We start from the raw sequence: 57,671 nt of genomic DNA, 5'->3' as shown, positions 1-57,671 counted from the left end.
GATGCGCGGGGACCTGCCTGATCTGGATGAAGATCTGGCCAAGGGGGATACCACTACGGCGACCGGGTGGTTACGGGAAAATGTACAACAGCATGGCGGGCTATATGAACCGCGTATTGTCATTGAACGCGCCAGTTCAAAGGTGCCAAACGAGTCGCCCCTGTTAGCTTATTTGAAGGAAAAGTTCAGCGATCTTTATGCCATCTGATGCATAAACTGCTCATATTGAGGCAAAATCCTAACAAAACGGGACTAATACAACCTTTTTCATGCCGAAATCCCACAAATCGCCAGTAAACACTTTTCGTCTGCCAGAGCGCATGTCATAAGAAGGCAATCCATTCGGCCATAGGAGCTTAACCATGAAAAGATTACTTGTTACAGCAGCGGCGTTGTCCCTGACGGCAACATCAGCGTTCGCGAACACAAATTACCCAGTTGTCGTCGAAAGAGACGGCGTGACCTACAACTGTGAAGCAGGCATTGTCACCAAGGGTGGCGAATATGCGCGTAAGTGCGTAGTAGCCGATAAAGGTGGCCTGTTCGCTGGCGGACTTGGTGGTGGCAGCATTCTCTTCCTCGCACTCGGTGGTGCCGCGGTTGCAGCAGTGCTTTCAGACAGAAACAACAACAGCACAAACGGCACCAACTAAAAGCAATCTTGCTATTGGGTGATTGCCTATCGGCTTAAAATAGGCTCCCGACGCGCGGGGGCCTATTTGCATTTTGTGTCGCGAATTCTGAAAGCCCTTAGAATATCGGCCAAGAACGACAGGCGTCAAACATTGGCGGCCTTGAAATCTGGATCAAAGGCACGGTGTCACGACCCTGCGGTTTCGGACCATGACACACGGGGATAGACCATAAGATGACAGGCAGATTACTCTGATTCTGGCTCATCCTCATCGCCCTGATCTGCAATCCAGGCGACGCTTACCACCACTTCGTTTTTACCGGTATCAAAGACCTTGACCCCTCCGGCACTGCGTGAACGGAAAGAGATCCCCTCAACGGGCACACGAATTGATTGGCCCTTGGATGTAGCAAGCATGATCTGGTCATCCATTTCCACCGGGAAACTGGCGACGATCGGTCCGCCGCGCATCGCCTTGTCCATTGCAGTTACGCCGAGCCCCCCACGACCACGCACCGGATAGTCATGGCTTGAACTCAGCTTACCCGATCCCTGCGCCGTAATCGTCAGGATCAGGTTTTCAACCGCGGACATCTCTGCGTATTTCTCGGGGGAAATGGTCGCATTGGCGTTCACGTCTTCTTCGTCGGAGCCTTCTGCGTCATCGCTTAACCCCGCCATTGCGCGGCGCATCTTGAGATAGGCCTGGCGTTCATCTGATGTCGCGTCAAAATGTCGGATGATCGACATGGAAACCACACGGTCGTCACCACCCAGTTTGACACCGCGTACACCAACCGAACTACGCGAATTGAACACACGGACATCCGTCGCGGGAAAACGGATGGCGCGGCCAGAGCTTGTGACCAGCATCACATCATCATCATTGGAAGCAATACGGGCATTGATCAGGGTTGTTTCGGCGTGTTCTTCTTCGAATTTCATCGCGATCTTGCCGTTGCGCATGACATTGGTGAAATCCGACAATTTGTTGCGCCGTACCGTGCCCGCAGAGGTGGCGAACACCACCTGTAAATCATCCCATTCTTTTTCATCACGGTCGACCGGCATGATCGCAGCAATTGAGACGCCCGGCGGAATCGGCAGGATGTTGACAATCGCTTTGCCTTTTGAAGTCCGCCCCCCTTGTGGCAATCGCCATGTCTTGAGCTTGTAGCTCATGCCGTCTGTTGTGAAAAACAACAATTGCGTATGGGTGTTGGCCACAAAGAGCGTCGTCACGACGTCTTCTTCCTTGGTTGCCATGCCCGACACACCCTTGCCACCGCGTCGTTGGCTGCGGAATTCAACCAGTGGCGTGCGTTTGATGTAGCCGCCCGAGGTTACGGTTACGACCATGTCTTCACGTGCAATCAGGTCTTCGTCGTCCATGTCGCCGGACCAGTCAACGATCTCGGTTCTGCGTGGTACGGCAAAGAGGTCTTTGCATTCCTGCAATTCTTCCTGAATGATCCCCATGATACGTTCGCGTGATCCGAGAATTTCGAGGTATTCCTTGATTTTTCCGGCCAGTTCCTCAAGCTCGTCTGTCACTTCCTTCACGCCGATTTGCGTGAGGCGTTGCAGGCGAAGTTCAAGGATGGCGCGGGCCTGAATTTCAGAGAGATTGTAAGTCCCATCGTCATTCGCGGTATGGGTCGGGTCGTCAATCAACGCGATATAGGGTAAAATGTCGCGTGCTGGCCAGCGCCGCGTCATCAGTTTTTCACGGGCTTCTGCTGCATCGGCGGAGGAACGGATAGTTGCAACGACTTCGTCGATGTTGGTGACTGCCACGGCCAGGCCGCAAAGAATGTGCGAACGATCCCGTGCTTTGCGCAACAAGAAAGCAGTCCGTCGGGCGACGACCTCTTCGCGGAAATCAAGGAAGCAGGTAAGAAAGCGACGCAGGGTAAGCGTTTCAGGGCGTCCACCGTTCAAAGCCAGCATGTTACAACCGAAATAGGTCTGCATCGGTGTGAAGCGGAACAATTGGTTCATGACGACTTCTGCGGTTGCGTCACGCTTGAGTTCGACAACAACCCGCACACCGTTGCGATCAGATTCGTCCTGAACATGGGCGATGCCTTCGATCTTCTTATCACGTGCCGCCTCTGCGATCCGCTCAATCATCGTGGCTTTATTCACCTGGTAGGGGATTTCGTCGATGATGATGGCCCAGCGGTCCTTGCGAATCTCTTCAACACGGGTCTTGGATCGGATCACAACCGATCCGCGCCCTTCAAGATAGGCTTTGCGCGCCCCGGACCGACCCAGCATGATGCCCCCTGTGGGGAAATCAGGGCCGGGAATATAGTCGATAAGTTGCTCGGACGTCAGATCAGGTTCATCAATGAGGGCCAGGCAAGCATCAATCACCTCGCCAAGGTTATGTGGTGGAATATTCGTCGCCATGCCGACGGCGATCCCGCCCGCGCCATTGACCAGCATATTGGGGAAACGGGCTGGCAGAACCGTTGGTTCCTTTTGCTTGCCATCATAGTTGTCCTGAAAATCAACTGTTTCCTTGTCGATGTCGGCCAAAAGATAGGCCGCAGGCTTGTCCATGCGCACTTCGGTATAGCGCATCGCGGCTGGGTTATCGCCGTCCATTGACCCGAAATTTCCCTGACCATCGAGCAAAGGCAAGGACATCGAGAAATCCTGCGCCATACGCACCAGTGCATCATAAATCGCGGAATCGCCGTGTGGGTGATATTGACCCATGACGTCACCGACTGGACGCGCGGATTTGCGGTAGGATTTGTCGTGGGTGTTTCCGGTTTCATGCATCGCGAACAAAATCCGCCGGTGCACCGGTTTCAGACCATCGCGCAGATCGGGAATCGCACGACTGACAATGACCGACATGGCGTAATCCAGATAAGACGTGCGCATCTCGTGCTCGATGGTGACGGTCGGTCCATCGTAGACATACTTGGCAGGTATGTTTTCATCATTGTTGTCAGGTGTTTCTGGCGTGTCGTTCACTTGATCTGCTCAGTTCTTGTTCAGGACTATATCTAGCGTTCAGATATAGCAGAGAGCGCAGATAAGGTGCAATGCCTGTGGCGCAGCTGCATCGGTTAAAGGGGATGCGTTACGCCAAGAGTTTGTTTTCATTGAAAAGTAAAAGTTTTGTGCAAGGCTTGAAATACAGCAGGAAAAAAGGAGGTCAAAATGACCCCATCTGAGACCGAGTTGATGCTCAAGGGCTACGGGCTGACAACTGCAGAAATATTCTATCACATGCCTGACTATGTTCATGTATTGAACAGCTATATCTGGCAGGAATACGATCTGGCACCGGATCATCCAAGATTGTTCGAATTTGTAGAATTCTGGCAAAAAAAGATCGACGGGCCATTACATTCGGTGCGCTTTACCCATCGCAAGATGATCGGCCCGAATGAATGGCGCAATCAGGTTGGTGAATTCACACTGCATTAAATCCGGTCTGAATTGCCGCAACGTCCCTTAGGTTTTTAAAGCATCACTTGTGCTTTGCGGGTAAAGCTGTGGCCAGCCCAAGGGAGAAACACATGCAGCGTATTCTGGTCGATCAGCAAAACATCACCCGCGTTACCAAAGATGCCGTCCCGACTGAAGAGTTGCAGCCTGGCCAGGTGCGGATCGCGCTTGAGAGCTTTGCCCTAACCGCCAACAATGTCACCTATGCCGCTTCCGGTCACGCCATCGGCTATTGGAAGTTCTTTCCTGTAGATGTGCCGGGGCAGGGGCTTGTCCCCGTTTGGGGTATCGGTCGGGTTGTGCAGACCCGTAGTGACTCTTTGAACGTGGGCACGCGCTTGTATGGCTTTTACCCCATGGCGGAGTCTCTTGTCATTACACCGGAGGTTTCCAGCGGCGGCAAGGTCACGGATATTGCGGCGCACCGCCTTGATTTACCTGCCGTTTACAACAGGTACCTGCCGGTCAAGGACACAACGCCAGATCAGGACCACCTGCGCGCATTGTTACAGCCCTTGTTGGCGACATCGTATTTGTTGTCAGATTGGCTTGACGACAACAGCTATTTTGGTGCGGACCAGATCATCATTGGCAGTGCATCATCAAAAACCGGGCTTGGCCTATGCAAATACCTTGCGAAAAAGATTGATAGGGGCTTCGGGATCATCGGTCTGACCTCAGAGGGCAATCGCAGTTTCGTCGCTGCAGCAGGTGCTTGCGATCAGGTATTCAGTTATGATGAAATCGCGGATTTACCCCGAAAGGCCTCGGTCTTTGTTGATATGGCCGGGAATGCCAGGGTCAAGGCCGCGCTGCATAAACATCTGGCGGCCGACCTGAAACATTCAGCCGCAGTCGGCATCAGTCACTGGGACGCATTTAACCCGAAAGTCGAACTGGATGGCATCAAGCCGGAATTTTTCTTTGCACCCGCCCAGATCGCCAAGCGTCGCCAGGAATGGGGAAAAGGCGAGATCGACCGCCGGATCGGTGAGGCCTTCATGCGTCTGGCGGATGAGGCGTCCAAATGGTTGACTGTCAAAGTCCACATGGGTCTGGATACGGCCCCTGCGGTTTATGAAGCACTGGCCAAGGGCGCGATGGACCCGGGCGAAGGTCATGTGATCCGGTTGATCTAAACCAGTTCAGACCGAACAACTGGCACCACCCAAAACGCAGAACTTGGCGCAATGGGGATGGTTCAGGGCAACATCCCTTTCAGCTTCTTCAAGGGTTGTTCCCAATTCAAATTCGGGCGCATAGGGCAGCAACGTACAGGCCAGCACGGCAGGACGGTCCGCCCCTTTGCGTTTGACCACCATCCGCGAAAAGGCGCACATGACTGTGTCGGGGGATTTGTTCAGAATATCCCAGCAAGCGGTCGTGATTTCGGGGACTTCGACGCTTTCATCCATTTCGGGGAAAAGCACGGTCATGCCGGGGTTGTCTGGATCAATATCAAATTTGTGCTTTTGATAGAACGCGCCGTAACCTGCACGGCTTTCCGCTTCGCTGTCACCAAAAACAGATCGACCCGCCACGGCCATGCGGATCCCGTTGTCGCGCAGCCACTTCATTCCGGTCAAAGTTTTTTCAAACGCCCCTGCGCCGCGTTCGGTATCGTGTAGTTCAGCACGGTGATGATCAACTGAAATCCGAAGGGTCAGTTTGTCAGGGTAGTGCGCGTTCAGCCGCAATAATCCCGCCTGCATCGGCTTGCGCATCATCGGGCGCATGGCGTTTGTCAGGATCAGGACTTCATATCCGCGGGAAAGCGCCGCTTCGGCAATTGCGATCATTTCTGGATTCATGAAAGGCTCACCACCGGTAAAGGCGATCTCGGTTACTGGCCATGCACGCATCTCGATCTGATCAAGATAGACGCGCACCTCATCCGCCGAAATATAGGCCAGCGCGTCATTGGTCGGACTGGAAGCGATGTAGCAATTCACACATTCGATGTTGCAAAGCGTACCAGTATTGAACCAGAGAGTTTGCGGATTGCGCAGGGCTACTGTGGCGCGGGCATCGCCCTGTGCGGTCAGCATCGGGTCCTGAAACTTGCCAATATTGGCATCCGTACCTCTGTCCAGATCTTTCATGTTTGCTCCTCAATGCGCTTTCTTGTCCTTGATCTGTCTCAGGTTGGGACTTGTATCATGGACCCACAGTCATCCAATCTGCTATGATATCAAGCATGTCTTGAAAAGGGGCTGCTCTGCTCAGGCACGGCCTTGTGAACGGCAGAAATTGGTTTATGGTAGCGCTAACATATTTCCGCAAAGATGTAGGACGGTGAATAATGGCCAACGTTCAAGATGCGATGCCCCGGATGGTTTCGCGGGTTATTCCGGTCGATCCCTTCGATTTGGTGATTTTTGGCGGCACCGGCGATCTGGCTCGGCGCAAGATCCTGCCAGGGCTGTTTCGCCGTTTTGTTGCCGGCCAGATGCCCGCCACGGCCCGGATCATCGGGGCCGCCCGCACAAAGCTGGACAGTGCCGGTTATCGCAAAATGGCGGCCGAGGCGATCGAAGAATTCGGCGGCATCGGATCAGCCTCTGCCGATACTCTGAAGGCCTTCCTCGATCAGGTCGAATACGTTGCGATTGACGCCAAGGGCAAGGCGGGTTGGGCGGATTTGCAGAAACTGATGCAAGGCACAGGCAAGGTTGAGGCCTATTATTTCTCTGTTGCACCTTCGTTGTTTGGCGATTTGGCTGAACGGCTGCAACAATGGGGCATGGCAGACAAGGACGCCCGCATCGTTGTTGAAAAACCATTTGGTCGCGATCTGGTGACTGCCCAGGCTTTGAACGCCACCCTTGCGACCTATTTCGACGAGAAACAGATCTATCGGATTGATCATTATCTCGGCAAGGAAACCGTACAGAATTTGATGGCGGTGCGCTTTGGCAATATGCTGTTTGAACCCTTGTGGAATGCGCAATACGTCGATCACATCCAGATTACCGTGGCCGAAACCGTGGGTGTCGGGGGCAGGGGCGAATATTATGACAGATCCGGTGCAATGCGTGACATGGTACAAAATCACCTGATGCAACTTTTGTGCCTGATTGCGATGGAACCACCTGCGCGGTTCGATCCCGACGCGGTGCGCGATGAGAAACTGAAAGTGATCCGCGCCCTTGATCCGGTCCTGCCGCACCATATTAACCGGGGCCAATATGACGCGGAGCCCGGTAACGAGGAGTCACATCCAAATTATCGCGTCGCGGTGGGTGATCCGCGTTCCAAAACCGAAAGCTTCATCGCGCTCAAGACCCAGATCAGCAACTGGCGCTGGTCAGGTACACCGTTTTACCTAAGGACTGGCAAGCGTATGTCGGCCCGCAGTTCAGAAATCACGGTTGTCTTTAAGGAAACCCCGCACAGCATCTTTGCCGAGGACGCAGGCCGACATCGCAATGTGTTGTCGATCCGATTGCAACCGAACGAGGGCATTACCCTTGGCGTGACGATCAAGGAACCAGGTCCGGGGGGGATGCGTTTGATAGATGTCCCGCTGGACATGACATTTGCCGAGGCCCTGGGTGAGGATGCTGAACAAGTTGACGCCTATGAGCGTCTGATCATGGATGTCATCCGTGGTAACCAGACTTTGTTCATGCGCGGCGACGAAGTCGAAGCGGCCTGGGCCTGGACCGATCCGATTATCCAAGGGTGGGAAACCCGCGGCGAAGTCCCTAAGTTTTATGACAGCGGCACGGACGGAACCACAGATTCCCACGAACTGATGCGCCGCGATGGACGCGAATGGCGAAAGGTCTCTCCATGAATCTGATTGAATACGCAGACCGCGAAATGCTGAACATGAATGTTGCGAATGTTCTGGCGAGCGAATTGCGCAAATGCCTGACGATGCATGACCATGCCTCGTTTGCAGTGCCGGGTGGCACGACCCCCGGTCCTATTTTCGAATTGATGAGCACTGTCGAACTGGACTGGTCGCGCGTGCGTGTGATGTTAACGGATGAGCGATGGGTGGCGGAAACCAATTCTCATTCCAATGCGCGGCTCGTCAAGAAAACACTGTTGAACGGGCTTGCCGCGCAAGCTCAGTTCATCCCTTATTATCGCGAGGGTTTGACCGCAGCCGAAGGGGCTGCTGAGGTTGCACCGACCTTGGCAGGTGATTTGCCGATCTCTCTTTTGCTGCTGGGAATGGGCGGCGACATGCACACAGCGTCATTGTTTCCTTGTGATCCTGAATTGGCACAAGCGCTGGCACCTGACGCCCCCTTGCTTTGCCCTGCCACACCGACCAGTCAGGACACGACGCGGGTGACACTGCCTTTGCATGTTCTGCAAGGGGCCATGTCGATTCATCTGGCTATTTTTGGTGAACACAAACGTGCGGCGCTGGAACGCGCCCAGAGCCTGCCCCCCGAAGAAGCACCCGTTGGGGCGGTGTTAACAAATGCAACGGTACATTGGGCCGCATGATGGAAATCTGGAAAAAACTGCAGACCCGTTTCGACGCCATCGGCGAGCGGCCGATCCTTGCCCTGTTCGAAGATAAAGCACGCGCCGAAGATTTCTGCATTCAAACACAGCACATGCGCTTTGACTATTCCAAGACGAACATCGATGGCGATACCCGCACCGATCTGATTGCCCTGGCCAAAGCAGCAGATGTCGCTTCGAAACGTGACGCGATGTTCTCGGGCCAGAAAATCAACGAGACTGAAGGTCGCGCCGTTTTGCACACTGCATTACGTAGCCGCGATGAAGCACCTGTCCTGGTCGAGGGTCACGATGTGATGCCCGCAATTCGCAGAACCTTGCAAAGGATGGCAGCCTTTGCCGATCACATCCGCGACAGCGACATCACAGACATTGTCAACATCGGCATCGGTGGGTCCGATCTCGGCCCTGCCATGGCAGTTGCTGCACTTGCACCCTATCACGACGGACCCTGTTGTCATTTTGTCTCCAACGTCGACGGGGCGCATATTGCAGAAACCCTGCGCGGTCTGGATGCCAAGACCACACTTGTCATCGTCGCCTCCAAGACCTTTACCACAATCGAGACCATGACCAATGCCCGCACGGCACGGGCCTGGATGGTGGATCATGGCGGAGATCCTGCAACGCAATTTGCCGCGCTCAGTACCGCCGAAGAAAAAACCGCCGCCTTTGGCATCAACCCGGATCAGGTGTTCGGCTTTGAAGATTGGGTCGGCGGGCGGTACTCTGTCTGGGGGCCGATTGGCCTGTCGCTGATGATTGCGATCGGGCCCAGGGGATTTGAGGCGTTTCTTGACGGTGGCAATGCAATGGACAGACATTTTTGCGCTGCCGATCCGCTGGAAAACATGCCGATGATGCTGGCGCTGGTCGGCATCTGGCACAATCAGATCTGCGGTTACGCAACGCGTGCTGTGCTGCCTTATGATGAACGTTTGTCGTTATTGCCGGACTATTTGCAACAGCTTGAAATGGAATCAAATGGCAAACGCGTTAAGATGGACGGCAGCGCAGTCGACCGCCACACCGGGCCAGTTGTCTGGGGGGCTGCAGGCACCAATGGGCAACATGCCTTTTACCAACTGATCCATCAGGGTACCCGCGTGATCCCCTGCGAATTCATGGTCGCCGCAAACGGACACGAACCCGAACTGGCGCATCATCACCACTTACTGATCGCCAACTGCCTGGCGCAGTCCGAGGCGCTGATGCAGGGCCGTTCCCTGATACAGGCGCGCAAGATCATGGCAGACCAAGGCCTGACGGGTAATGAGCTTGAACGGCAGGCGCAGCACCGGGTGTTTCCAGGCAACCGCCCCTCGACGACGCTGGTTTATGAACGGCTTGATCCGTTTACCCTGGGCCAGATCATTGCGTTGTACGAGCACAGAACCTTTGTCGAGGGTGTCATTCTGGGCATCAATTCCTATGATCAATGGGGGGTCGAACTGGGCAAGGAACTGGCCACGTCGCTGCAACCCGTTGTTGACGGAACACAGAGCACGGAAGGCAAAGACAGTTCGACAGCCTCGCTTGTCGATTATTTAATCAAACATCGCGATTAGGTTTTCAGATCATATGTGATCCACATTGTGCGCGTGGCGGTTTTGTCATAAACGCCGCGCCCGCGATAATTGTCATCTGCGGTAATCCAGCGAACCACTGGCCAACCGTTCTCACGCGCCACTTTGGCCACACCTTCGATCAAGGCGTCTGCAGCACCAGTTCCGCGCGCAGCCGGATCAACGAACAGATCATCCAGAAAACACTTGACCGACGCTGTCAACGGCGCCGCGAAAGGGCGGTAATGGGTCAATCCGACCAATTTCCCGTCTTCACCGACAGCGACCAAGCCCTTGCTTTCATGCTCGGGGTCCATCAACCAGCCAAATACCGTATCGCGCATTCCCGCGGTTTGATCGACTTTGTAAAAGGTCGCATATCCCAGGTACAGGATATTCCAGGCAGCGCGATCCGCAGAGGTAAGCGGGCGTATTGTAAGGGTCATGACCTATCCTTTCTGTGCGGCACCATCGACCGCAACAAAGCGGTCACGGATCAAATCGGGGATCGCGAACTTGCCGGATCCGTCAGGTTTCAACAACACCAGCACACAATCAAATGTCGCGCGCAAAGTCCCTGCCGACCAAACCTGTTGTTTCAGCGTATAGGAATTTGTGCGAAATTCACTACATCTGCAGGTAGCGATATAGTCTTCGTCCATATGCATTTCGTGACGATAGTGGATCGCACCGGACCGGATCACGATACGGGGGCTTCCCGCGCGACCAGCATAATTGGAAATACCCCAGTCCTGCGAATATCGGATCCGCAAGCGTTCGAACCATTCGAAATAGGTCTTGTTGTTGACGTGGTTCAGAACGTCGAGTTCTGAAAACCGGACCCGATCCGCCATCGCAAGGGGTTGCACCGGGTCAACACCGGCAACGGCCTGTTGTGCTGCACTCAACGGCGTATGATAAACCAAAGTCATGTCAAATGCATAAGGTGCATCAGCACCTGCTTGCAAGAGGCCGCAGCTTTGTCCAAGTTGTGAATAAACACATCTCTGGGAGGAGACCGCTATGCTTGGCCAAATGATGACGCAACCGCTGCTGATATCAACTCTGATCACCCATGCTGAACGCTACCATTCAGAATCCGAAATTTTCTCGGTCAATACCGGTGGCGGGGTTGAGGAAACCACGTGGGGGCAGGTTGCACAAAATGCACGGCGACTGGCCTCGGCTCTGGGCAAGCTGGGGTTGGATGCACAGGCGCGATGCGGCACCATTGCCTGGAACAACCGCCGTCACCTGGAGATCTATTTTGGTGCGCCGGGTGGCGGGTTCGTCTGCCATACGATCAACCCGCGTCTGTTTCCTGAACAACTGGTCTATATCCTCAATCACGCCGAAGATAAGGTTTTATTCATCGACAAAACCTTTGTTCCGCTGGTCGCCGCCGTACGCGACAAGCTGGAGCATCTGGAACATATCGTGCTGATGGAGGGATCTGACTCCGAGGCTGCCGAAAAACTTCCGGGGCTGATCTTTTACGATGATCTGATTGCCAGTGGCGACCCAGATTATACTTGGCCTGAAATGGATGAGCTGACGGCGTCAAGCCTTTGTTATACCTCTGGAACAACGGGCAATCCCAAGGGTGTTCTTTATTCTCACCGTTCAACCGTATTACACTCATTCGGCGTGAATATGGCCGACAGCCTGGGCATTGCTGCAACCGATGTGGTGCTGCCCGTGGTACCGATGTTTCACGTAAACGCCTGGGGCTCACCCTATGCCTGTGCGATGTCTGGCGCACGTATGGTGATGCCAGGTCCGGGGCTGGACGGGGCATCTTTGGTCGGTCTGCTGGATAAATACAAGGTCACGATTGCATTGGGTGTACCGACCATCTGGCTTGGATTGCTGGGAGAGGCCAAGAAGATCGGCAGCAAGCTGGAAAGCCTCCAGCGTACCGTTGTTGGTGGCTCTGCCTGCCCGCCGTCGATGATCACCACCTTTCGCGAAGAATATGGCGTCGACACTATCCACGCCTGGGGCATGACAGAAATGTCGCCCTTGGGTTCTGTCAACCAACCCCTTGCCAAACACCGGGAATTGCCAATTGAAGAACAGCATCGTCTGCGCGAAAACCAAGGGCGTCCTGTGTTTGGGGTCGAGTTGGAAATCCTTGACGACGAGGGCAAGCCCTTGCCCCATGATGGAGTTGCCCAGGGGGATCTGGTGACACGTGGTCATTGGATTCTCGATTCCTATTTCCGTTCAACCACCGAAGAGACACTGAGCAATGGGTGGTTCGACACCGGCGATGTCGCCACGATGGACCCTGATGGCTATGTCACGATCAAGGACCGCTCAAAGGACATCATCAAATCCGGCGGAGAGTGGATTTCTTCTGTGGAGCTGGAAAACATCGCCATCGCTCATCCCAAACTTGCGGATGCGGCTGTGATCGGCGCACGCCATGAGAAATGGGACGAAAGACCGATTTTGGTCGCCGTGAAAGCCGAAGGAGAAGACCCGTCAGAAGCCGAGATTCTGAGCATTTTCGACGACAAAATCGCCAAATGGCAGATCCCGGATTGCGTGGTTTTTACCGATGTGCTGCCGCGCAATGCGACAGGTAAAGTGTTGAAACGCAACCTGCGCGAGGCATTTGGCGAAGTCCTGATCGGGCAGGCGTCCTAGGAATCCTTCCAGCGTTCCAGTCTCGGGATGCCGCGTGTAAACAGCCATGCCATGATCTTGGGCATGCCCGAGCGCATCAATGCTTCGACGCAGTGTTCCTGAAAGTCTGCCAGGCTTACATCCGGGTGGCGAAAGGCACCTGCGTCATAACAAATTGAACAATAGCTGACGCTTAAGCTGCCATCCGCCTCGGTTCCGCCGCCCTGCGGATCTTTGACAAGTGGCATGCCGCAACTTTGGCAGGATCTGGCCATGGGGGTTTCCTTTCGGTGCAGGTTAATAACTCAGGCTGTGCGATTTACCACGCGTTTTCTACAGGTTTGACAGGCTGGCGCAAAATGGTTTTCAGTCTGGACGCTTCGGTTCTGCGCGGATCGCTCAGATAGATTTCATGATGTGGCCCGTGAAAGGTAACACCAAGGTCCGGCATGATCTCCTCATGCAACCGCGCGAGCGTGGGCGCTTCATCATCATAGCTGCCAATGTGCAGGATATGCAGTGATCGCCCCTCATCATAGGATTCCAGCCGTAAGCTAGAGGGCAGGGTGCCCACTCTGCATTCTGTTCTCTCCAGCGCGTCCTCAAACATCTTGGGGCGCACGAAATCCGGCACCATGATCATCATGGTCCAGTTCCATTGATCCTTGTTTCGCGTAGTAAAGTCAGCAGGATCATCCGCCCACCATAATCCCTCAAGCGGCGGTACGACATAATCCTGTCCCAACAAGGTTTTCGCAGCAAATTTCATCCCAAAGCTGATGCTGTACAGCGACTGTAGCGCCTGCGCATAGGCTTCAACGGTGTTGGGATCCCCAGCACCATCAACTTTGACAAAGGTCATTGGTGGTACGACAACTTCGACAAAGGCTTTCGTTGTGGGGGCGTAAAGATGTTTCAGATTGCGTTTGAAATCAATCTTGGTCAAAGGTTTCCGCGCTTTCTGCCATGACGGTTTAACTTGTCCGGGGCGGGCTGTGGCCCGCTGCTGCAAGGCACTCCGGGATTGAACATCGCCGACATCACCTTGTTTCTGGGGCAATTGACTGCGCCAAGGGCTGATTTGGATATGGAGGCTTTCCTCAGTTCCAAAATAGCCGAAGTGTCGCTGAAGATCGCAGCAAGTCAACGATTCCTCAACATGCTCAAAGCCACCAAATCTGCGCTTGAAAAGGCACCGCATGGCGGTCTGGAAGAAAAAGGGCATGGAGCGGGTAACGAGAATCGAACTCGTAACTAAAGCTTGGGAAGCTGCCGTGATACCTTTTCACCATACCCGCGTCGCACGTCAAATATGGCATCTTATCTGCGCGGTCAAGCGACCGTCAACGGGAACAGAACCAGGGTAACTTGCGGGCATTTTTTAATGTCGCTCTATTTCTGGTTGTTCTTCCTGAACGGGTAACTTAGGTAACTATCCTGAAAACAATGAGTATCCAGAGCGGGGAAAACAGATGCCATTCACCTTTCAATCCAGACGTGCAGCCTTTCAATGCGTAGCGCTTGGTTCAATTGTCTTGCTGTCGGCATGTGGGTCTGGCGGGCGCTCCAGCAATATCACTGCAAGCGGAGTTGAGCGCGTTTCGGACGGAAGGGTAGATGTTTCACTGGAAAGTGAATCGAATTTGTCCGTAATCAGATGCGCGGGTGGGGCTTGTCGCATTCGCAACCGGGATCAATGAACGCAAAGGACAGGTGGTCGCTGTGGCCGGTATCGCTGATGATCCAGAGGTAGGCGACCCTGTCACAGAGGGCACCGTGACCTACAACACACGCTATAATTACATCGTTCTTGATAACACAAATCGTTCAGGCAATTACATCAACGCAGATCAAGGTTCCCGCCGCTTCATCGGCCGTACGACCTTGACCGCAGACTATAGCGAGGGGACACTTACCGGCTCATCGTCGGATCTGGAAGTAGATGGTCAGATCAGTGGTCAGGAAGTGACCGGTTCCGTACAGGTGGATTACAACGTCAGGGGTGGCATTGTGGGTACAAAAGTGCTGTCTGGTCGCATGGATACCGCGTTGAATGGGCAGGTTGGCAGCACCGGCGTGATCGCAACATTCCATGGTACTGACAGCAACTCGGCCATTGCAGGTGGATTGGTCGGGACCGCAAATTGACGCAAAGCACGGCTCAGGGCGTCGCGGCTTGGATTGGTGTCTTCCTGACGGTTTTCCTGTTGTTGTCGCCCGGACCGATCCATGCCCTTGAAGACGCGGGGCTGGATCAAAGCCGATTGTCACAAGCGCGTCTCTTGCGTGCTGACGGGGAGTTTGCGCGTGCGATAACGATATTGCGCGCGGCCCTCAGGTCACACCCCAATGACATTCCGTTGCGCGAAGAGCTGGGCTATACACTTATTCTGGATGGTCAGATGGCGGCCGCGCAGTACCAGTTCGAAATCCTGGCAGAGCGCAACCACAGCCCCGAACTGAACAGGCTGTACCGCAGTGTTTTGAACCGGATCGTCGCGGAACGGCCATTTGGTGTGAGTGTCATTCTGGGATTTACCCCCTCCGACAACATCAATCAGGGAACCGACAACAAAACGATTGAAAATGATCTTTTGGGGACCGGAACCATCGACCCGGCAAACCGCCGGATTGCGGGGTGGAACAGTCGTATTGGCCTGAAGGGATACGCTCGTACCACGCTTTCCCCCCGCGATCTGGTGGTGTTTGACTGGCGCGTGGAGCGAAAGGTCTATTCCACCCATCTGGCACCGCAAAGTGACCTTGAAATCGGCCTTTCCTATTCACGGTTTTTTCCGCAGGCGGAAATCGGGTTGCGTACTTTCCATCTGTCCAGTTTTCGCGCTGCCGGTGATGTGACACGCAATGGCGTCAGCATTTTCGGATCCTACAACATCAACCGCCGCCGCCGCATTGATGGGCGCCTGCAAGTCTCCACCCTTGATGTCGAGGGGGGACGCGCTGTTGACGGGCCGCGCATTCTGGTTGATGCAGGCTATCTGCTGACCCCAAGCCCATCCCTCGCGCTGCGCTTTGGGGTGCAGGCGGAACATGCGAATGCTGAGGCGGATGTGCAACGTTACACAAGCCTTGCCGCCACCCTGCGCGCCAGTACAGCGTTTCGCAACGGGACCGAATTGAGCGGGCAGGCGGTTTTTGGCAAGCGAAACTTTGGCAGTCTACTGGGGTTTGCACGACAGGATCGTTTTGCCGATGTCTCTGTGACCCTGTTCAACAGCAAGTTCAGTTATCGTGGGGTGGTGCCAAAACTGACCTGTCAGATTGGCAAAACGACATCCAATGTCGCAGTCTTCGAGGCCAGAACACGGGCCTGTGGCGTGGCGTTGTCCCGCCGTTTCTAACGGATGGACCCGCCAAAATCTGACCGGCCCATCCTGCTGAGCGAAATATCCGTCAGCCGCGCCGCCTGCGCCGTCCACCGCGTCCTTCTGCATCACTGCCGGTGTTGAACGTCGCGGTCGGCAAATTGACGATGGAGTTCAGGATCGGGAAGGGTTCGATCGCATTGGGGATGGCAGAGGCATTGACAAAATGCTCCTGAAAACGCGGCTCGATCGCTGTCTCAACCTTGTGAATGTTGCGCACGGTCTGTTCGATCTCGGCGCGGGCATCGGTGTTCAACAGGGCAATCCGCGCGCCTGTACCTGCGGCATTCCCCGCCGAGGTCACCTTGTCCAGCGGACAATCAGGTATCATGCCCAGCACCATGGCATGTTTCGTGCTGATATGCGCCCCAAAGGCACCGGCAAGGACCACACGGTCCACCTTGTCGACCCCGAATTTATCCATCAATAGACGTGCCCCGGAATAAAGCGCGGCCTTGGCCATCTGAATCTCACGGATGTCACGGTTGGTGACCGTGATCTTGGGCCCGCCCTCTGCGGTGCCGTCATATACCAGATAGGAATTTGTTCGCCCGTCGGCAAAGACATTGGCACAGCCGGTCTGCGCTGATGTTCCGATCAGGCCGGGGGCGTCAACAATGCCATGGATCCGCATCTCTGCCACCATTTCGATGATTCCCGAACCACAGATTCCGGTCACGCCAGTTGTCGCAACCACATCGGGAAATGCAGGATCATCCGACCACAGATCACTGCCAATCACCTTGAAACGCGCGAGTTTGGTTACCGGATTGATCTCGACCCGTTCAATCGCACCCGGAGCAGCCCGTTGCCCCGATGAAATCTGTGCCCCTTCAAAGGCAGGACCGGTAGGTGACGAACACGCCAGAACTTTTGTTGTATTTCCCAACAGGATTTCCGCATTGGTGCCGACATCCACAACAAGAACCAGATCCTCGGATTTGTCTGGCGCTTCGGAAAGCGCAACCGCCGCCGCATCCGCCCCCACATGGCCCGCAATACAGGGCAACAAATAAACATGCGCTGACGGGTGGATGTCGAGATCCAGATCGCGTGCCCTCAATCTCAACTCATCAGAGGTCGCCAGAGCAAAGGGAGCCTGACCCAATTCAAAAGGATCAATCCCCAACAACAGATGGTGCATCACGGGGTTACACACAAACACAACATCGACAATCAATTGCCTGTCGATGTCAGCCTCAATGGCAATCTGGCGAAACAGGCCATTCATGCCCTCACGTACAGCCCTGGTCATCTCATCCGACCCATTGGCGTTCATCATGGAATAGCTGACGCGACTCATCAAATCCTCACCAAAACGGATCTGCGGATTCATCACACCGGACGAGGCAACAACCGCCCCCGTCGCCAGATCACACAAATGACCGGCGATGGTGGTTGATCCCAGATCCACGGCCAGCCCATAAAGCGTGCCTTCGAAATACCCCGGCCATATCTGAATGATGCGATTGGGGCTCTCGTCATCGCCCAGATGGATCGCCACGGTCACCTTCCAGCCGCCTTTGCGCAATACCGGTTGCAACTGTTTCAGAAAATGCAGATCGACACTGATGTTCTCAAGCCCCCATTCTTTCAACAGGGCGGCGCGCAGCCGCTCCAGGTCTCCGGAGGGATCATGCATGTCAGGCTCGGCCACCTCGACATAATAGAGCTTGGTAGAAGGGTTCAGCACAATATCACGCGCCTCGGCACGTTTGCGCACCACCTGCTTGTGCACCTGGCTTTCGGGCGGCACGTCAATGACAATATTGCCTTGCACCGCCGCCTGACACCCCAAACGCCGCCCGGCTTTCAGGCCACGCTTGTCCGCATAGCGTTGTTCGACAGCGTTCCACTCTGACAATGCGTCCTCCTGAACCGTCACGCCATGTTTGGAGAATTCACCATAACTTGGTGTGATCTGGCATTTCGAACAAATACCGCGCCCGCCACATACGGAATCCAGATCGACCCCCAACTGACGCGCCGCAGTGAGGATCGGGGTGCCAACCGGAAAATGCCCGCGCTTGCCAGAAGGCGTAAAGATTACAAGTGGATCGCTGCTCATGGCCATATTCCCTAAGGTCTTTGCCCCATCATAGCGCGGCGCTTGCGAGGGGAAAGCCAAACAACGGCAAATAACAGCGCCGCACCGTCATTTGTGCCGCGATCGCGGCAGCGCTCTGCCGCCTGTTTCTCTTTTTGGCCTTAAATACCGCGGGGAGTCGCGCCTGCGCGACGGGGCAGAGCCCCTGAACACCTTCCCAACAGTCTCGCCGCACCGCTTCGCAGCGCCTGCACCATCACAACAGGCTGCGGGCGTGAAAAATGAATCCCAGAAAGTTCAGCAACACCTGTGCCGCCAGGATCGAGGTCGACCCCGTCGGATCGTAATCCGGTGCCACCTCCACCAGATCAATCCCGACGATCTCATGGCGCTCTGCGGCGGCCTGCAACAACTCCACCACTTCATAATACAAAAACCCGCCATGGGAGGGGGTACCCGTTCCGGGGGCAATCGACGGGCAAAACGCATCAATATCAATGGTCACATAGAGCCGCGCACCAGCGGGAATATGCCCCAAGACTCCACGTGCTCCCAAATCGCGCGCCTGCCGCACGGATATTATGTCCGATCCCATGAGGCGGGCATCCTCGTAGCCTTCCTTGGCGGTCGAACTGACATTGCGGATGCCGACCTGTGTCAATCCCGTAACATGATCCTGCTCGGCTGCGCGCCGCATCGGATTGCCATGGCCATGGCGCACGCCGTGGCGGACATCGACAAAATCCAGATGGGCATCGATTTGCAGGATATGTATATCTCCCTGGCCTGCAAAGGCGCGTATACAGGGGATGTTGACCGAATGATCCCCGCCGAGCACAACAGGCAATGCGCCTGCCTCCAGTATGGCCCTTACACCGGTTTCGATATTGGCATGGCTGGTCTCGGTATCAGTATGCACAATGTCCGCATCGCCAATATCGACAATGTTCACGTTGCCGGGCAGATAGGTCACGTCATCTTCGTGGTCATATGCACCCGCATGGCCAAAGCTGAACAGCGTGGACGCCTCCCGTATGCCACGCGGCCCGAACCTTGCACCGGCGCGATATTGTGTGCCCGCGTCAAAGGGGGCCCCGAGGATTGCAACATCCGCATCCAGCGCCGCCCAATCCGGCTGGTAAGGCCGTTTGCCAAAAGTAGAGATCCCCACAAACGGCAGGTTCAACCTCCCCGCATCATATCCGTGATCGGCCATTTTGTCCTCCGTTTTGGACAGCTTTTCGCAAAGCCGGCTGCAATACAAGCGCAGGGCGCGAAATGCCTCTTTTCATCCCAATCCTTCCGTGAGATAGGAACTTGCCAAATGAAGCCATAAGCCAGAGGTGCAAAATGGAAATTCGTGAGGCCTTAACCTTCGATGATGTTCTCTTGGTCCCGGGGGCATCCACGGTGCTGCCGTCCACGGCAGACACGCGCACACATGTCACCAAATCGATCGCCTTGAACATTCCCTTGCTCAGTTCCGCCATGGACACAGTGACCGAGGCACGCATGGCCATCGCCATGGCCCAGGCAGGCGGAATGGGTGTGATCCACCGCAACCTGAATATCGAGGAACAAGCCCGCGAGGTGCGGCGGGTGAAACGGTTTGAAAGCGGCATTGTATACAACCCGATCACATTGACGCCGGATCAAACCCTCGCCGATGCCAAAGCCTTGCAAGAACGTTATAATGTCTCGGGATTCCCTGTTGTCGATGAATCGGGCCGCGTTGTCGGCATAGTGACGAACCGCGACATGCGCTTTGCCTCGGATGACAGAACGCCAGTCAAGGTGATGATGACCACCGAAAATCTCGCCATACTGCACGAACCCGCGGACCGCGGTGAAGCCTTGAGCCTGATGAAGGCAAGAAGGATCGAAAAGCTGCTTGTGACTGATGGCAAGGGGGTCTTGACCGGTCTGCTAACCCTCAAGGACAGCGAGCAATCGGTGCTCAATCCCACCGCATGCAAGGATGCCCTGGGACGTTTGCGCGTCGCGGCGGCTTCAACCGTCGGGGATGCGGGTTTCGAGCGGTCTCAGGCCCTGGTCGAAGCCGGAGTCGATATGGTGGTTATCGACACTGCGCACGGCCATTCACAAAGCGTCGCCGACGCTGTGCGCCGCGCCAAGGCCATATCGAACGAAGTACAGATCGTTGTTGGCAATGTGGTGACGGGCGAGGCGACCCGCGCGCTGATTGACGCCGGTGCGGACAGCATCAAGGTCGGTATCGGGCCGGGATCGATCTGTACCACGCGCATGGTAGCGGGCGTTGGCATGCCTCAATTGACTGCCATACAGGATTGCGCAATGGCAGCAGGCGATGTGCCGGTAATTGCAGATGGCGGCATCAAGTTTTCGGGCGATTTTGCCAAGGCGATCGCCGCCGGCGCTTCTTGTGCGATGATCGGGTCGATGGTTGCAGGCACAGACGAAAGCCCGGGCGAAGTGATCCTCTATCAGGGTCGCAGTTTCAAGAGTTATCGTGGCATGGGTTCTCTAGGGGCCATGGCACGCGGCTCTGCGGATCGGTATTTTCAGAAAGATGCCGCAAGCGACAAGCTGGTGCCGGAAGGCATTGAAGGGCAGGTGCCTTACAAGGGCAGCGCCGGTGCCGTGGTGCATCAATTGGTCGGCGGGTTAAGGGCGGCGATGGGCTACACCGGCTGTGCCACCGTTCCTGAAATGCGCAAGAACTGTTCGTTTGTGAAAATCACCGGTGCCGGTCTAAAAGAAAGCCATGTGCATGATGTGCAGATTACGCGGGAAAGCCCGAACTACAGAGTAGGTTAACCAATTCTTATCATTACCTTGAAACGCGACTCTCACCAATTGGGTGGCACGTGACACCGGGCGCACGCGTGGCGGCGGCCATCGACATCCTCCATGACATGTCCGAGGGGCTTGCCGCCGAACAGGCCCTGACCCGCTGGGCCCGACGCAGCCGCTTTGCAGGGTCCAAGGACCGGGCGGCAATCCGCGATCTTGTTTTCGATGTATTGCGGTGCAAACGCGTTGCCGCTCACATGGGAAAAGGCAGCACGCCCCGTGCTTTGGTGATCGGTTTGCTGCGCAGCCAAGGCGCGAACCTGGGAGCATTGTTCAATGGCATTGGCCATGCACCAACGCCACTTGCAGATTCCGAATCCGACGCGCCGGCCGCACCGACAGATGAAGCGACCCTGTGGAACCTGCCGGATTGGCTGATCCCCCATTTCCGGGAATCTCTGGGCGCGCAGGCGGATGCGACAGCACGGGCACTTCAGGAACGCGCGCCGGTCTTCTTGCGGGTGAACATCGCACATGCGACCCGCGACGATCTAATTCCAGTGCTTGCTGCTCAAGGCATCATTACCGAATCCAACAACCTGTGTAATACGGCCCTGACAGTGTTGGATGGCACCCGCAAGATCCGTAATTCTCAGGCCTTTCTGGACGGATTGATCGAATTGCAGGATGCGGCCAGTCAGGCCGTGGTTGCCGCCTTGCCAAAAGGTGAGAAGGTCCTGGACTATTGCGCGGGCGGCGGGGGCAAAGCTTTGGCTGTTGCGGCACAACCAGAGCGTACTGTCTGGGCGCATGACATCGACACGCGCCGGATGGCAGACCTGCCGCAGCGGGCCACGCGCGCAGGGGCACAGATAACACAGCTTACGACAGAGACCCTCACAACCGCTGGTCCCTTCGATGTCGTTCTATGTGACGCGCCCTGTTCCGGCTCGGGCGCATGGCGGCGCGCCGCCGAAGGAAAATGGACCCTCACCGAGGCCCGATTATGCGAACTGACCGCCTTGCAAGACGATATTCTGCAAGCGGCGGCAGAACTGGTGAAACCCGAAGGAACCTTGGCCTATGCCACCTGTTCGGTATTCAGTTCAGAGAACGAAGACCGGGTCACCGCTTTTCTGCAGCGTAACCCGGGCTGGAGCTGCCTTTGGCAGTATCGCTACACGGTTGGACCACTTGGCGACGGATTTTTCACCGCACACTTGATGCGAGACTGAAAATAAGTATACTCAATCTTAACGTGCAAAGGCGATTAGGTTAAAGGGTGATTAACCCTTAGAGTCCGTAATAGGGGACGATTCGTGCTATTCGAGGAAGGTTCCTTGCCTGACGATACCCCGTCACCCCAGCCATTCCGCCAAATTCCGGTCCGTGGCATAGTTCATCAGTTGCATTGGACGCTGACGATTGGTGTTTTTCTGGCTGCTCTGGCCGTCCTTGCACCTGACCGGATGTTGTTCCTTGGTCTTTTGTCCGCGGGTAGCGTTCTTTTGATAGTTGGGATCATGATCTGGATGCGCGATCGTAAAGCCGCGCAAAAACAGACATCAGATCTTGAGGTGATCGAAGCCTTTGTCATGCGCGACGCAACCCCGAGTTTCATTTCGGAGGTCGATGGTAAACTGCATTTTGCCAACCCGGCAGCACAAGCGCAGTTTGAACTGAAGGAAAAGACAACGCTTGCCGCGGTCCTGAAACGGTCGATCGCAAACGCTGGCAGTATCCTTTACCGACTTCAATCTCGCGCTGTAACAGAGGGGGCTGCCCAGGAGGACGTGTTTACCCGTACCGGACACATCCGAATATCAGTACATGCTGTCGCCGGGGGACATTACATCTGGCGGGTGGATCACGTCAGGGAGCGCGAGCCACCAAAAACCACGCAGGATGGCCAGCATTTACCCATGATCATGGCGGGGCGAACCGACGCCATATTATTCATGAATGATGCCGCACGCGAGATGATAGGCAGCCGAATCAAAAGCCTGGACCGGTTGTTCAACACCCTGCCGCTGGTGCCTGGCGCGCCCAACGAAGTGATGACGTCCGAAGGCCCGCGCAAGGTTATTGTTGCCGAAGTTGCCAGTGGTGCCGGGCGTCGCGCACTTTACTTTTTGCCCGCACCCGGCGTGACGGTATCAGGTGGCGGTTGGCAAGCCTTTGAAGATCTTCCCGTGCCACTGATCAAGATTGCGCCGGACGGCAATGTAAAATCCTTTAACCGTATGGCTGCCGGACTGGTTGGCGCTGCTCTGAAAAAGGACCTGCATCTGTCACAATTGATGGAAGGTCTGGGCCGCTCGATTACCGATTGGATCAACGATACGCTGGCCAATCGCATGGTCCAGAAATCGGAATTCCTGCGTCTCAAACGCACGGATCGCGAGGTTTTCGTACAGGTCGTTCTCAACTGTGTTGTCGAGGAAGGCGAAGCATCCCTGATCGCTGTCCTGCATGACGCCACAGAACTCAAAACCCTGGAAGCCCAATTTGTCCAAAGTCAGAAAATGCAGGCCATCGGCCAACTGGCAGGTGGTGTAGCCCACGACTTTAACAACTTGCTGACCGCGATTTCAGGTCATTGCGACCTTTTGCTGTTGCGACACGATCAAAGCGACCCTGATTATAGTGATCTGATGCAAATCAATCAGAACGCTAATCGCGCCGCATGGTTGGTCGGGCAGTTGTTAGCATTTTCACGAAAACAGACCATGCGCCTGGAAACCATCGACATGCGCGACACTCTGGCCGATTTGACCCATTTGCTGAATCGGTTGGTCGGAGAAAGGGTATCACTTACCTTGAACCATGATCCGGTCTCCAAGCCGGTGCGCGCAGATAAAAGGCAGTTGGAACAGGTCTTGATGAACTTGGTTGTTAACGCCCGCGACGCCATGCCAGCAGGAGGTGAAATAAGGATAACCACCGAAGTTGTCGAACTCAAAACACCCTTGCACCGCGACCGTGTGTCGGTGCCCTCAGGGCAATATGTTACGGTAAAGGTCAGTGATGACGGTACAGGCATTCCGGCCGACAAATTACAAAAGGTATTCGAACCGTTTTTCACCACCAAACGGACAGGCGAGGGGACAGGCCTTGGGCTGTCGACGGCCTATGGCATCATCAAACAAAGCAGCGGTTTCATCTTTGTTGATTCGATTGTCGATCAGGGCACAACCTTTATTCTCTATCTACCTGTCTATGAAGCCCAGCCCCAGCAGGCGGAACCTGCGTCGGATCCTGTGGTCCCGACACCCCCTCGCAGCGAAGAAGGAGTCATTCTTCTGGTTGAAGACGAGGCACCCGTCCGCGCCTTTGCCAGCCGTGCGTTACGGCTGCGGGGATATACGGTGCTTGAGGCGGACTCTGCCGAAGCCGCGTTGAAAACGCTCGAAGATCGATCCTTGAACATTGACGTTTTCGTCACGGATGTCGTGATGCCGGGAATGGACGGTCCCAGCTGGGTGCGTGAAGCCCTCAAACTTCGTCCCGATGTGCGGGTCGTTTTTGTATCCGGCTACGCAGAGGACAGTTTTTGCGAGGAACAGACCCGGATACCGAATTCGGTCTTTCTGCCCAAACCCTTTTCACTCAATGACCTGACAGAGACTGTTCAAAACCAGCTGCATTAGATCCAAGCGACATCAGGAAATCGAAGCGTATAGATCAAATTCTTCGGCACATTTTTTCCTGAATCGACGCGCGACATCCTCAGAGAGGGAGAGTGTCAATTTCGGTGATACATTTTCCTGCGCCAATGAGAATTCGAACTTGAGCCTGTCTTGCAGAAACGATTTCAATCTGGGCTGGTCTTCATACCGAAAGAAATGGGTAACACCTGTGCCGTTCGGCTGGGTTTTCATAAACTGGAACTGGCTGCCCACATCGGCAAAGCCGGGTTTATCACCCTTCATGTAGGCAAGTACGAAATCGTCAAAACTGATGCCATGTGTGCTGTTGGGTTTACCCTCCATAAAGGGGCGTTGACGATAACGATACCAGCTGCCCAACCATGAAACCGGTTCACGCATGACGGCCATGACTTCAAGTTCCACATTGCAAACCCGTTCAAACATGGGGCGAATGAATCGGTTGTAGCGATAGACAGGCGCATGTTTGAGCATCGGCGGTTCAGAGATCACCAAATCCGCCCTCGGCGCCAAGGCTGCCTCATAAGCTGTTGTCCCGGTTTTTGGCACAGATAGAAACGCCAGGCGTTCCTTATAGAAAACAAGCATTTGAGGGCTCCGGTAGAGAGTTTCAGCCTCCATCTACCTACCGTAAATGACTTCTTAACCAAAGAGATAAAATAGTGTTTGGCGAAGATTTCAATTGATATGTTCTCTTTTTGGTCTCATATGGAACATTAGAAGAACAAAAATGGGCGAAGGTGATGATTGCCGAGGCCCCGACACTATGACACTAAGGAAATAGGCAAATGGCAACGGCAGATCTTTTGACAATGACAGATAAAAAATCAGCAGAAAAGCAAAAGGCGCTCGACAGCGCTTTGGCACAGATTGAACGACAGTTCGGCAAGGGTTCGATCATGAAACTCGGGGCCGAGGGTGCCATTCAGGATATCAAAGCCAGTTCCACCGGATCACTGGGTCTGGATATCGCACTTGGAATTGGTGGATTGCCGATGGGCCGGATCATCGAGATTTACGGACCGGAAAGCTCTGGCAAGACCACGCTGACATTGCATTGCATTGCCGAGCAACAAAAAAACGGTGGTGTCTGCGCCTTTGTCGATGCCGAACATGCACTTGACCCGCAGTATGCCAAAAAACTTGGCATCGACATTGACGAACTTCTGATCTCGCAACCTGATACAGGCGAGCAGGCCCTGGAAATCACCGATACATTGGTGCGTTCCGGTGCCGTCAACATGGTTGTCGTGGATTCGGTAGCCGCGCTGACTCCCAAGTCCGAACTGGAAGGTGACATGGGCGACAGCAGTGTCGGCGTTCAGGCCCGCCTGATGAGCCAGGCAATGCGCAAACTGACAGGTTCGATCAGCCGTTCCAATTGCATGGTAATCTTCATCAACCAGATCAGAATGAAAATCGGTGTCATGTTTGGCTCCCCCGAGACAACCTCGGGCGGCAATGCGCTCAAATTCTATTCTTCGGTCAGACTGGATATCCGCCGCATCGGCGCGTTGAAGGACCGTGATGAAGTGGTCGGCAACGCGACCCGCGTGAAGGTTGTCAAAAACAAGGTCGCCGCACCCTTCAAACAGGTTGAATTCGACATCATGTACGGCGAGGGCATTTCCAAAATGGGCGAACTGCTGGACCTTGGTGTCAAGGCCGGTGTCGTTGACAAGTCCGGTTCCTGGTTCTCATACGGGGATGAACGCATCGGGCAGGGACGTGAGAACGCCAAACAATTCCTCAAAGACAATGAAGCCATGGCGCTGGAGATAGAAGACAAGATCCGCGCCGCACATGGGCTTGATTTCCACGGGTCCGAAAACGAAGAGATCGACATTCTCGAAGCCTGACGCAGGTCTTTTCCTACGCTTTGACCGCAACAAGAAGGTGCCCCGGCTCGGGGTGCCTTTTTTCATTGTTTTGAACTGTGGACACCCCACGCCCGCAAGGCTATTTCTGGCAGACCTTAATCCCGGTAAAGGCCTGCCTCATGAAGACGCTCAACGATATTCGCTCTACCTTTCTGTCTTATTTTGACAAGAACGGTCATGCGGTGGTTCCCTCCAGCCCGCTGGTCCCGCGGAACGATCCGACACTGATGTTCACTGCGGCTGGCATGGTCCAATTCAAAAATCTATTCACCGGCGTAGAGACCCGCGACTACACCCGCGCAGCGACAGCTCAGAAATGTGTACGGGCAGGGGGAAAACACAATGATCTCGACAATGTAGGCTATACAGCGCGTCACCATACGTTTTTTGAAATGTTGGGGAATTTCAGCTTTGGCGACTATTTCAAAGACGAGGCAATCCCGCTGGCCTGGGATTTGCTGAACAAGGGCTTTGGCATCGATCCCTCCAGATTGTTGGTTACAGTCTATCACACCGATGACGAAGCTGTGGAAATCTGGAAAAAACACGCCGGTCTCAGTGACGATCGCATCATCCGGATCGCCACCGATGACAATTTCTGGTCAGCAGGACCAACCGGTCCATGTGGTCCATGTACCGAAATCTTTTATGACCACGGCGACCACATCTGGGGCGGCCCGCCCGGTTCCCCCGAAGAAGATGGCGATCGGTTCGTGGAAATCTGGAACCTCGTCTTCATGCAATACGAACAACTGGAAGACGGCACGCGGCGTGATTTGCCGAACCAGTCGATTGATACCGGTATGGGAATCGAACGGGTTGCAGCGCTGCTGCAGGGCACCAATGACAACTATGCCACGGACTTGATGCGCAGCCTGATTGAGGCTTCGGCGGATGCCTCAAACACCGATCCAGACGGACCGGGCAAAACCCATCACCGCGTCATCGCGGATCATCTGCGCTCTACGTCCTTTCTGATCGCGGATGGGGTGATGCCCTCTAACGACGGACGCGGCTATGTGCTCCGCCGGATCATGCGGCGCGCAATGCGCCACGCTCATCTTCTGGGGGTTCAGGATCCCTTGATGCACAAATTGGTACCGGCATTGGTCGGCCAGATGGGCGCGGCCTATCCCGAATTGGGGCAGGCACAATCGTTGATTACAGAAACCCTGCAGCAGGAAGAAACACGTTTCAAACAAACCCTGGAACGTGGTTTGCGTCTACTCGAAGACGAGGTTGGCAGCTTGGCCCAGGGCGAGAACCTGTCGGGTCAGGCGGCATTCAAACTCTACGATACCTTCGGCTTCCCGCTTGATTTGACCCAGGACGCCCTGCGCGAAAAGGGGCTGGCTGTAGACACCGATGGATTTGATCGCGCCATGGCAGAACAAAAGGCCAAGGCACGCGCAGCCTGGGCCGGGTCGGGAGAGGCGGCAGATGCAGCCATCTGGTTCGATGTCGCGGACAAGCACGGCAAGACCGATTTCCTGGGCTATGATACCGAAACCGCCGAAGGTCAGATCGTGGCGATTGTAAAAGACGGCGCCGCTGTCGACAGCGCCAAAACCGGAGATCCGGTGCAAATTGCGCTGAATCAGACGCCGTTTTATGCGGAATCCGGCGGACAGGTTGGTGATACGGGGACAATTCGCACGGATTCCGGCCTGATCACGGTGACTGATACACGCAAAGCGGCCGATGTGTTTATCCACTTTGGCAAGGTCAGTGAAGGTGAGATTACCTTGGGCAAAGCCGCAGTTCTCACGGTTGATCATACGCGGCGCACAGCCATCCGCGCAAACCACTCCGCCACCCATTTGCTGCATGAGGCGCTGCGCGCCACCCTGGGGGACCATGTCGCCCAACGCGGCTCGTTGAATGCCGCCGATCGCCTGCGCTTTGATTTCAGCCATAACAAGGCGGTTTCCGCTGATGACTTGCGAAAGATCGAGAGAGAGGTAAACGCCTATATCCGTCAGAATACCACGGTAGAGACCCGGATCATGACACCCGATGATGCGCGCGCCTTGGGGGCGCAGGCGTTGTTTGGCGAAAAATACGGTGACGAAGTGCGTGTTGTATCCATGGGCCATGAGGCAGGATCGGGAAAAGGCACCGACAAGAACACCTATTCCCTCGAACTCTGCGGCGGCACCCATGTCCGTCAAACAGGCGATATTGGTGCCTTTGTTCTTCTGGGCGACAGCGCAAGCAGCGCGGGGGTGCGCCGGATCGAGGCGCTCACCGGTCGCGAAGCACTTGACTGGCTGCGTGATCTGCAAATGGCCTTGGCCGGAATCGCCGAAACATTGAAAACAGCATCCGCAGAAGTACCGGCCCGGGTGAAATCGCTGATGGAAGAGCGCAAGAGCCTGAGCAATGAAGTGGCACAATTACGCCGTGACCTGGCCTTGTCCGGAGGCGGTGGCGGCACTGCCCCCGAAGCCCTCGAAATCAACGGCGTGAAATTCCTGGCTCAGATCCTGCAAGGGGTAACGGGCAAGGACCTGCCGGCCCTTGTGGATGACCTCAAATCAACGCTTGGTTCCGGAGTGGTCCTGTTGATCGCGGATACCGGCAACAAGGCAGCAGTCGCTGGCGGTGTGACCCAAGACCTCACCGACAGATTTTCCGCCGTCGATATCGTCAAATCCGCAGTGCTAGAACTTGGCGGCAAAGGCGGTGGTGGCCGTCCGGACCTGGCGCAGGGTGGCGGTGCCAGTGCCGAAAACGCAGATGCAGCCATCGCTGCGGCAACTGACATATTGAAAGGATAGATCATGGGCGCACTTTGGATTGCACATGTCACGGTAACAGATGAGGAAGCCTATCAGAAATACGCCGCCGGCGCGACCGAGGCGATTGCCGCCCATGGCGGCGCATTCATCGCGCGGGGTGGACGCTTTGTCCAACTTGAAGGTCGCGCACGCCCACGCAATGTCGTTGCGCGTTTCCCCGATGTTGAAACCGCTGAAAAATGTTATCATTCAGATGCATACCAGGCAGCATTGAAGCATGCTCTCGGTGCCTCGGAACGCGAATTGATGATCATAGAAACTTCTGAATGATGCAACCAACCGTCATTCGCTAGATTCCAGATGCTGGACACGCGGCCTTGTAACGCCTGAGTTCACAACCGGACAAAAGCCGCGGCACTTGTCGTTTTCTCTTTTTGGCCACAAATACCGCGGGGTCCGGGGCAGCGCCCCGGAATCCCAGACTCAGGCGGATTTCGCCATCCGCTTGCGTTCATGCGGATCCAGATAGCGCTTGCGCAGGCGGATCGCATTGGGCGTAACCTCAACCAATTCGTCATCATCGATATAGGCAATCGCCTCTTCCAGCGACAAGATTTTCGGTGTGGTCAAACGCACCGCTTCATCCGTGCCGGAGGCACGCACGTTGGTGAGCTTCTTCCCCTTCAACGGGTTCACTTCAAGATCGTTTTCCCGGGAATGTTCGCCAATGATCATACCGGTATAGACGTCCGCCTGTGCACCGATCATCATCTTGCCGCGCTCTTCAAGGTTCCACAGGGCAAAGGCGACCGAGGTGCCGTTCTCCATCGAAATCAACACGCCTGCGCGGCGTCCTGGAATAGGGCCCTTGTGCGGTGCCCAGGAATGGAACACGCGGTTGATCACGCCAGTACCACGCGTATCGGTCAGGAATTCACCGTGATAGCCGATCAGGCCGCGTGACGGCACATGCGCGATGATTCGGGTCTTGCCTGCGCCGGCTGGTTTCATCTCAACCAGCTCACCCTTGCGTACACCGGTGATTTTTTCGATCACCGCACCGGAATATTCGTCATCCACGTCAATCGTGGCTTCTTCGATCGGTTCATGACGTACACCGTCAATCTCCTGAAACAGAACCTGCGGGCGTGAGATCGACAGTTCAAAGCCTTCGCGGCGCATGTTTTCGATCAGAACACCCATTTGAAGTTCGCCGCGACCGGCAACTTCAAAGGCGTCACCACCGGGCGTATCGCTGATTTTGATGGCCACATTGGATTCAGCTTCCTTGTGCAGACGTTCGCGGATCACGCGAGACTGTACTTTCTTGCCATCACGACCAGCCAATGGAGAATCGTTGATGCCAAAAGTCACGGTAATGGTTGGCGGGTCGATCGGCTGTGCCGGAATTGCTTCGGAGACTGATTGATCCGCCAATGTATCGGCAACAGTCGCCTTGGTCATACCTGCGATTGATACAATGTCACCCGCTTCGGCAACATCGATGGCAGTCTGCTCCAGGCCGCGGAAGGCCAGGATCTTGGTACAGCGGAAGTTCTCTATCAACGTACCATCGCGCGACATGGCCTTGATCGTCTGACCCGCTTTCAATGTACCTGTTTCAACGCGACCGGTCAGCAAACGACCCAGAAAGGGATCGCCGCCCAGAGTTGTGGCCAGCATGGTAAAGGGCTTGTCCTTGTGGGCAACCTGCGCCGGGGCAGGGACGTGATCAAGGATCAACTGGAACAGATCCTCCAGACCGTCGCGCTTGCCATCCAGCGTATGATCGGCCCATCCTGCGCGACCCGAAGCGTACATCGTCGGGAAATCAAGCTGTTCATCTGTTGCGTCAAGGTTGGCAAACAGGTCAAAGCATTCATCAAGGGCACGATCGGGTTCGCCGTCGGGCTTGTCGACCTTGTTGATCACCACGATAGGTTTCAAACCAAGCTTCAAGGCTTTGGATGTCACAAATTTGGTTTGTGGCATCGGTCCTTCGGCGGCGTCCACCAGCAATACAACCCCGTCCACCATCGAAAGGATGCGCTCCACTTCGCCACCAAAGTCGGCGTGGCCAGGGGTGTCCACGATATTGATGCGTGTGCCTTTCCATTCAACAGAGGTTGGTTTGGCAAAAATCGTGATGCCGCGTTCGCGTTCCAGATCGTTACTGTCCATGGCGCGTTCGGTGGTCGCCTGATTTTCACGGTAGGTGCCGGATTGTTTGAGCAGTTCGTCCACCAGCGTTGTTTTGCCGTGGTCGACGTGAGCGATAATTGCGATGTTGCGCAGTTCCATAGGATCAGCCTTGTTCAGGGAGTTGGCCGCGCATACCGTGCAGGCGCAGCAAAGACCAGATAAAAAGACGGTTAATGTGTGCTTGAGCTGGAAAACAGGTGAATTATCAGGATTCCAGCGATGATCAGCGTCAATCCAAACATGGCGGCAAGATCCAGCTTTTGACCGAACAGCACAAAACCGATGCCAGCAATCAGCACAATACCAAGGCCGGACCATATGGCGTAGACGATCCCAACGGGCATCGATCTGAGCGCAAAAGACATGCAGTAAAAGGACAGGCCATAGAAGACAACGACCGCAAGCGCGGGCCAGAACCGCGTGAACTGTTGTGAGGCTTGCAATGCGGTGGTGCCCAGTGTTTCCGTAAGAATGGCAAAGAACAGCCAGTAATAATGAGCGGGCATTGGGCGTCCTTTCGTGGTGATTGGTCAATCAGAGGCTGGCAGGATCAAGTTGATCACGGCAATCCGGGCTTGAAAACTCTGGTTTGAAAGGGACACCCGAAAGTGCCCCTATGTGGAATCGTGACAGGGTTAGCCCTTGAGAGCCTTGTTCAGGTTTTCATCGACCTTTTCCAGGAAACCTATCGTCGTCAGCCAGCTTTGGTCAGGCCCGACCAACAAGGCGAGATCCTTGGTCATATGACCACTTTCAACGGTATCCACGACAACTTTCTCCAGGGTCTCGGCAAAACCGGTCAGCGCTGCATTTTCATCCAGCTTGCCCCGATGTTTCAGCGCCCCTGTCCAGGCATAGATGGAAGCAATCGAGTTGGTCGAAGTTTCGTCGCCTTTCTGGTGCTGGCGGTAATGGCGCGTCACAGTACCGTGGGCGGCTTCGGCTTCGACAGTCTTGCCATCCGGCGTCATCAGAACCGACGTCATCAACCCAAGCGACCCGAAACCCTGGGCAACTGTATCTGACTGAACATCGCCATCATAATTTTTACAGGCCCAGACATAGCCCCCATTCCATTTCATGGCACAGGCCACCATGTCGTCGATCAGTCGGTGCTGGTAGGTGATGCCAGCCTCCTTGAATCGATCTTCAAACTCCGTTTCGTAGATGTGTTGAAAAAGTTCAAGAAATCGCCCGTCATATTGCTTCAAGATGGTATTTTTGGTTGATAAATATACAGGCCAGCCTTTGACGAGCCCATAGTTCATTGAAGCGCGCGCAAAGTCGATGATGGATTTATCTAAGTTATACATCGCCATGACGACACCGGAATCGGGGGCGTCAAAGACCTCATGTTCGATCTCGGTACCGTCTTCCCCGACGAATTTTATCGTCAACTTTCCGGCACCGGGGAATTTGAAATCAGTGGCACGATACTGATCGCCAAAAGCATGACGTCCCACGACAATCGGTTGTGTCCAGCCCGGAACAAGACGCGGGACGTTTTTGCAAATGATAGGTTCGCGGAAAATCACACCGCCCAGGATGTTGCGGATCGTACCATTGGGAGAGCGCCACATTTTCTTGAGGCCAAATTCCTCGACCCGTGCTTCATCGGGGGTAATGGTCGCGCATTTCACGCCGACACCGTATTTCTTGATCGCTTCGGCTGAATCAATCGTAATCTGGTCGTCTGTGTCGTCACGCGCCTGAATGCCCAGGTCATAATATTTCAAATCAATGTCGAGATAGGGCAAGATCAGCTTTTTCTTGATAAAATCCCAGATGATCCGGGTCATTTCATCGCCGTCGAGTTCGACAACAGGGTTGGCTACCTTGATCTTGGTCATGGTGGTTTCCTTCGGTGCGTGGACAGTTGAAATCCGTCTATCCTATCTGGCACCAAAGGGAAATGAACCGGTACAACCTGAACCTGATTTTGCTTATTTTCCGGCGTTTGCTGCGAAAAATTCGGCGATCCGCGTTCTGGCATATTCCCATAGTGCGGGCGCACCGCGGGCGATCTTGCTGCCGACACGTTCTTGAATTTGCTGTTCCGTAACCTCGAAATCGACCCAGCTACCGCCACCAGACTGTAAATTCTGTATCGGTGGCTGGAATCGATCCAAGGATTTGGCAAACTGGGCAGAGGGTGTGTGCGCTGCTTCGAATTCATCCCAAATGGCGCGAAAACTGTCGCGCAGATCATCCGGCAACAGGCCAAAAATCCGATCAGCAGCTCTCTTTTCCTGTTCTTCGATCGCTGTGTGATCCAAGTCGCCAAATATGGGGTTATCACCGGCATCAATTTCAACAAGATCATGCAGGATCAACATCTTGATCACCAATGGGAGATCAACGTCAGGCCCAGCCTGATCCGCCAGGACAAGCGCATAAAGCGTCAGGTGCCAAGAGTGTTCGGCGGAATTTTCGTAGCGCGAATTATCGCATAGTTCAGTGGCACGTATCGTGTTCTTGAGTTTGTCCGCCTCAACCAGAAACGCGATCTGTCTGTCCAGCCGCGACAGTGGCATGTCAGTCACCTTCACCAGACCTTGCGCGATGGTCAGCCAGCGTTTTGGCCAGAAACTTGCGGCCCTGGTCATTCGCCATACGGGTACGCACAGCCGTCAGGAAGGCTTCTTCCAATGTCTGGGACGAGGCCCCCAGCACCTCACCAACCTTCATGAACAGCCGATCCTCTCCGATCTCTGACTGTACGGCAAGACATTCTTCGGCCAGTTTATTGGCCATTTCAGTAACGACTTGATCAACCATCAGCGCGAGGTCTCTGTCAGGCGACGTTTGACATATTCCGTCGTCGATCCGATCAGGGTATCCATGTAGGGGTCTTCAAAGAAGTGGCCTGCACCTTCGACTTCCTGATGGGTGATCGTGATCCCTTTCTGTTCGTGCAGTTTGTTGACAAGGCTCACAGTATCGGCGGGCGGTGCCACGCGGTCTGCTGTGCCGTTGATCATCAAACCGGATGCCGGGCAAGGAGCAAGAAAGCTGAAATCATACATGTTCGCCGGAGGTGACACTGAAATAAATCCGGTAATCTCTGGGCGGCGCATCAGCAGTTGCATACCGATCCAGGCACCGAATGAAAATCCGGCGACCCAGCAGTGTTTTGAATTGTTGTTCATCGACTGGAGGTAATCAAGGGCAGAGGCCGCATCAGAAAGCTCACCGATGCCCTGATCATATTCACCCTGGGAGCGTCCCACGCCACGGAAGTTAAACCGCAACACGGTGAACCCCATGTTATAGAAAGCATAGTGCATATTGTAGACGACCTTGTGATTCATCGTCCCGCCGAATTGTGGATGCGGATGCAAGATGATCGCGATGGGTGCGTCACGTTCTTTTTGCGGGTGGTAGCGGCCTTCGAGGCGGCCTTCTGGTCCGGGGAAAATGACCTCTGGCATGAGATTTCCTGTCTGGTGGTCCAAGGTAGGGCGCGAGGGGACGTGAATAGTTGACGACTTCGCTCGACTACTTTAGAACGGTTCTAATTCTTTGGCCCTATTGCAACACAGGCCGGAGTTTTCGTTTAGGCGCAACGAGGCCCCGCGTCAATGAACGCAGGCATAATCAGGGGACAGGTCATGAAGCTCTCTACCAAAGGCCGTTATGCGATGGTTGCTTTGGCCGACATTGCACTGCAACCGGGCCTGGGCCTGGTCTCATTGGGCGATATTGCAACGCGACAGTCCATTTCCTTGCCCTATCTTGAACAATTGTTCGTAAAATTGCGCCGCGCCAATCTGGTTTCCTCTGTTCGTGGGCCCGGCGGCGGCTATCGGCTATCACGTCCTGCCTCGGAAATCCGGGTTGTCGATATTCTTTCAGCGGTCGATGAAACAGTGGATGCGATGCACAAGGGGGCAGGAGCGTCAGGCGGTGCATCGGGGAGCCGGGCGCAGTCGCTGACCAACCGCCTGTGGGAAGGGTTGAGCGCCCATGTCTATGTTTTTCTGCACCAGACCCGCCTGTCAGATGTGATCGAGAATGAACTCGCCCCCTGTCCTGCGGTTCCAAACCTGTTTGATGTTGTGGATGAAGGGTAGGTCGAAGGGCGCGCTTTGCGCGATTCCATTTGTTTGATGGAGGCTCTGCCTCCAAACCTCCGCGGGATATAAGGCCAAAAAGAGATGCAAAGAGTGTATCTGGATCATAACGCAACCACACCATTGCGCAGCGAAGCACGCGCTGCCATGTCGGCTGCGATGGATGTGGTGGGCAACCCGTCGTCCGTGCATGCCGAAGGGCGGGCGGCCAGGATGCTGGTCGAAAAGGCGCGGCTTCAAGTTGCGACATTGGTCGGTTGTTTGCCCGCGCAGGTGATTTTTACCAGCAGTGCAACGGAGGCGGCGTCACTGGCCGTGGCACAGAAGGGCCGTCATGGCGGGCGGTTTGTGGCCCTTCCGACAGAACATGATTGTTTCACGGCCTGGAGCGAAGATGAGATTCCGTCCCTTACTGATACCAATGGCCGACTGAACCTGAACGGCGCGACGCCCCTCATGGATTGGTTGACCCGCCTGGATGCGCCGCAGGGGGCACAGGCCGCACTGATCGCAATTTCCGCGGCCAACAGCGAAACCGGGATTCGACCGGAAGATGGCAAGGTCCCGGGGAACGGCATTGGTGAAACTTTGCGGATTGGAAGCCAAGGATACGGCATTGTCAGTGATTTGACACAGATCGCAGGAAAAGCACCCATCGTCTTTGCGGAGAAAAAGCCATCCTACGGCATCTTGTCAGCCCACAAGATGGGTGGCCCAAAGGGGATCGGGGCCTTTATCAATTTCACCTCAGAGGATCCCACGCCGTTGCTGCGCGGCGGTGGTCAGGAAATGAACCGTCGTTCGGGCACGGAAAACACCATCGGCATTGCCGGATTTGGCGCGGCGGCACAGGCCGCTGCACAGGATGTGGCAACCGGTCGCTGGGAAGAAGTGGCGGAACTTAGAAACATTCTAGAAAATACCCTTGCGACTTCTGAAAAGAAGACTATTTTTGTCGGGAAAGACGTGCCGCGCTTGCCCAATACCTCCTGTATCATCGCGCAGGGTTGGAAAGGCGAGACACAGGTGATGCAAATGGATCTTGCCGGCTTTGCCATTTCCGCAGGTTCCGCCTGTTCCAGCGGCAAGGTCAAAGCCAGCACTGTCTTGCTGGCGATGGGATTTAACGAGGCTGAAGCCGCAAGCGCCATAAGGGTGTCTCTGGGGCTGGAGACAACAAGAACCGACGTTTTGCGTTTTGCCGAAACCTGGCTTGCAAAACGAGAGAAACACGCACAAAGGGCTGCCTGAGCGGTTCACGAGAAAAGGAACGAGATCTTGGAAGATATGATCGTGACACAGAATGAGGGCGTCAAGGATGGCGTCGATCAGGAAACCGTGGATGCCGTGCGCGAAGTGGGCGGGGCCTATAAACATGGCTGGTCCACCGATATTGAAATGGAATATGCGCCGAAGGGTCTGACCACTGACATCGTGCGGTTGATTTCCGAAAAAAACGGTGAGCCTGCTTGGATGCTGGACTGGCGCCTTGCAGCCTATGAGCGGTGGCTGACCAAGACGGAGCCCGATTGGGCCATGGTGGATTACCCTGAAATCGATTTTCAGGACCAATATTACTACGCCCGCCCAAAAAGCATGATCGACAAGCCGAAATCATTGGATGATGTCGATCCCAAGCTATTGGAAACCTACAAGAAGCTGGGAATCCCTTTGAAAGAACAAGCGATCCTGGCAGGTGTCGAGGGGGCGGAAGAGATGAGCGATGCACCACGCCAGGTGGCCGTGGATGCGGTATTTGATTCAGTCTCTGTGGGCACTACCTTTCAGGCGGAGCTGAAGAAAGCAGGAGTGATCTTTTGTTCGATCTCCGAGGCGATCCGCGAGCATCCCGAGTTGGTGAAGAAATATCTGGGGACTGTTGTACCGGTCTCTGACAATTTCTATGCCACGCTGAACTCGGCCGTATTCTCTGACGGGTCGTTTGTTTACGTGCCGCCGGGCGTTCGTTGCCCGATGGAGCTTTCCACCTATTTCCGTATCAATGCCGAAAACACCGGTCAGTTCGAACGTACGTTGATCATTGCGGACAAGGGATCCTATGTGTCCTACCTTGAAGGTTGTACCGCACCGCAGCGTGATGAATCACAGCTGCATGCAGCAGTGGTCGAGATTATCATCGAAGAAGATGCAGAGGTGAAATATTCCACCGTACAGAACTGGTATCCCGGTGATGAAAACGGCAAGGGCGGCATCTATAACTTTGTGACCAAACGCGCGGATTGCCGGGGCGACCGAGCCAAGGTGATGTGGACGCAGGTCGAGACCGGCTCGGCTGTCACTTGGAAATACCCAAGCTGTATTCTGCGCGGCGACGACAGCCAGGGCGAATTCTATTCCATCGCCATCGCCAACAACATGCAACAGGCAGATACGGGCACCAAGATGATCCATCTGGGCAAGCGCACCAGATCGCGCATCGTGTCCAAGGGGATCAGCGCCGGCAAGGCACAGAATACCTATCGGGGTCTGGTGTCGATGCACCCCAAGGCAAAGGAATCGCGTAACTATACCCAGTGTGACAGCTTGTTGATCGGGGACAAATGCGGGGCGCATACAGTGCCTTATATCGAGGTGAAGAACAACTCTTCGCGGGTTGAACATGAGGCGACAACCTCCAAGGTCGACGATGACCAGATGTTCTATTGCCGATCACGCGGAATGGACGAGGAAGAGGCGGTTGCCTTGGTCGTGAACGGGTTCTGCAAAGATGTGCTGCAAGCACTGCCGATGGAATTTGCTATGGAAGCGCAGGCACTTGTGGCGATTTCGCTGGAAGGGTCGGTGGGGTAAATGCGCGGGCTTTTGATCAATGTCGCAATTGCCACGGTGACTTTCTTTGCCATTACGCTGGCATGGCGGGGCACGGGGGATCTGACAACAGCCGGTTTCAGCGCCGTTGTTTTTGCCCTGATCTATGGGGCGATACAGGTGGGAATTGTCGTTTTCAGAGGGGATAAAACATGATCCTGACAACGACACATTCGGTAGAAGCGCGCACCATTCGTGCCTATCACGGCATTGTGGTGGGTGAAGCGATCATGGGAGCCAACATTGTCCGCGATCTCTTTGCGCGGGTCACCGACATCGTCGGTGGACGCTCTGGCCAGTATGAACACAAGCTGCGCGATGCACGGGTCACCGCCATGTCCGAACTTGAAGACGAGGCGCGCGCTTTGGGGGCTGATGCAGTGGTGGGCATTGATATTGATTACGAGATTATTTCGGACAGCATGATGATGGTATCCGTGTCCGGGACTGCCGTTTCATTTGAATGAAGAATACGCGCCGAGGCGCTGAGAAGGAATGACAAAATGCTGAACATCAAGAACCTGAACGTGAAACTTGACGACGAGGACAAGCAGATCCTCAAGGGCGTTGATCTGGAGATCAAGGGCGGTGAAGTCCATGCCATCATGGGGCCAAACGGGTCAGGTAAATCGACGCTATCCTACGTGCTTTCCGGCAAGGATGGCTATGAGGTAACCGAAGGCACTGCCACGCTTGAAGGGATTGACCTGCTGGAGATGGAGCCGGAAGAACGCGCCGCGGCTGGCCTGTTCCTTGCCTTTCAATACCCCGTTGAAATCCCCGGCGTGGGCAACATGACCTTTCTACGTACTGCAGTAAATTCACAGCTCAAGGCGCGAGGCGAAGAAGAGATGTCTGCAGCGGAATTCCTGAAAGTGGTCCGCGCCAAGGCAAAGGCACTCAAGATCGACGCGGATATGCTCAAGCGTCCTGTAAACATGGGTTTTTCCGGCGGCGAGAAAAAGCGTAATGAAATCTTGCAGATGGCCATGCTTGAGCCAAAAATGTGCATCCTTGACGAAACAGATTCCGGTTTGGATGTAGATGCGATGAAACTGGTTGCGGAAGGGGTGAACGCGTTGCGTTCCGAGGGCCGTGGCTTTCTTGTCATCACCCATTATCAGCGTCTTCTGGACCATATCAAACCGGACGTTGTACACATCATGGCGGATGGCCGCATCGTAAAAAGCGGCGGGCCTGAACTTGCCCTGGAAGTAGAAAACAACGGCTATGCCGATATTCTGGCAGAGGTGGCGTAATGACAGCCCTCGCTGAAAAAACCGATCCAACCGAGGCGATGATCACCGCACATAGCGTGACATTTTCGGGCTGGTCAAAATCTGCGCGTGAAGACGCGTTGATGCGACTGCGCAAGATGGGTTTGCCTGACCGACGCGACGAATATTGGAAATATACACGACCCGACAGTTTGACGCAGGCGACGGCACCCACTGCGGCAATTTTTCAAAATGACGAGCCTCCCTTGTTCGGCGAAATGGACCGGCTGAAGATTGTGTTTGTTGATGGCGTTTTCGATGCGGCGGCCTCTGACGATTTGGCTCTTGAAGGGATCACCATCGAGCGGCTGGCAACAGCGCAGAGCGATCTGCACTGGGCGCGAGACGTATATGGTGTGCTTGAGTCCCACGGGCAGTCACCTGTTGCGCGTCCTTTGGCTGCGCTCAACACAGCACTTGCCACAGATGGTGTCCTGATCCACGTGTCGCGCACCCCCAGCAAACCCATAAACCTGATTTATACACATAATTCAGATACTTCGGATGCGATCTTGCACCACTGCATCAAGCTGGATCCGGGGACAGAGGTGACGCTGTTGGAAAATGGTCCTGCCGCTGCGCGGTTCAACAAGGTGATTGAAGTCGAGGTTGGCAACACTGCCAGTTTCAATCATATCCGCGCACAGGGGCGTGATCATGAACGTCGCGCTGCGACTCATATCTTTGGGCGTCTTGGAACAGAATCAGAATTCAAATCCTTTACGCTAACGGTCAACGGTGTGATGACCCGTAACGAGGTTGTACTGGAACTGACAGGTGATGACGCCAAGGCACATGTTGCGGGCGCTTGTGTCGGCGATGGTGAATTCCACCACGATGACACGGTTTTCATCACACATGACGCGGTAAATTGCGAAAGCCGTCAGGTTTTCAAAAAAGTGTTGCGCAACGGTGCAGTTGGCGTTTTTCAGGGCAAGATCCTGGTCAAAGCCGATGCTCAAAAGACCGATGGATATCAGATCAGCCAATCCTTGCTCCTGGATGAGGACAGCCAGTTCCTTGCCAAACCAGAGCTTGAAATCTACGCCGATGATGTCATCTGCTCACATGGCTCCACCTCTGGCGCAATCGACGAGGACGCGTTGTTCTATTTGCGGGCACGAGGTATTTCCAAGGGTGATGCGACTGATTTGCTGACACTGTCCTTCCTCGCCGAGGCTGTTGAGGAAATCGAGGCTGAAACGTTGAAGGAAGAAATCCTTGAACGGCTGACCGGCTGGCTTGCACGTCGCCGCAGCTGATGCCGGCCACCCGTGATATTGTGGCCACCTATCGGGGGCCGGGCCGCGTTGTGCGCCGGATTCTAAGTGAGGGACCGCGCGAAGACCGCGCATTGGTCTATCTCATGGTCGGCTGTCTGATGGTCTTTGTTGCCCAAACCCCACGTTTGGCGCGCGAAGCCTTTGTGACCGGAGACAACCTTCAGATGCTCATGGGGGCTTCCTTGCTCGCCTGGCTTTTCATCGCGCCTTTGCTGCTTTACGCTCTGGGCGCGGTGACCTACGTCATTGCCAGATTCCTGCGGCAAGAAATCACCGGGTATGGTGCTCGTTTGGCATTGTTCTGGGCGTTATTGGCCTCCGCGCCGATCATGTTGCTCTGGGGTCTGACTGCGGGATTTGTCGGACCGGGGGTTGAGATGACGGGTGTTGGTGTGCTTTGGTTCGTTGCATTCTTATGGTTCTGGATCAGCGGTTTTCGTGCCGCCAATGCGCTGCCTTTGGACACAAGCACATGATACAACAGGCCTTTGCCCCATTGATCCAGACAAGCATTCGCGATCCGCGGGGTGCTGCGGGATTGATTATGGCGATGAATCTGGGGCGTGATGTCTTGTGGACCGCTTTGGCGCTGGTGGCGGTTCTGAATACCTTTCTGATCATGCTGATCGTCACCACCTCGGCCAGTACCACATCAATGCCTTTGCCAGGTTATTTTGACAAACCTTTAACCCTGTTTGTTTTGATCGCCGGACTGATGGTGGTCTATATTCACGCAATGTACTGGGCGGGGATGGCCACAGGTGGCAAGGGCAACCTGATGGATGTTCTGGCTCTGGTTGTCTGGTTTCAGGTGCTGCGTGCCATTGCCCAAACCGGCATTGTGGTGCTGTCACTCGCGATTCCACCGATAGGGGCGGTGATGTCACTGGTGGTCGCGGTTTGGGGCCTTTGGATATTTCTGAATTTTCTTGTAGTTGCCCTGAACCTTAAGTCGGCATGGCATGGCCTTGCGGTGGTACTTGTGGCCTTTGTCGGACTTGTGCTGGGGTTGGCGTTCATCATCGCTATGATCGGCGGTGCCGCTTTGGGAGTGGTGAGTTGATGTTTGATGTTACAGAAATCCGTCGTGATTTTCCCATTTTAAGCCGCGAGGTTAATGGCAAACCTTTGGTTTATTTTGACAACGGCGCTTCGGCACAAAAGCCACAGGTGGTGATCGACGCGATTACACAGGCCTATGCGCAGGAATACGCCAACGTCCATCGCGGGTTGCATTATCTGTCCAATCTCGCAACAGACAAATACGAATCTGTGCGTGCTACCGTTGCGAAATTTCTGAATGCAGGATCGGAAGACGAAATCGTTTTCAACTCCGGCACTACAGAAGGGATCAACCTGATCGCCTATGGGTGGGCCATGCCGCAAATGCAAACAGGTGACGAGATCATTCTTTCGGTGATGGAGCACCACGCGAATATCGTACCCTGGCATTTTCTACGTGAACGACAGGGTATTGTGATCAAATGGGTTGACGTGGATGCCAGCGGTGCCCTTGACCCGCAGGCCGTTATTGATGCGATCACACCCAGAACCAAGCTGATTGCGATCACCCAGATGTCAAATGTCCTGGGCACAAAGGTGGATGTGAAAAGCATCACTGCGGCCGCTCATGCGAAAGGTATTGCCGTGCTTGTCGATGGTTCGCAAGCCGCTGTGCATATGCCTGTTGATGTACAGGATCTTGGCTGTGATTTTTACGCCATTACCGGGCACAAGCTTTACGGCCCATCAGGGTCCGGTGCGATCTATATCAAGGCTGATCGGATGCGACAGATGCGCCCGTTTATCGGCGGGGGTGACATGATTAAGGAAGTCACCAAGGATGGTGTGATCTATAACGATCCGCCAATGATGTTCGAAGCAGGGACACCAGGAATCGTGCAAACCATCGGTCTGGGCGTGGCGCTGAATTACATGATGGGTGTCGGCATGAACGAAATTGCCGCCCATGAAGACAGCTTGCGCGATTACGCCGCCACCAGATTGAAGGATTTGAACTGGATCTCCGTCCAAGGGGCGACAAAAGACAAGGGCGCGATTTTCAGCTTTACCATGGAAGGTGCAGCCCATGCCCATGACATTTCGACCATCCTTGATAAAAAGGGGGTCGCAGTACGGGCAGGGCAGCATTGTGCCGGGCCATTGATGGAGCATCTCGGCGTGCCAGCAACCTGTCGCGCCTCCATGGCAATGTATAACACCAAATCCGAAATCGATGTGTTGGTTGACGCGCTTGAGTTGGCACACGATCTGTTTGCCTAGCTATAACACGCTTTGACACCAAGAAATTGGCTGCGTCACCGCCGGGAAAAATTGGTGCGCGCGCAATTAAATAGTGTATAGTCAATTAGATACGGCGTGATCTTGATCCAAATAACGCCAGACTGCAAGGGCTGTCGGTTCACGTATGACAGGTCTAGCGCGCGCAAGACCGGTGGATAATGCTGGCGCGGGATAAGTCGCTAAATCCTTGTTTGCGCCCATTGCGGGTCACCCGGCGCTTATGTATAGAAACACCGTGGAACTCTGGCACTTTGGGTCAGGGTATCACCCTCCACAGACGGAGGACGATTGAGAGAGGCATTGTCCGCGCGGAATAATGTCTTTCAAAAAACACCGTGCCGTTGCCTTTGACAGAATGGCTATCGGTCCCATAGCTCAGCTGGATAGAGTGCTCGCCTCCGAAGCGAGAGGTCGCTGGTTCGAATCCAGCTGGGACCACCATCTTTTCTGATTTACCCTCTGACACAGATATGCTTGCGACTGGGCGGAAGCTCCTGTTTGCGATCAAATACACCCTGGCGCAGCCGCAGCCGAACCCACCTCAACGATTGTAGTCAACTTGCAATGTCACACCCCTGCATTGCATCCCGAACAATCTTGCAATGCAGCGGGGGGCTGGTCATTGGCCGGTATCCCAAATTTTCGGAAATGGGCAAAGGTTGTGGTCGAGAAGTCAAACAATACCATATATTTTTTGTACGCATATATTTTGGCTGTAAATACCCAACTTTCCCTTGATATGGTCTAATGGCCAACCCTAATTCAGGATAGATCTGTTATGTCGAAGCTCCCTAATTTAACCGCAGCAGAGTCGATTCCGGATGCTGCATTGGCGGAAGTAACGCGTATCCTGCAAACGGGCGACTTGTTTCGCTATGGCTCTGATCAGTCGCCGGTTACCCTATTGGAAGCGGAATTCGCCCAGGCCCTCGGGAGCAGGTTCGCATTGGCGGTATCGTCCTGTTCAGCGGCCTTGTTTCTATCGCTCAAGGCGCTTGGTCTGCCACGCGATGCAAAAGTTCTGCTGCCTGCTTTTACCTTCGCCGCTGTACCATCAGCAGTCGTTCATGCGGATTGCGTTCCCGTGCTGTGCGAATGCGGCAGTAACTATCGCATTGATCTTGATGATTTCGCGCAAAAGCTGCCAGATTGCGACGCCGTCATCATTAGTCACATGCGAGGCCATACCTCGGATATGGATGCGATCATGACAATGGCCAATGCTGCCAATGTGCCCGTGATCGAGGATGCCGCCCACAGCCTTGGCACAACATGGGCGGGGCGCAACATTGGTACAATTGGCAAGATCGGCTGTTTCAGTTTTCAATCTTACAAAATGCTGAATTCAGGCGAGGGAGGGATTCTGATTACCAATGACGAAGACCTGATTGCACAGGCCGTCATCATGTCGGGTGCTTACGAGCATAACTGGAAGAAACACCCTGTTCTGGGCAAGGTTTTTACCAAATGGCAAAACCGGCTTCCCTTGTACAACATGCGCCTCAATACCCTTTCGGCCGCATTGATCAGGCCGCAGCTTGACGCATTGACACAACGCGTGAAACGCGGGCGCCGCAATCATGATCATGTGGCACGAATTCTCGATGGCTGCCCATGGATTGATGTTCCCACTGCCTTGCCGGCCGAATCCCGCGCACCAGATTCGATCCAATTCAATCTGGACAATATGACCGATACGCAGGTTGATTGTTTTGTAGACCAGGCCGCATCGCTTGGATTGAAAACAGAAGTCTTTGGACGCTCTGCCGATAATGCGCGTGCATTCTGGAACTGGAAGTTTTTGAAAAACAACCAGGAATTGCCGAAAACCCGAGCGATGTTAAGTCGGGCCTGTGATGTACGTCTTCCTACGCGACTTACGTTGAAGGAATGTGAAGCCGTCGCCGGGACGATCCTGAATGCACTGACCGTTACGATGACCGCGCGCGTTGCCTAACCAGCACTGGAAATTATCCGCTGCATTGGGGTTTCAATACGAAATCTGCTGAAAAACCGAAACGCTTTGTTAATTTTTTCCGCGCAATCTTCACCTGTGTGCCAGTGCAGGTGATGGGAGGGCAAACTCGTGCGGGTAGGGGGAACGCGGCTGTTTTGGTGCGCCAAACGGCTAAGTGACGTAGGTCTTTCTTTGGCCTTGCTACCGGTTCTGGTGGCGCTCGCGCTTGTCTTGGCAGTGGTGAATCCCTGGCTGAATCCAGGGCCGTTATTCTACTTTCAGAAACGTGTTGGTCAGCACGACCGTATTTTTGTCATGCTCAAATTCCGCACCATGCGGCCTCAGGTAGGCAAGGCAAAATTCGCCGATGCAGAAGGCCACAGGATCATGCGTTTTGGGGCGATATTACGCAGGTTCCGTATCGACGAATTACCTCAGATCCTCAATGTTCTGCGCGGAGAGATGAGCCTTATCGGCCCGCGGCCTGAACAACCTGAATTTGCCTGGCAATATCGCCACCAGTTGCCAGATTACGCTAACCGTCACATTGTGCGCCCCGGGCTGAGCGGCCTGTCCCAAGTGGTGCAAGGCTATACCAGCGACATACAGGCAACGCAGGTCAAACTGGAACTGGACCTGCGCTACATCACCAAATCGGGTTTTCGCATGGAAACCTATGTTTTCTGGCGCACGCTGGTCACAGTGTTTACTGGCCACGGGGCGATCTAGTGACGGGTAAAGATGAGAATGGCGTTGATTCACGCAATTTTATCGCAGGTCGCGCTTTGAACGGCCCACGAAAAAATAGGTGATTGTATATTTGACAAACCCAAGGTGAATGCGTAGTTTAATCTCAACAAGTTAGAGGTTAACCCAATGTCCGTTCTGTCCAAAGCCTACATGCACGACGAAGCCGCTGCTTTTGCGCACGTTGAAAGCATCATCTGGGCCGACGGAACGGTTTGCCCACACTGTGGCGTTGTGGATCGAGCTTACAAGCTGGAGGGCGTCCGCACTAAGGCAAGCAAGAAGAACCCTGAGGGCAAAGAGCGTCACGGCCTCTGGAAGTGCCGCGAGTGCCGCAAGCAGTTCACGGTGCGCAAAGGTACGATCTTCGAGGAAAGCCACATCGAAATGCACAAGTGGCTGCAAGCCATTCACCTGATGGTGTCCAGCAAGAAGGGCATCAGCAGCCACCAGCTTCACCGTGTTCTGGAAATCACCTACAAATCCGCATGGTTTCTGACGCACCGCATCCGCGAGTGTATGCGTGACGGTGCGCTTGCTCCGTTCGGCGGCAATGGCGGCACTGTAGAAGTTGACGAAACATTCATCGGCGCAAAGCACAAGAAAAGCAAAACCGCTCGTGGCTTTGCTCACAAGAATGCCATGCTGACCCTTGTGGACCGCGACACCAAGCAAGCCAAGTCCATCGTTGTTGACGATATCAAGAAGGACACACTGGTTCCGATCCTGCGCGAGAACATCGCCAAGGAGGCCGTGATCTACACCGACGAAGCCAAACAGTATACGAAACTGGCTGACGATTTCGCTGGTCACGACTTCACCACGCACAGCAAGGGCGAATACGTGAAGCGCGAGAAGCCGCAGGTTCACACCAACACCGTCGAAGGCTTCTACAGTATCTTCAAGCGCGGCATGAAAGGCGTGTACCAGCACTGTGGCAAGCAGCACCTGCACCGCTATGCGGCAGAGTTCGACTTCCGCTACAACAATCGCGTTGCCAATGGCTTTGATGATGCTCAGCGTTCTCAAGTTGCGCTGGAAGCGGTCGTCGGCAAGCGCCTAACCTATAAATCGCCTAACCAAGAAATCTGATGTCGAGTAAGCGTCGAGTAAGTGTCGAGTAACATGGCAGACCCACAAAACGACCAACTTTCACTACTTGATCTACTGGAGAAGCCTCCAATAGAGGCGCTCTACTCGCCAGACCAAATCTACGACAGCGATGATGTTACGCTATTCTCTAGGTTGACTGAGGATCATCGCTTTGATCGGAAATCCGCCCGAACACAGCCAAAGGAGTTGGCAAAGTACCTCTCAGCGTTCGGAAACGGGCCAAGTGTCGATGGAGGCGTCTTAGCGGTTGGGGTTGAAAACGATGGGACGGTTTCTGGTTGCGCGCATCTGGACCAAGACGGTCTCTCAAAGATCGAACGTCTTGGGGAAAACGCCTGCCCAGATGGACGCTTTGAAACCAAGCGCGTTTTAGCAAAAAACGTATCTGGGGGTGAAGATTTCATCGTTTTGGCGCGCATTCGCTATGTTGAGGGCAAACTTGTTGAGCTTGCAAATGGAGAGGCTTACGAGCGCCTTGGCGATGAGTGCAAAAAACTTAGCGACTCAAAAAAACAAGAGATCAGGATCGACAAAGGTGAGCGCTCGTTTGAGCAAGAGCCTTGCGGCCTAGTTTATCCCGACGATTTTGACGAAAACGCCATAGCAAGGTTTGCAAAGCTTGTAACGGATAACGTATCAACTGACCTCCAGTATTCGCGAACTGATATCCTCAAGGCATATCACTTAGGCAGAGAGCGCTCCGGTGCTTTTGTGTGCAACAACGCTTGCGCTGTCCTATTTGCGCAAGACCCTGTGACTGTATTCCCAGGCCTTCTGGTGCATTTCCTCCGCTATGAGGGGACCGAAGCTCTTTCTGGCAAGCAGTATAACGTCGTCAAAGATCGAATGGTTTCTGGAACCATTGTCGAAGTGATCAAAGAAGCCGCCAACTTGATTGACTCAAGTGTGCGGGAGTTCACAGAATTTCGTGATGGTAAGTTTTTTACCGTACCAGAGTATCCGCGCGATGCATGGTATGAGATGTTGGTCAACGCCTGTGTTCACCGGTCTTTTAACATTCGGAATGCCCCTGTTTTCGTGCGCATGTTTGATGATCGAATTGAGGTTGAAAGCCCGGGGGGATTTATGCCTCAGATCACTCCAGAGACAATTGTCGGCACTCATCGCCCGCGAAACCCTTTTGTAATGCGCAGTTTAAGAGAGTTTGGTGAAGTCAGGTGCATAAGCGAAGGCACTAGACGAATGGTTGCAGAGATGACTGCTGCAAACCTGCCACCGCCAGAGTTTAAGCAAAAGCGAACTGACAACCTCAGTGTCGTATGCACCTTAAGGAACAACGTCCGCGATAGGTCAAACTCTTTGGATAGCGATGCGTACAAGAGCCTTGGACGGGCCGTAGCGTTTAGCTTGACGCCAGAAGAGCGGAAGATTGTCAATTATTTGATGGAGCACGGAAAGATCAACGTCAGCGGTGCACTGAGGATACTTACAACAACCAGATGGCACACGGCTCGCGATATGCTTGTCGAGATGGAGAAGCGCGGCCTACTTGACTACGTCACCAGCGGGAAACCGCGCGATGCACATTCACATTACAGGTTAGTAAGTCGCAATGACTAAAGATAAATCCCAACTTGACAAGTTCAAAGAAGCCGCCCGCCAGCTAGAGACGGACGACGACGATGAACGGTTTGAGGAACAGCTCAAGAAGATCGTTAAGCAGAAGCCGGGCGAGAAAAAAGTCGAATGAGGTACTATGATACCTTCACGTAACATGGTATCATGAGTACCTCATTGGGGGTATTACATTACCATGAAAAAGCCAGAGAATGTCACCGAGCGAGCATGGCGCGAGCGGAGCCACTTTCAGTCCTGCCGCACCCTTACTGACGCAGTTGTCGCTGCAAATCTTCAACCGCCCGAGTTAAATCCCCAATCTGGTGAGTCATTGCATCTATCTTCTTCTCCTGAACCTTAACCACCGCCCCGACATCGAAAAATCCAGTTACCCCAAGAATTGCGCTGCAGGAGGAGCAGCAGATTGCGACTTGTTTGAAGTTGGCCCCAGATGGGGAAATCTCTTGGGCTTTGGTGCCAGTCTTTCCGCAGTGGCCGCAAATTGTTGTGCCAAACATATCTCGAATCTCCTTAAAGTGGAGTCCGAGCCTGCACTTACGTTACGGGTTTGTCAAATATACAATCACCAAAAAATAGGGTCAGCGCCTGATAGCCTGAACCGACTTAACCGAATCCTTGGCTCACCCGACTATAAAACTTGGCAAAGTACCATTGCGTTGAAAGTTGGTCGAATATGCCTGCGACAATTCTGTTGACCGGTGGTGCCGGTTTCATCGGTTCGCATACCTATGTCGCACTGGTCGAAGCAGGATACCAAGTTGTGATCCTGGATAACTTTTCGAACGCGGCACGGGATGTACCAGAGAGGCTGGCACAGATCACAGGCCATGCTGTTATCGCCCATGACGTTGATGCGGGGGATTCGCTTGCCCTTGATGCGGTGTTTGAAACATATGCAATCGACGCGGTGGTACATTTCGCCGCCAAGAAATCCGTGCCGCAATCGCTTGCCAATCCCCAGCGGTTTTTTAATGCCAACATTGTATCCTTGTTGACGCTGATGCGCGCAATGGAACGCCACGGCGTGAACAGGATGGTCTATTCTTCCAGTGCGACGGTCTATGGTGCACCGGAATCCCTGCCGATCCCGGAACACGCTCCATTGCGTTACACAAATCCCTACGGGTTATCCAAATTGCTGGGCGAGCAATTTCTGAATCAGAAAATACGCCAACCGCAAGGGTGGGACGTGGGAGTTTTACGGTATTTCAATCCTGCTGGCGCTCATGTCTCCGGTCTAATCGGCGAGGCCCCGCTGAGTAATGGTGGCAATCTGATGCCGCTTCTGGCGCGGGTCGCCAAGAAAGAACTGCCCTTTCTCACAATCTTTGGACAGAACTATGGCACACCTGATGGCACAGGAATCCGCGATTACATCCATGTCTGTGATCTGGCGAAGGGACATGTTCAATCCCTTGAGAAGCTATTGCGTCATCGACAGTCCCATACTGTCAATTTGGGGAAAGGCGAGGGACATTCAGTACTGGATCTGGTCAAGACCTATGAAAAGGTCAGCGGGCAGACGATCCCATACCGGTTTCAAGACCGGCGCGCTGGCGATGTCGCCGCGAGTTTTGCAGATCCGAGCATGGCAGCTGATCTTCTGGATTTTCGTGCGGAGCGCAATTTGTGGGATATGTGCCAATCCAGTTGGCGTTGGGAAACATTGAGCGACCCAGCCTGGCAGTTGAGCGAAGCGAAACCGACACCAAGGATACTGAAGATGCCGGCAGCGGGATTGTCACCACAAGATTTTCGACATTAGATCAAATCCTGCAGCAAATATGCAAGGGAGACAGGAAGGTTTCGGAGATAGTGCTGCGGATCTTCAGCCGCCCCAGTTACGGACAACGCCGCAATCCATATGCACAAAATTGGACCCTGAATACCGGCCGACGCCACCGCTGCGACAGGAGATAGCGGCACGCGCAATCTGATTGACCGAGCGGGTAGCCAACCGCAGATCCGCAGCTTTGCCCTGCATGTGTAGCGAGTTTTTGGCGACACCGCCCGATCGGGCGCGCAACATCGCGTTGGTCTTGGGGCTTCGATAGCCGGACAACAACATGTAGGGGTCGGGAGCATCCAGCAAATTATGCGCAGCAGCCATGATATCGACAGTACGCAAATCAATTGTCTTTACCCCATCCGTGCGCCAGTCACGCATGAAGTAGTTCAATTCCTGCACTGCTTCTTTGATGTAATTTCCTTCGATCCAGTAGATCATATCGATGCGTTCGCCGGTACGGCCTGAATACATCTTGATGCGGCGAATATCGCCACCCCCCCTCAAGAAACCTGCTGCATTTGAATAGGTCGGCGCTGCTGCCACTGCGGTTGCTGCAAATGCCCCAAGAAGGGCGCGCCGGGTCATCCCCGTTGAGCTTGTTCCAGTCATAGGTCGTCTGTCCCGTCTTCTGCCTGTGTCCATGATGTTACATGGGCGTTAAAACTTGGTCCCCAGATGCAACCTTTTTATGTCATAGCCAAAATCTTGAACCAAGCTTTTAATCACCTATCTGCAAAGTTGGAACAACTTTAGGCAATTTTCTGCTCAAAGCGTGACCCGTCTCAGAAGGCTGCAGAAATACCGGTGATCTTTTGGCATCAGCCCCGAATTTGTTCCTGTTTTACACCATTGTTATTGGACAGGGGCCTCGTCCATTAGGAAAATCAGGGCTAAAGCGGGCAAGACGGTACAAGCCTGCGTTACCTTGGGGATTTCAATGATGCGAACGGCCTTCCTTACTCAGTTTTCTAGAAGACAGGCTTTGATGGCCGGCTTTGTGATCGCCTTTGGCGCGGCGCTGTCCTTGGCACCCCGTTCTGGTGCTGCACAGGTCACAGCGTTCAAGCAAGCCATCGCGGAAGCTGCGGCACAGGATGATGACATTGCCGGATTTTATCGTGAAAACGGCTATAGGCCGATTTGGACCGGTGCCGGTGAAGTTGACCGCGCCCGGCGTGCCGAACTGATGCGGGCAATCCGGTCAGTAGCGGCGCACGGCCTGCCCGTAGCGCGGTATGATCCCGATGGTCTGATGAACACATTGGCCTCTGTCCGCACCGCCCGCGACCGTGGCATGGCCGAGGTCGAAATGAGCCGGGTCTTCTTAAAATACGCCCGCGACATCCAGACGGGCATGCTGACTCCGCGTTCGATCGATCCCGCAATGGTGCGCGAAATTCCCTATCGGGATCGCGGCAGCTATCTGTCGGATTTGACCACCGCTAAACCTGCGGCTTTCTTTCGTGCCTTGCCGCCGACCAGCATGGAATACAATGCGTTGATCAAGGAAAAGGTCGCGATGGAGCGACTGCTGAGCAGTGGAGGCTGGGGCGCAACCGTACCCGCCAAGTCGCTGAAACCCGGAGACAGCGGGAATGCGGTCATTGCCCTGCGCAATCGATTGATTGCAATGGAGTATCTGGAACGGACCAATACTCGGGAATATGACGCGGACATACAGGCTGCTGTCCAGCAGTTTCAAATGGCACATGGTTTGAACGATGACGGCGTGGCCGGCGCAGCCACCATGCGCCAGATCAATGTAGGCGTTGAAAATCGCCTGCAATCGGTGATGGTCGCGCTTGAACGGGAACGCTGGTTCAATACCGATCGTGGCAAACGCCATATCCTTGTCAACCTCCCCGACTTTTCCGCCAAGATAATGGATGATGACAAGCTGACCTTCTATACCCGGTCGGTGATTGGTGCCAACAAGGGCGACCGCCCGACACCCGAGTTTTCGGATATGATGACACATATGGTTGTGAACCCGAGCTGGTATGTGCCGCGCTCGATTGTGACCAAGGAATATCTTCCTGCGCTTAAACGTAATCCCAATGCTGTCAGCTATATCGAGATTACGGATCGACGCGGTCGCAAGGTTAATCGTGGTGCCGTGAACTTTTCACAATACAACGAACGGAATTTCCCATTTTCCATGCGTCAGCCTCCCAGCAGATCAAATGCCCTAGGACTGGTGAAATTCATGTTCCCGAATAAATACAATATCTACCTGCATGACACCCCGGCCAAAAGCCTCTTTGCCCGTGATGTGCGCGCCTTTAGCCATGGCTGTGTCCGGTTGGCCCAACCCTTTGACTTTGCCTATGCACTACTTGCGGTACAAGAGGCCGATCCAGAGGGCTATTTTCAATCAGTGCTGCGATCCGGCAGCGAATCCAAGATCATGCTGAAAGAGCCGGTTCCCGTCCATCTGATCTATCGAACCGCAGTGACCAATGCGCGCGGACACACGGAATATCGCGCAGACGTTTATGGGCGTGACGCCAAGATCTGGAATGCGCTGTCGCGTGCAGGGGTGGTCTTGGGTGCCGTTCAGGGGTAAATCTCACGGCCTACGGCCAAAAAGGTAACGCCCATGTCATATACTGTTGCTGAAATTGCGAAAACATTGGGGGCCGAGGCGGCTGGCGACACGGCCATGGTAATAGCCCGCGCCGCCGAACCACAAAGCGCAGGACCGACTGATCTTGCGCTTGCGATGAGCCCGAAATACGCCGAGCACCTCTCTGCCGGAGCAGCCAAGGCAGCGATGGTCTGGCCCGGAGCCGATTGGCAGGCGATGGGGCTGAAGGCCGCGATTTTCCCGTCGAGACCGCGCTTTGCAATGTCCGGCATGACCAAAATGCTTGACCCGGGACAGGGGTTTGCAACGGGTATCCATCCCTCGGCAATCATTGATCCATCGGCTGTTCTGGCTGCAGACGTGAGTGTTGGACCGCTGGCCATCATCTCGGCAGGGGCACGCATTGCCCGGGGGTCCGTGATCGGACCACATTGCTTTATCGGCATGGACGTGACGATTGGCGAACAGGCATTCCTGCGCGAACAGGTCAGTATCGGTGCGCGTGTCACAATCGGAGATCGCTGCATCATTCAGCCCGGAGCACGGATCGGCGGCGATGGATTTTCCTTTGTGACGGCGGAACCCTCAACAGTGGAATCGGCACGAAAGACCTTGGGTGATCAGGGCGAGGCAGTGGCCCAGCCATGGATCCGCATCCACTCTCTTGGTGCAGTCACGCTGGCCGATGATGTTGAAATTGGCATGGGCTGTACCATCGACTGCGGGACGATCCGCGATACCACGATCGGTACTAATACCAAGCTCGATAATCAGGTGCATCTTGGGCATAATGTGACCATCGGCGATAACTGTCTGATCTGCGGGCAGGTCGCCATCGGCGGATCCGCCCGTATTGGCAACAATGTCGTTCTGGCAGGGCAAGTCGGGGTCAACGACAACATCTTTCTCGGTGATGGTGTGATCGCGGGGGGGGGTACAAAAGTGATGTCCAACGTACCTGCGGGTCGTACGATGCTGGGCTATCCAGCAACACAGATGGACAAACAGGTCGAGCAATACAAGGCCCTGCGCCGTCTGCCGCGCCTGCTTCGTGAGGTCGCAGAAATGCGGAAAACGGTTTTCAAATCGGACAGGAATGGCTAATTCTCTAACCGAACCTCCACCAAGGACGTTTTCATGAATATCACTGATCAAGTAATCGCTATCATTGCAGAACAGGCCGTGCTGGAACCGGAAGACGTGACGCTGGACAGTTCTCTGGAGAGCCTCGGCATTGACAGTCTGGGTTTGGTCGAAAGCATTTTCGCGATCGAGGAGGCCTTTGACATCACTGTGCCTTTCAATGCGAACAATCCATCCGAGTCCGATTTTGACATTTCCTCTGTCGGCAGGATCATCGAGGGTATCAAACGGCTGAAGGCCGAACAGGCATAGTGCGATGAAACGTGTCGTCATCACTGGCGCTGGCACGATCAACGCGCTGGGACAGACAGTTGCGGATACTTTGAAAGCGATGCGCGAAGGGGTCTGTGGTATCGGCCCGTTGGAATTTCGCGATGTGGAGCGTCTGCAAATCCAGATCGGTGGACAGGTGCGCGGCTTTGAGGCCGAAGGCCGTTATAATCGCCAACAGATGTCACTTTATGACCGGTTTACCCAGTTCACTTTGGCAGCAGCAAAAGAAGCTATTGAACAATCCGGCCTGATTTTCTCTGGCGAACTTGCTGCCAGGTCCGGTGTCGTTCTGGGCACCGCCGGCGGTGGTGTCTCTACCTGGGATGACAATTACCGGGCGGTTTATGAAGAAGGCAAAAACCGCGTTCATCCCTTTGTGGTGCCCAAATTGATGAACAATGCCGCCGCCAGCCATGTCAGCATGGAATGGAACCTCAAGGGGCCCTCCTTTACGGTCTCGACGGCCTGCGCCTCATCCAATCACGCCATGGCACAGGCCTTGTCGTTGGTGCGCTCTGGCATGGCCCCCGCAATGGTCACAGGCGGATCGGAATCCATGCTGTGTTTTGGCGGGGTGAAGGCCTGGGAAGGCCTGCGCGTCATGAGCCGCGATGCATGTCGTCCGTTTTCCGCAAACCGCAATGGGATGGTACAGGGTGAGGGTGCCGGCGTTTTTGTTTTTGAGGAACTGGAGCATGCCCGCAAGCGGGGCGCCGACATTCTATGCGAGGTCGTGGGATTTGCCATGACTTCGGACGCCAGCGACATCGTTATGCCATCCAAAGCCGGCGCTGCCCGCGCGATGTCGGGCGCATTGGCCGACGCGGGTCTCAACCGCGAAGAAGTGGGATATATCAACGCCCATGGCACTGGAACTGCTGCAAATGACAAAACGGAATGTGCTGCTGTCGCCGATGTCTTCGGGCCGCACGCAGACCGGCTCATGATCTCATCGACCAAATCCATGCACGGCCATCTGATCGGCGGCACCGGAGCCGTGGAACTGCTGGCCTGTATCATGGCACTGCGCGACGGCGTCATTGCCCCAACCATCGGCTACGAAGAAGCCGACCCGGAATGTGCGCTTGACGTAGTGCCCAACGAGGCGCGTGAGGCAGAGATTAATGTCGCTCTCAGCAATGCCTTTGCCTTTGGGGGGATGAACGCCGTGATTGCCCTGCGCAAGGTCTGATTGCAAAAGACCGCCCCCGACGGGAGCGGCCTTTCAATTTCTGGCAGTCAGGGGAATTACTGCTCGATCACGGACACCTTGTTGTAGCTGGCGGTGAATCCTTCCAACGACAGGCTAAGCTTAACCTGCTGATCCGGTGCCAATGCAGGAATGATCGTGATCTCTGCCGCTTTGCCCCGCTTGAACGCTTGCACATCTGCAGGGGTCAACCCCAACCGGGCATAACAGCCGACGGGATTACAAAAGGCATAAGGATAGCGCCGAGCCTTGCCACCATCGACGGCGATGGTCAATTGCTGGGGCAGGGAGGTTTCAAGCGGCACGACAACCGTTGCGCCCGCTTCGGCCTTGCCACCTTTGGGCAGACGGAATAACGAGATCTCCGCAACCGGTGCGCCCTGACCGTCATCCAGAAGCTGGTACATCTGGCAGGGATCGTTCTCTGCTTCGGTCTTGATACAGCGCATTTCCCAGGCACCGATCACTTCCTGTGTATAGGGTTTGCCCAGCTCCGGGTCCTTTGTGGCATCCTCCCCAAGGCTCAATTGGTCCTGAACCTGTGTCGCTGCGCCCGACTGCGGTTCTGCCTCTTGGGTTGTTGCCGTCTCAGATGTCGCGGTCTGGGCGATACCATTCTGCGGGGCCATCAGCGCCAAAGCGGCGCAAAGGGGCAGTGCGGTGAAAAACTTGCTCATGTCAAATCCACATTTGTTGCTTTCTCGCCATCTAGCACGCCATTCTCGCAATGTCAGTGACGTTCCGCAAAAATGTGATCTTGTCAGATTCAAGATCCGGCAAAGATCCGCTTGGCAACAGACGCACAACAAAAGCGTGCTCCGAAACAGAAAAAGGGAAAGGGAAAGGGAACGATTAACGTTCCCTTCCCTGATCTTTCTCCCCGTCGAACTAGGCCGACTTATGCCGTTACGTTACGAAAGCATCGCGGGTCGGTCAACAAATTTAAGTACTTGAAAATCAATATTTTAGCAACAAACGCGATCTTCACCGGCAAAGCGCGCGCGCCCGAAGTAAAAAGGACCGCACCCGAGGGCGCGGCCAGTCTGACAGGGAGGATTTGTTGCAGGTGCAAAAGGACATATGCACCAGCGACAGGAATGACTATGGCATGCAATTGTTAACTTTGTATGCTCATGCAGAAACCACCATGGCACCACCTGAGAGGAACCCGCGCGTGACCAAAGACATTTTTATCGGAGGAGGCGGCACAGATTACGCCACTCAACAATTTCTCAACATCGGTTACGCCAACCGCCACGGGTTGATTGCGGGCGCCACGGGGACTGGGAAAACAGTGACACTCCAGATCCTTGCCGAGGGATTTGCCGCAGAAGGTGTGCCGGTGTTCCTCTCCGACGTCAAAGGTGATCTGTCCGGCCTCGCCAAATCTGGCAGTGCCGATCACAAACTGCACGGTGCATTTACCAGCCGCGCTGAAACCATTGGATTTTCCGAATTTTCCTATGATGCGTTCCCCGTAACCTTCTGGGATCTTTATGGACAACAAGGTCATCCGGTACGCACTACCGTTTCCGAAATGGGCCCGCTTCTTTTGTCGCAATTGCTTGGCCTGTCCGAAGCCCAGGAAGGTATTCTCAACATTGCCTTCCGTGTCGCCGATGAAGATGGTTTGCCTTTGCTCGATCTCAAGGACCTGCAAGCCTTGTTGGTCTGGATCGGCGAAAATGCCAAGGAACTTGCCCTGCGCTATGGCAATGTCTCGGCCTCTTCCGTCGGCACAATCCAGCGCCGTTTGCTGGTGCTTGAAAACCAGGGGGCTGCCGAACTCTTTGGTGAACCGGCGTTGGCGTTGAGCGACCTTATGCGCCGGGACGCGGACGGGCGCGGTGTCATCAATATTCTCGCGGCGGATCAATTGATGGGGGCACCTAAACTATATGCGACCTTCCTGCTTTGGTTGCTTTCCGAACTGTTCGAGGAACTGCCAGAAATTGGCGACCCGGAGAAGCCAAAACTTGTGTTTTTCTTCGACGAGGCA

Annotated in this window: 56 protein-coding genes and 2 tRNA genes (2 of these 58 only partly in view); 39 read left to right on the top strand and 19 right to left on the bottom strand. The window is 54.6% G+C overall.

What is annotated here, in order from left to right; genetic code table 11:
- Positions 1–208 carry the final stretch of a carboxypeptidase M32 gene (locus OS190_RS09725; RefSeq protein WP_267158497.1) on the top strand. Its footprint begins 1,268 nt before the window's first position, so the window shows 208 of its 1,476 coding nt (coding positions 1,269–1,476); its start codon lies off the left edge, out of view; it ends in the stop codon at positions 206–208.
- A gap of 154 nt (positions 209–362) precedes the next feature.
- The gene (locus OS190_RS09720) at positions 363–653 is read left to right on the top strand and encodes a hypothetical protein (RefSeq protein ID WP_267158496.1); all 291 of its coding nucleotides are present in this window, start codon (positions 363–365) and stop codon (positions 651–653) included.
- Between the two features lie 227 nt (positions 654–880).
- Here OS190_RS09720 and gyrA read toward each other — a convergent pair whose 3' ends face one another.
- Entirely contained in the window at positions 881–3,625 is a 2,745-nt protein-coding gene (gyrA, locus tag OS190_RS09715) for a DNA gyrase subunit A (protein WP_267158495.1), read from the bottom strand.
- Between the two features lie 189 nt (positions 3,626–3,814).
- Between gyrA and OS190_RS09710 the strand changes: the two genes are divergently transcribed.
- Entirely contained in the window at positions 3,815–4,084 is a 270-nt protein-coding gene (locus OS190_RS09710) for an usg protein (protein ID WP_267158494.1), read from the top strand.
- A gap of 92 nt (positions 4,085–4,176) precedes the next feature.
- Complete coding sequence (locus tag OS190_RS09705) at positions 4,177–5,244, top strand: DUF2855 family protein (protein WP_267158493.1); 1,068 nt, start codon at positions 4,177–4,179, stop codon at positions 5,242–5,244.
- 6 nt (positions 5,245–5,250) lie between these two features.
- Here the strand turns inward: OS190_RS09705 and OS190_RS09700 are convergent, their stop codons facing one another.
- On the bottom strand, positions 5,251–6,207 hold the full coding sequence (locus tag OS190_RS09700) for a radical SAM protein (RefSeq protein ID WP_267158492.1): 957 nt from the start codon (positions 6,205–6,207) through the stop codon (positions 5,251–5,253).
- Between the two features lie 230 nt (positions 6,208–6,437).
- On the opposite strand from OS190_RS09700, the gene zwf reads away from it, so the two are divergent.
- Genes zwf through pgi form a run of 3 tightly spaced genes read left to right on the top strand, consistent with a single transcriptional unit; the run spans position 6,438 to position 10,161 of the window.
- Complete coding sequence (zwf, locus tag OS190_RS09695; protein ID WP_267158808.1) at positions 6,438–7,904, top strand: glucose-6-phosphate dehydrogenase; 1,467 nt, start codon at positions 6,438–6,440, stop codon at positions 7,902–7,904.
- On the top strand, positions 7,901–8,572 hold the full coding sequence (pgl, locus tag OS190_RS09690; protein WP_267158491.1) for a 6-phosphogluconolactonase: 672 nt from the start codon (positions 7,901–7,903) through the stop codon (positions 8,570–8,572). Before zwf ends, pgl begins: the two co-directional genes overlap by 4 nt.
- Positions 8,569–10,161, top strand: coding sequence for a glucose-6-phosphate isomerase (pgi, locus tag OS190_RS09685; protein WP_267158490.1), 1,593 nt, complete (start codon positions 8,569–8,571; stop codon positions 10,159–10,161). The genes pgl and pgi overlap by 4 nt, the downstream gene beginning before the upstream one ends.
- On the opposite strand, the gene OS190_RS09680 is transcribed toward pgi, so the two are convergent.
- Together OS190_RS09680 and OS190_RS09675 are read right to left on the bottom strand one after the other, a co-directional pair.
- On the bottom strand, positions 10,158–10,604 hold the full coding sequence (locus tag OS190_RS09680; RefSeq protein WP_267158489.1) for a GNAT family N-acetyltransferase: 447 nt from the start codon (positions 10,602–10,604) through the stop codon (positions 10,158–10,160). The two genes, pgi and OS190_RS09680, sit on opposite strands and share 4 nt — an antisense overlap.
- A 3-nt stretch (positions 10,605–10,607) precedes the next feature.
- Entirely contained in the window at positions 10,608–11,090 is a 483-nt protein-coding gene (locus OS190_RS09675) for an acyl-CoA thioesterase (RefSeq protein ID WP_267158488.1), read from the bottom strand.
- Positions 11,091–11,181: 91 nt separating this feature from the next.
- On the opposite strand from OS190_RS09675, the gene OS190_RS09670 reads away from it, so the two are divergent.
- Complete coding sequence (locus OS190_RS09670) at positions 11,182–12,810, top strand: long-chain fatty acid--CoA ligase (protein ID WP_267158487.1); 1,629 nt, start codon at positions 11,182–11,184, stop codon at positions 12,808–12,810.
- Here OS190_RS09670 and OS190_RS09665 read toward each other — a convergent pair.
- Both OS190_RS09665 and OS190_RS09660 read right to left on the bottom strand, forming a co-directional pair.
- On the bottom strand, positions 12,807–13,064 hold the full coding sequence (locus OS190_RS09665; RefSeq protein WP_267158486.1) for a zinc ribbon domain-containing protein: 258 nt from the start codon (positions 13,062–13,064) through the stop codon (positions 12,807–12,809). The two genes, OS190_RS09670 and OS190_RS09665, sit on opposite strands and share 4 nt — an antisense overlap.
- Positions 13,065–13,108: 44 nt before the next feature.
- Entirely contained in the window at positions 13,109–13,735 is a 627-nt protein-coding gene (locus tag OS190_RS09660) for a GyrI-like domain-containing protein (RefSeq protein WP_267158485.1), read from the bottom strand.
- A gap of 78 nt (positions 13,736–13,813) precedes the next feature.
- Between OS190_RS09660 and OS190_RS09655 the strand changes: the two genes are divergently transcribed.
- Complete coding sequence (locus OS190_RS09655) at positions 13,814–14,047, top strand: hypothetical protein (RefSeq protein ID WP_267158484.1); 234 nt, start codon at positions 13,814–13,816, stop codon at positions 14,045–14,047.
- Here the strand turns inward: OS190_RS09655 and OS190_RS09650 are convergent.
- Positions 14,014–14,087: transfer RNA gene (locus tag OS190_RS09650), tRNA-Gly, on the bottom strand. The genes OS190_RS09655 and OS190_RS09650 overlap by 34 nt on opposite strands.
- 424 nt (positions 14,088–14,511) lie before the next feature.
- On the opposite strand from OS190_RS09650, the gene OS190_RS09645 reads away from it, so the two are divergent.
- Both OS190_RS09645 and OS190_RS09640 read left to right on the top strand, forming a co-directional pair.
- A complete protein-coding gene (locus OS190_RS09645; RefSeq protein ID WP_267158483.1) occupies positions 14,512–14,937 on the top strand; it encodes a hypothetical protein in 426 nt (141 codons plus the stop codon).
- A complete protein-coding gene (locus OS190_RS09640) occupies positions 14,934–16,151 on the top strand; it encodes a surface lipoprotein assembly modifier (protein ID WP_267158482.1) in 1,218 nt (405 codons plus the stop codon). The genes OS190_RS09645 and OS190_RS09640 overlap by 4 nt, the downstream gene beginning before the upstream one ends.
- 52 nt (positions 16,152–16,203) lie before the next feature.
- Here OS190_RS09640 and OS190_RS09635 read toward each other — a convergent pair whose 3' ends face one another.
- Both OS190_RS09635 and speB read right to left on the bottom strand, forming a co-directional pair.
- Positions 16,204–18,243 carry an ASKHA domain-containing protein gene (locus OS190_RS09635; protein ID WP_267158481.1) on the bottom strand — a complete coding sequence of 680 codons (2,040 nt, stop codon included), beginning with the start codon at positions 18,241–18,243 and terminating at the stop codon, positions 16,204–16,206.
- Between the two features lie 235 nt (positions 18,244–18,478).
- On the bottom strand, positions 18,479–19,438 hold the full coding sequence (speB, locus tag OS190_RS09630; protein WP_267158480.1) for an agmatinase: 960 nt from the start codon (positions 19,436–19,438) through the stop codon (positions 18,479–18,481).
- Between the two features lie 134 nt (positions 19,439–19,572).
- Between speB and guaB the strand changes: the two genes are divergently transcribed.
- The 3 genes from guaB to OS190_RS09615 all read left to right on the top strand — a co-directional run bounded on the left by guaB (position 19,573) and on the right by OS190_RS09615 (position 24,647).
- The gene (gene guaB / locus OS190_RS09625) at positions 19,573–21,021 is read left to right on the top strand and encodes an IMP dehydrogenase (protein WP_267158479.1); all 1,449 of its coding nucleotides are present in this window, start codon (positions 19,573–19,575) and stop codon (positions 21,019–21,021) included.
- Positions 21,022–21,071: 50 nt separating this feature from the next.
- Positions 21,072–22,232: an RsmB/NOP family class I SAM-dependent RNA methyltransferase gene (locus OS190_RS09620; RefSeq protein WP_267158478.1), complete on the top strand. Its 1,161-nt coding sequence runs from the start codon at positions 21,072–21,074 to the stop codon at positions 22,230–22,232.
- A gap of 234 nt (positions 22,233–22,466) precedes the next feature.
- Positions 22,467–24,647: an ATP-binding protein gene (locus OS190_RS09615; protein WP_267158807.1), complete on the top strand. Its 2,181-nt coding sequence runs from the start codon at positions 22,467–22,469 to the stop codon at positions 24,645–24,647.
- Positions 24,648–24,659: 12 nt separating this feature from the next.
- Here the strand turns inward: OS190_RS09615 and OS190_RS09610 are convergent, their stop codons facing one another.
- Positions 24,660–25,253 carry a gamma-glutamyl kinase gene (locus OS190_RS09610; RefSeq protein ID WP_267158477.1) on the bottom strand — a complete coding sequence of 198 codons (594 nt, stop codon included), beginning with the start codon at positions 25,251–25,253 and terminating at the stop codon, positions 24,660–24,662.
- 200 nt (positions 25,254–25,453) lie between these two features.
- On the opposite strand from OS190_RS09610, the gene recA reads away from it, so the two are divergent.
- The 3 genes from recA (at position 25,454) to OS190_RS09595 (ending at position 29,616) form a co-directional block, all read left to right on the top strand.
- On the top strand, positions 25,454–26,524 hold the full coding sequence (gene recA / locus OS190_RS09605; protein ID WP_323370666.1) for a recombinase RecA: 1,071 nt from the start codon (positions 25,454–25,456) through the stop codon (positions 26,522–26,524).
- 140 nt (positions 26,525–26,664) lie between these two features.
- Entirely contained in the window at positions 26,665–29,325 is a 2,661-nt protein-coding gene (gene alaS, locus OS190_RS09600; protein ID WP_267158476.1) for an alanine--tRNA ligase, read from the top strand.
- A 3-nt stretch (positions 29,326–29,328) separates the two neighbouring features.
- Positions 29,329–29,616 carry a DUF1330 domain-containing protein gene (locus OS190_RS09595; protein WP_267158475.1) on the top strand — a complete coding sequence of 96 codons (288 nt, stop codon included), beginning with the start codon at positions 29,329–29,331 and terminating at the stop codon, positions 29,614–29,616.
- Between the two features lie 153 nt (positions 29,617–29,769).
- Here the strand turns inward: OS190_RS09595 and typA are convergent, their stop codons facing one another.
- From typA to OS190_RS09565, 6 genes are all read right to left on the bottom strand, one after another.
- A complete protein-coding gene (typA, locus tag OS190_RS09590; protein ID WP_267158474.1) occupies positions 29,770–31,587 on the bottom strand; it encodes a translational GTPase TypA in 1,818 nt (605 codons plus the stop codon).
- A gap of 71 nt (positions 31,588–31,658) precedes the next feature.
- Positions 31,659–31,994, bottom strand: a complete 336-nt coding sequence (locus OS190_RS09585; RefSeq protein ID WP_267158473.1) for a DMT family transporter — start codon at positions 31,992–31,994, stop codon at positions 31,659–31,661.
- A 129-nt stretch (positions 31,995–32,123) separates the two neighbouring features.
- Positions 32,124–33,338, bottom strand: coding sequence for an NADP-dependent isocitrate dehydrogenase (locus OS190_RS09580; protein ID WP_267158472.1), 1,215 nt, complete (start codon positions 33,336–33,338; stop codon positions 32,124–32,126).
- Between the two features lie 93 nt (positions 33,339–33,431).
- Positions 33,432–34,022, bottom strand: coding sequence for an HD domain-containing protein (locus tag OS190_RS09575; protein WP_267158471.1), 591 nt, complete (start codon positions 34,020–34,022; stop codon positions 33,432–33,434).
- A gap of 1 nt (position 34,023) precedes the next feature.
- Positions 34,024–34,266, bottom strand: coding sequence for a hypothetical protein (locus OS190_RS09570; RefSeq protein ID WP_267158470.1), 243 nt, complete (start codon positions 34,264–34,266; stop codon positions 34,024–34,026).
- Positions 34,266–34,919, bottom strand: coding sequence for an alpha/beta hydrolase (locus OS190_RS09565; protein ID WP_267158469.1), 654 nt, complete (start codon positions 34,917–34,919; stop codon positions 34,266–34,268). Before OS190_RS09565 ends, OS190_RS09570 begins: the two co-directional genes overlap by 1 nt.
- A 180-nt stretch (positions 34,920–35,099) precedes the next feature.
- On the opposite strand from OS190_RS09565, the gene iscR reads away from it, so the two are divergent.
- The 16 genes from iscR to OS190_RS09485 all read left to right on the top strand — a co-directional run bounded on the left by iscR (position 35,100) and on the right by OS190_RS09485 (position 48,782).
- Positions 35,100–35,561 (top strand): Fe-S cluster assembly transcriptional regulator IscR, encoded by a 462-nt coding sequence (gene iscR / locus OS190_RS09560; protein ID WP_267158468.1) that lies wholly within the window; start codon positions 35,100–35,102, stop codon positions 35,559–35,561.
- Positions 35,562–35,645: 84 nt separating this feature from the next.
- The gene (locus tag OS190_RS09555; protein WP_267158467.1) at positions 35,646–36,812 is read left to right on the top strand and encodes a cysteine desulfurase family protein; all 1,167 of its coding nucleotides are present in this window, start codon (positions 35,646–35,648) and stop codon (positions 36,810–36,812) included.
- Between the two features lie 36 nt (positions 36,813–36,848).
- Positions 36,849–38,372, top strand: coding sequence for a Fe-S cluster assembly protein SufB (gene sufB / locus OS190_RS09550; RefSeq protein ID WP_267158805.1), 1,524 nt, complete (start codon positions 36,849–36,851; stop codon positions 38,370–38,372).
- Positions 38,373–38,546, top strand: coding sequence for a hypothetical protein (locus OS190_RS09545; RefSeq protein WP_267158466.1), 174 nt, complete (start codon positions 38,373–38,375; stop codon positions 38,544–38,546).
- Positions 38,543–38,857 carry a heavy metal-binding domain-containing protein gene (locus tag OS190_RS09540; protein WP_267158465.1) on the top strand — a complete coding sequence of 105 codons (315 nt, stop codon included), beginning with the start codon at positions 38,543–38,545 and terminating at the stop codon, positions 38,855–38,857. Before OS190_RS09545 ends, OS190_RS09540 begins: the two co-directional genes overlap by 4 nt.
- Before the next feature lie 36 nt (positions 38,858–38,893).
- Positions 38,894–39,649, top strand: coding sequence for a Fe-S cluster assembly ATPase SufC (gene sufC, locus OS190_RS09535; protein ID WP_267158464.1), 756 nt, complete (start codon positions 38,894–38,896; stop codon positions 39,647–39,649).
- The gene (gene sufD / locus OS190_RS09530; RefSeq protein WP_267158463.1) at positions 39,649–40,929 is read left to right on the top strand and encodes a Fe-S cluster assembly protein SufD; all 1,281 of its coding nucleotides are present in this window, start codon (positions 39,649–39,651) and stop codon (positions 40,927–40,929) included. Before sufC ends, sufD begins: the two co-directional genes overlap by 1 nt.
- The gene (locus OS190_RS09525) at positions 40,929–41,426 is read left to right on the top strand and encodes a YIP1 family protein (RefSeq protein WP_267158462.1); all 498 of its coding nucleotides are present in this window, start codon (positions 40,929–40,931) and stop codon (positions 41,424–41,426) included. The genes sufD and OS190_RS09525 overlap by 1 nt, the downstream gene beginning before the upstream one ends.
- Entirely contained in the window at positions 41,423–42,013 is a 591-nt protein-coding gene (locus OS190_RS09520; RefSeq protein WP_267158461.1) for a Yip1 family protein, read from the top strand. The genes OS190_RS09525 and OS190_RS09520 overlap by 4 nt, the downstream gene beginning before the upstream one ends.
- Positions 42,013–43,233: a cysteine desulfurase gene (locus OS190_RS09515; RefSeq protein ID WP_267158460.1), complete on the top strand. Its 1,221-nt coding sequence runs from the start codon at positions 42,013–42,015 to the stop codon at positions 43,231–43,233. The genes OS190_RS09520 and OS190_RS09515 overlap by 1 nt, the downstream gene beginning before the upstream one ends.
- A 385-nt stretch (positions 43,234–43,618) precedes the next feature.
- Positions 43,619–43,695, top strand: a tRNA-Arg gene (locus OS190_RS09510).
- A 337-nt stretch (positions 43,696–44,032) separates the two neighbouring features.
- Positions 44,033–45,211, top strand: coding sequence for a DegT/DnrJ/EryC1/StrS family aminotransferase (locus tag OS190_RS09505; RefSeq protein ID WP_267158459.1), 1,179 nt, complete (start codon positions 44,033–44,035; stop codon positions 45,209–45,211).
- Positions 45,212–45,340: 129 nt separating this feature from the next.
- The gene (locus OS190_RS09500) at positions 45,341–45,940 is read left to right on the top strand and encodes a sugar transferase (protein WP_267158458.1); all 600 of its coding nucleotides are present in this window, start codon (positions 45,341–45,343) and stop codon (positions 45,938–45,940) included.
- A gap of 147 nt (positions 45,941–46,087) precedes the next feature.
- Complete coding sequence (locus tag OS190_RS09495) at positions 46,088–47,050, top strand: IS1595 family transposase (RefSeq protein ID WP_267158457.1); 963 nt, start codon at positions 46,088–46,090, stop codon at positions 47,048–47,050.
- Positions 47,051–47,083: 33 nt separating this feature from the next.
- The gene (locus OS190_RS09490) at positions 47,084–48,652 is read left to right on the top strand and encodes an ATP-binding protein (RefSeq protein ID WP_267158456.1); all 1,569 of its coding nucleotides are present in this window, start codon (positions 47,084–47,086) and stop codon (positions 48,650–48,652) included.
- Entirely contained in the window at positions 48,645–48,782 is a 138-nt protein-coding gene (locus tag OS190_RS09485; protein ID WP_267158455.1) for a hypothetical protein, read from the top strand. The genes OS190_RS09490 and OS190_RS09485 overlap by 8 nt, the downstream gene beginning before the upstream one ends.
- Before the next feature lie 133 nt (positions 48,783–48,915).
- Here OS190_RS09485 and OS190_RS09480 read toward each other — a convergent pair whose 3' ends face one another.
- On the bottom strand, positions 48,916–49,167 hold the full coding sequence (locus tag OS190_RS09480) for a hypothetical protein (RefSeq protein WP_267158454.1): 252 nt from the start codon (positions 49,165–49,167) through the stop codon (positions 48,916–48,918).
- Positions 49,168–49,343: 176 nt separating this feature from the next.
- On the opposite strand from OS190_RS09480, the gene galE reads away from it, so the two are divergent.
- Complete coding sequence (gene galE / locus OS190_RS09475; RefSeq protein ID WP_267158453.1) at positions 49,344–50,435, top strand: UDP-glucose 4-epimerase GalE; 1,092 nt, start codon at positions 49,344–49,346, stop codon at positions 50,433–50,435.
- A gap of 63 nt (positions 50,436–50,498) precedes the next feature.
- On the opposite strand, the gene mepK is transcribed toward galE, so the two are convergent.
- Complete coding sequence (gene mepK / locus OS190_RS09470) at positions 50,499–51,068, bottom strand: peptidoglycan L,D-endopeptidase MepK (RefSeq protein WP_267158452.1); 570 nt, start codon at positions 51,066–51,068, stop codon at positions 50,499–50,501.
- Between the two features lie 376 nt (positions 51,069–51,444).
- Between mepK and OS190_RS09465 the strand changes: the two genes are divergently transcribed.
- The 4 genes from OS190_RS09465 to OS190_RS09450 are packed head-to-tail and all read left to right on the top strand — an operon-like array spanning position 51,445 to position 55,654.
- Positions 51,445–53,025: a L,D-transpeptidase family protein gene (locus OS190_RS09465; protein ID WP_267158451.1), complete on the top strand. Its 1,581-nt coding sequence runs from the start codon at positions 51,445–51,447 to the stop codon at positions 53,023–53,025.
- 33 nt (positions 53,026–53,058) lie between these two features.
- Positions 53,059–54,150, top strand: coding sequence for a UDP-3-O-(3-hydroxymyristoyl)glucosamine N-acyltransferase (lpxD, locus tag OS190_RS09460; RefSeq protein ID WP_267158450.1), 1,092 nt, complete (start codon positions 53,059–53,061; stop codon positions 54,148–54,150).
- Between the two features lie 33 nt (positions 54,151–54,183).
- Positions 54,184–54,441, top strand: a complete 258-nt coding sequence (locus OS190_RS09455; RefSeq protein ID WP_267158449.1) for an acyl carrier protein — start codon at positions 54,184–54,186, stop codon at positions 54,439–54,441.
- A gap of 4 nt (positions 54,442–54,445) precedes the next feature.
- Complete coding sequence (locus tag OS190_RS09450) at positions 54,446–55,654, top strand: beta-ketoacyl-[acyl-carrier-protein] synthase family protein (RefSeq protein WP_267158448.1); 1,209 nt, start codon at positions 54,446–54,448, stop codon at positions 55,652–55,654.
- Positions 55,655–55,710: 56 nt separating this feature from the next.
- Here the strand turns inward: OS190_RS09450 and OS190_RS09445 are convergent, their stop codons facing one another.
- Positions 55,711–56,349, bottom strand: coding sequence for an invasion associated locus B family protein (locus OS190_RS09445; RefSeq protein WP_267158447.1), 639 nt, complete (start codon positions 56,347–56,349; stop codon positions 55,711–55,713).
- Between the two features lie 470 nt (positions 56,350–56,819).
- Here OS190_RS09445 and OS190_RS09440 point away from each other — a divergent pair, with 470 nt between their 5' ends.
- Positions 56,820–57,671, top strand: the 5' portion of a protein-coding gene (locus tag OS190_RS09440) for a helicase HerA-like domain-containing protein (protein WP_416237395.1). The gene runs 726 nt beyond the window's last position; only the first 852 of its 1,578 coding nucleotides appear in the window; the start codon lies at positions 56,820–56,822; the stop codon falls past the right edge of the window.

This window comes from Sulfitobacter sp. F26204 (genome assembly GCF_026410305.1).
Classification (GTDB): Bacteria; Pseudomonadota; Alphaproteobacteria; order Rhodobacterales; family Rhodobacteraceae; genus Sulfitobacter.
Note: the sequence above shows the minus strand (reverse complement) of the source record. Positions and strands in the feature narration are given on the sequence as shown.

Bases quoted from the DNA above. Each gene is read 5' to 3' on its own strand.
- OS190_RS09720 (WP_267158496.1), top strand. From the start codon at position 363: ATGAAAAGATTACTTGTTACAGCAGCGGCGTTGTCCCTGACGGCAACA.
- OS190_RS09710 (WP_267158494.1), top strand. From the start codon at position 3,815: ATGACCCCATCTGAGACCGAGTTGATGCTCAAGGGCTACGGGCTGACA.
- OS190_RS09705 (WP_267158493.1), top strand. From the start codon at position 4,177: ATGCAGCGTATTCTGGTCGATCAGCAAAACATCACCCGCGTTACCAAA.
- OS190_RS09700 (WP_267158492.1), bottom strand. From the start codon at position 6,207: ATGAAAGATCTGGACAGAGGTACGGATGCCAATATTGGCAAGTTTCAG.
- zwf (WP_267158808.1), top strand. From the start codon at position 6,438: ATGGTTTCGCGGGTTATTCCGGTCGATCCCTTCGATTTGGTGATTTTT.
- pgl (WP_267158491.1), top strand. From the start codon at position 7,901: ATGAATCTGATTGAATACGCAGACCGCGAAATGCTGAACATGAATGTT.
- pgi (WP_267158490.1), top strand. From the start codon at position 8,569: ATGATGGAAATCTGGAAAAAACTGCAGACCCGTTTCGACGCCATCGGC.
- OS190_RS09680 (WP_267158489.1), bottom strand. From the start codon at position 10,604: ATGACCCTTACAATACGCCCGCTTACCTCTGCGGATCGCGCTGCCTGG.
- OS190_RS09675 (WP_267158488.1), bottom strand. From the start codon at position 11,090: ATGACTTTGGTTTATCATACGCCGTTGAGTGCAGCACAACAGGCCGTT.
- OS190_RS09670 (WP_267158487.1), top strand. From the start codon at position 11,182: ATGCTTGGCCAAATGATGACGCAACCGCTGCTGATATCAACTCTGATC.
- OS190_RS09665 (WP_267158486.1), bottom strand. From the start codon at position 13,064: ATGGCCAGATCCTGCCAAAGTTGCGGCATGCCACTTGTCAAAGATCCG.
- OS190_RS09635 (WP_267158481.1), bottom strand. From the start codon at position 18,243: ATGAGCAGCGATCCACTTGTAATCTTTACGCCTTCTGGCAAGCGCGGG.
- speB (WP_267158480.1), bottom strand. From the start codon at position 19,438: ATGGCCGATCACGGATATGATGCGGGGAGGTTGAACCTGCCGTTTGTG.
- guaB (WP_267158479.1), top strand. From the start codon at position 19,573: ATGGAAATTCGTGAGGCCTTAACCTTCGATGATGTTCTCTTGGTCCCG.
- OS190_RS09615 (WP_267158807.1), top strand. From the start codon at position 22,467: ATGTTGTTCCTTGGTCTTTTGTCCGCGGGTAGCGTTCTTTTGATAGTT.
- OS190_RS09610 (WP_267158477.1), bottom strand. From the start codon at position 25,253: ATGCTTGTTTTCTATAAGGAACGCCTGGCGTTTCTATCTGTGCCAAAA.
- recA (WP_323370666.1), top strand. From the start codon at position 25,454: ATGGCAACGGCAGATCTTTTGACAATGACAGATAAAAAATCAGCAGAA.
- alaS (WP_267158476.1), top strand. From the start codon at position 26,665: ATGAAGACGCTCAACGATATTCGCTCTACCTTTCTGTCTTATTTTGAC.
- OS190_RS09595 (WP_267158475.1), top strand. From the start codon at position 29,329: ATGGGCGCACTTTGGATTGCACATGTCACGGTAACAGATGAGGAAGCC.
- typA (WP_267158474.1), bottom strand. From the start codon at position 31,587: ATGGAACTGCGCAACATCGCAATTATCGCTCACGTCGACCACGGCAAA.
- OS190_RS09585 (WP_267158473.1), bottom strand. From the start codon at position 31,994: ATGCCCGCTCATTATTACTGGCTGTTCTTTGCCATTCTTACGGAAACA.
- OS190_RS09580 (WP_267158472.1), bottom strand. From the start codon at position 33,338: ATGACCAAGATCAAGGTAGCCAACCCTGTTGTCGAACTCGACGGCGAT.
- OS190_RS09575 (WP_267158471.1), bottom strand. From the start codon at position 34,022: ATGCCACTGTCGCGGCTGGACAGACAGATCGCGTTTCTGGTTGAGGCG.
- OS190_RS09570 (WP_267158470.1), bottom strand. From the start codon at position 34,266: ATGGTTGATCAAGTCGTTACTGAAATGGCCAATAAACTGGCCGAAGAA.
- OS190_RS09565 (WP_267158469.1), bottom strand. From the start codon at position 34,919: ATGCCAGAGGTCATTTTCCCCGGACCAGAAGGCCGCCTCGAAGGCCGC.
- iscR (WP_267158468.1), top strand. From the start codon at position 35,100: ATGAAGCTCTCTACCAAAGGCCGTTATGCGATGGTTGCTTTGGCCGAC.
- OS190_RS09555 (WP_267158467.1), top strand. From the start codon at position 35,646: ATGCAAAGAGTGTATCTGGATCATAACGCAACCACACCATTGCGCAGC.
- sufB (WP_267158805.1), top strand. From the start codon at position 36,849: ATGATCGTGACACAGAATGAGGGCGTCAAGGATGGCGTCGATCAGGAA.
- OS190_RS09545 (WP_267158466.1), top strand. From the start codon at position 38,373: ATGCGCGGGCTTTTGATCAATGTCGCAATTGCCACGGTGACTTTCTTT.
- OS190_RS09540 (WP_267158465.1), top strand. From the start codon at position 38,543: ATGATCCTGACAACGACACATTCGGTAGAAGCGCGCACCATTCGTGCC.
- sufC (WP_267158464.1), top strand. From the start codon at position 38,894: ATGCTGAACATCAAGAACCTGAACGTGAAACTTGACGACGAGGACAAG.
- sufD (WP_267158463.1), top strand. From the start codon at position 39,649: ATGACAGCCCTCGCTGAAAAAACCGATCCAACCGAGGCGATGATCACC.
- OS190_RS09525 (WP_267158462.1), top strand. From the start codon at position 40,929: ATGCCGGCCACCCGTGATATTGTGGCCACCTATCGGGGGCCGGGCCGC.
- OS190_RS09520 (WP_267158461.1), top strand. From the start codon at position 41,423: ATGATACAACAGGCCTTTGCCCCATTGATCCAGACAAGCATTCGCGAT.
- OS190_RS09515 (WP_267158460.1), top strand. From the start codon at position 42,013: ATGTTTGATGTTACAGAAATCCGTCGTGATTTTCCCATTTTAAGCCGC.
- OS190_RS09505 (WP_267158459.1), top strand. From the start codon at position 44,033: ATGTCGAAGCTCCCTAATTTAACCGCAGCAGAGTCGATTCCGGATGCT.
- OS190_RS09495 (WP_267158457.1), top strand. From the start codon at position 46,088: ATGTCCGTTCTGTCCAAAGCCTACATGCACGACGAAGCCGCTGCTTTT.
- OS190_RS09490 (WP_267158456.1), top strand. From the start codon at position 47,084: ATGGCAGACCCACAAAACGACCAACTTTCACTACTTGATCTACTGGAG.
- OS190_RS09485 (WP_267158455.1), top strand. From the start codon at position 48,645: ATGACTAAAGATAAATCCCAACTTGACAAGTTCAAAGAAGCCGCCCGC.
- OS190_RS09480 (WP_267158454.1), bottom strand. From the start codon at position 49,167: ATGTTTGGCACAACAATTTGCGGCCACTGCGGAAAGACTGGCACCAAA.
- galE (WP_267158453.1), top strand. From the start codon at position 49,344: ATGCCTGCGACAATTCTGTTGACCGGTGGTGCCGGTTTCATCGGTTCG.
- mepK (WP_267158452.1), bottom strand. From the start codon at position 51,068: ATGACTGGAACAAGCTCAACGGGGATGACCCGGCGCGCCCTTCTTGGG.
- OS190_RS09465 (WP_267158451.1), top strand. From the start codon at position 51,445: ATGGCCGGCTTTGTGATCGCCTTTGGCGCGGCGCTGTCCTTGGCACCC.
- lpxD (WP_267158450.1), top strand. From the start codon at position 53,059: ATGTCATATACTGTTGCTGAAATTGCGAAAACATTGGGGGCCGAGGCG.
- OS190_RS09455 (WP_267158449.1), top strand. From the start codon at position 54,184: ATGAATATCACTGATCAAGTAATCGCTATCATTGCAGAACAGGCCGTG.
- OS190_RS09450 (WP_267158448.1), top strand. From the start codon at position 54,446: ATGAAACGTGTCGTCATCACTGGCGCTGGCACGATCAACGCGCTGGGA.
- OS190_RS09445 (WP_267158447.1), bottom strand. From the start codon at position 56,349: ATGAGCAAGTTTTTCACCGCACTGCCCCTTTGCGCCGCTTTGGCGCTG.